This is a genomic window from Lentzea aerocolonigenes (assembly GCF_000974445.1).
Lineage (GTDB): Bacteria > Actinomycetota > Actinomycetes > Mycobacteriales > Pseudonocardiaceae > Lentzea > Lentzea aerocolonigenes.
Map to the genome: position 1 here is coordinate 339261 of NZ_BBOJ01000004.1, position 57325 is coordinate 396585.

Genomic DNA, 57325 nt, shown 5'->3' on the forward strand with positions numbered 1-57325 from the left:
GCACGATCCGGCAGCGCTGCGGCGGATGAGCCGGGATGCCTATGCCACAAGCGGTTCCGGGCTGGACACGGTGCTGGCCCAGCGCTGGCACGGCGAAGGTGGACCGCCGGATGCACCGGTCGGCATCCGGCGGAGGTCGTCATGAGGACCGGCGGCGCAGTTCTCGCGCCTACCGCTCGCCCTGCCGTTCCCTCAGGTCTTGGACATGGCCTGATCTCGGGCATTGCTGCTCAAACACCACCGAGTGTCTGTCCGTCTGGAGGTCTCCTATGACTGACGGACTTGTACGTGGACGTGCCGCCCGGCTGCGAGAACGGCTCAGTGACCGGGACATGCAGGTCCTGGCTTCGCTCTACCAACTGCGGCTGCTGACCTCTCGGCAGATACAGCGCCTGCACCTGACCGAAGGCTCAGCCCACACGCAGTCCAGACGGACCCGCGCGCTGCTTCAACGGCTGTCGGAGCTAGGTGTGGTGGTGCGACTGGACCGCACGGTCGGCGGAGTGCAGCCGGGCTCAACGGCTCAGGTATACGGCCTGTCCGGTCTGGGCCTCGCCGTACTGGAAGTTCAAGGCCAGTACGGCGCACGCCGCCGCCGGGTCTGGGAGACCAAGCCCTACTTCATGCGCCACGTACTCGGCGTAAGTGAGCTGTGCGTCGGCCTGACTGAACTCACCCAGGACAGCCGTTTGCAACTGTTGGCCTTCGACGGAGAGCCGTTGGCCTGGCGGAAGTTCACGGGTGACGGCGGCACACCGGCGACGCTGAAGCCTGACGCCTACGTCCGCATCGGCATGGGCGAGTTCGAGCACAGCGCCTTCATCGAGCTGGACATGGCGAGCGAGAGCCTGCCCACGGTGCAGCGCAAGTGCCTGACCTACGTCGGGTACTGGCGCAGCGGCGCGGAGCAACAAGCCTTCGGGGTGTTCCCGCTTGTTGTCTGGCTCGTACCCGACATGACCCGCAAACACCGAATCCAGGAGGTGATTACTCGCCTCGACGCCGACGCAAGACGGCTGTTTGCCGTTGCGCTGCAAGCAGACGGGCCCGTCGTGCTGACGGCTCCGACGGAGGACGAATCATGAGCGCACGCGACCTTCCCCGGAACCAGATCATCGTCGGCGATGTCCGCACCCGGCTGGCCGAGCTCCCTGACGCCGCGGTGGACTGCGTCATCACAAGCCCGCCGTACTGGGCCTTGCGCGACTACGGCCACGAAGATCAGATCGGCTCGGAGGCCAACGTTGAAGCCTGGGCCGACGAGATCGCCAGCATCTGCACCGAGCTGGGCCGCGTCCTCAAACCCACCGGGGCGTTGTGGCTCAACCTCGGCGACTCGTACGCCCGCCACCCAGGCGACGGTGCCCGTAAGAAGTGCTTGTTGCTGGGACCCCAACGCGTGGCGCTCCGACTGACCCGCGCTGGTTGGCTGCTGCGCAACCAGGTGGTGTGGGCCAAGAAGAACCCGTTGCCGTCGAGCGTGAGTGATCGGCTGACCACTGCGCACGAGCTTCTCCTATTCCTTACGCGACAGTCCAGTTACTATTTCGACCTCGACGCGATCCGTGAGCCTACGACGGGTACGCCTTCCAACCGCCGGCACCGGATTGCAGCCGCCTATCCGCCTCGCGAAGCCGTCCCCGCGCTCGGTGCCGGCACGTCGCCACGCGTCGACCTCAACCAGGGTTTGGCGACGCTGAAAGCGATTGGTCGTGACAGCCATCCGCTGGGCCGCAACCCCGGCGACGTGTGGTCGCTGGCCACGGCGCGGTACCGCGGAGCCCACTTCGCCACCTTCCCGGTTGAACTCGTCCGGCGTCCGCTGTTGTCCACCTGCCCGGAGCGGGTCTGCTCCGTCTGCGACGAGCCGTGGCGACGGACCAAGCAGCTCATTGACGGGCGGATGTTGGCCACCGGTCCACTGAAAGCCGCGTGCAGACACACGAGCTGGCGGCCGGGTGTAGTGCTCGACGCGTTCATGGGCTCAGGGACTGTGGCAATCGCCGCCGAGACCTACGACCGGGACTGGCTCGGTGTGGAGATCAACCCCGACTACGCCACGTTGGCCCAAGCTCGTCTGGCCGAGTGGCGCAGCAAACACGAGAAGCCTACGCAAACCGCTCGTCGGTGGTCTGCGGCTGCATCCGTCATCCCGCACGGGGATGGCCAGCCGCAGTAACGCCGAGGAGGACAACGGTCATGTCTGATCCGAAACCAGACGGCAAGAACGGTGGGGTGAAGACGCTGGGCATTCGCCTGCCGGGCGAGCTGCACGCGCAGTTCGCGCTCGTCGCCCAACTGGACGGGCTGAACCTGGGTGACGCCGTGCTGCGGGCGGTGGAGTTCTACGTCGAAGCCAAGCGCTCTGAGCCGGACTTCGCCGCGCGGGCCAAGGCCGCGCTCGAAGCGATTGAGCGGGAGGCCGCTGCTCGCAGGTCCGCGATTGAGGACCTGTTCGGTGGCGCACCTGAGGTCGAACAGGAGCCGGAAGAGCCGGAAAAGAAGGCGCCAGTTAGCGGATCACGCCGCCGATCGGGAGCCGAAAGCTAACGCGTTGTTCCGGCAAGCATGTGTGACGGGTAGTGAACCGACGCTACCCGTCACCAGAACGAATGCATTTCCGATAAAGGACAGGATTGCCTTTCTTGGCACAGGAAAGAAGTCCTGAGAATATCAACAATAAGGGGAGATTTATGCCTTAATTAAGCCAAGAGGAGAATGTCATGCAAGATAAGCCAAGTCGAACACGGCATGCAGTTTCATATTTACGAGTCGCCTCGTCCAGCATGGACAATCCCAACGCCATCGACCGGCAACGCGAAATTTGCCAGAGCCTAGCTCACACCTGCGGCCTGGCGATCGTGCGGGAATATGTGGACATCGGCCGTCCCGCTCGCTTGTCACAACAGCCACAGTTGCAGCTCTTGCTCGACGACCTGACGCGACTACGGGATGCCGCCTTTGTAATCGTCCCGGATTACGCACGTCTGGCGCGAGACATAGCGCAGATGGACGACGTTTCGCGACAGATTCGCGCAGCTGGAGCGGAAGTCGCAACACCTTCTAGCACGCAGACAGACATGAGGTTCGAGCAGAAACAAGCCAAAAGCACAGACGAGGAGGTGCCCAATGACTAAGGACAGCGCAACGCAAACATCCGACAGTAACCGCAAGCAAGCCACTGCCCTCGAAGCCGCCACGCAGCGGGCACGGACTCGGCCGCCCCGCAACGAGTCACAAGCCAAGGGGCGGGCAGTACCCATCGCCTTCGTCTACTTGCGGGTGAGCACGAGAGAGCAAGCCCGCACTGGCGGCGGCATCGAGGGCTATTCCATCCCGGCTCAGCGTCAAGCCTGTCACGTCAAAGCAGTCCAGCTCGGCGCTGCGGTCGAGCGGGAGTTCGTCGACGCTGGAGAGTCGGGCCGGTCATCTGACCGCGACGACCTGCAGGACATGCTTGCCGAGATCAAGGTCGTGAGGCCGGACTACCTCATCATCCACAAGATCGACCGACTGGCACGGAACCGCGCGGATGACATCGCGATCAACCTGTTACTCAAGCGCCACGGCGTCACTCTGGTGTCCTGCACCGAGAACATCGATGACACGCCCAGCGGCAAACTCTTGTACGGCCTCCTCGCCGAGATCGCCCAGTTCTACTCAGGCAACCTTGCGCAAGAGGTCTTAAAGGGGTTGGTTCGCAAGGCCGAAGAAGGCGGTACACCTTTCCGCACCCCTCTTGGCTATCTCAATGTTCGCGAGACAGTCCAACGTATTAGCGTTTCTTCGGTCATCTTGGACCCAGAGCGCGCCGAGCTGGTGCACTGGTGTTTTGAGCAGTACGCAACTGGCGAGTGGAGCGGCATGGACCTCTTGCTCACGGCACGAACGAGAGGACTAACCGCCCGACCGTCAGTGAAGAACCCGGCGGGAGAACTTAGCCTGACGGGGTTCTACTACATGTTGCAGAACCCCTACTATATGGGAATCGTGCCGTACCAGGGGATCCACTACGAGGGGAAGCATCCCGCGCTGGTCGAGCCCGAGGTATGGCTCGCAGTACAGGACGTTCTAGCCGTTAACGCGCACGACGGCGAGAAGGACCGTACACACAACCACTACCTGCGCAGCACGATCTATTGCTCATTGTGCAAGGGCCGACTTGTCTACTCCGAAAGCACCGGCAATGGCGGCACGTATCCGTACTTCACGTGCGTCCAAAAGAGGACGAAGCGCAACTACTGTCGCCGGAGGGGTACACGGGTAGAACGCATCGAGAACGGCATTGCCGCCTTCTACGCCGGGTTCCGGATCAGCGACGAGCGGACTGAAGAGATTCGAACGAGCATCCGGGCCGAACTGGCGAGCCAGCAGACTGAGGGTTCGCAACGCATCGCCCGTGCGTTGAGGCGCAAGGACATGCTGGATGGTGAACGTCAGAAGCTGCTGCAGGCGCACTACGCCGGTGCCATCCCAACTGACCTGCTCGCCTTGGAGATGCGACGGTTCACCCGCGAACTGGCAGAAGCAGATGTAGAGATCCAGGCGGCAGGCGTCAACACAGTGGACCTGGAAGCGACCCTTGAGGCAGCTCTTCGCGCAGTGACCAACTGCGAGGCCGCCTACCTGGCTGCACCGAACCATGTGCGGCGGCAGATCAACCAAGGGTTCTTCAAGAAGCTGTACATCGACGAAGACGGCAGCGTTGAGGAAGCCGAGCTGACGGAGCCGTTCGCGGCCCTACTTGCTGAGAGCGCGACATGCACCTTGGCACCCGAACTTCCCGCCGTGGAGGCGGAAGGGGATCAAGGCACGAACGGCGGCATCGTAGCGTCCCAAATCGCCGTGCGACCGCTGGCACTGGCCGCCGCTGGTGGGGTGGCCGCCGGGCGTGATCTTGCGCTAGGGGCGTTCTGGACGGCAGACGACGCCGTCACCGAACGTAATTACGACACAACGCCCAGCGATTTCATTCGTCTGGGTGTTGGTGTGAATAAGACCTATATGGTGGGCGCGACAGGGATCGAACCTGCGACCGCTCGGGTGTAAACCGAGTGCTCTTCCGCTGAGCTACACGCCCCGACACCCGCGCCCGCACAGGGCACAGGTACCTACATCATGCCTTGAGAGAGGCTACGGCCTTCTTCCAGGCGTCCTGATCGCGGGCCTCACCGGGCGCGTTGACCTCCGCGAACCGGACCACGCCGTCCACGTCGACCAGGAACGTGCCCCGCAGCGCCATGCCGACGGCCTCGTTGAACACGCCGTAGGACTGGGCGACGGCGCCGTGCGGCCAGAAGTCGGACAGCAGCGGGAACTGGTAGCCCTCCTGGTTCGCCCATGCCTTGAGCGCGAACGGCGAGTCGACCGACATGCCCAGGACCTGGACGTTCTCGTCCTCGTAGGTCGCGATCTCGTCGCGCAGCTGGCAGAGCTCGCCCTGGCAGGTGCCGCTGAACGCGAACGGGTAGAAGACCAGGAGCACGCTCTTGGAGCCGCGGAACGACGACAACGTCACGGGCTGCTTGTTGTAGTCGTTGAGCGTGAAGTCCGGGGCTTCCGAACCGACCTCGACCGCCATGAAACAGACCTCCGGTGTGACCAAGACGAACCCACGGACGACGAGATCGCCCGTGGATCAACCCTATGTCAGCCGGTGACGGCTCAGCGCTTCGCCTTGGTTGACTTCGGCCACACCAGGCGGGTGCCGGCCCAGTCGTCGGCGACGCTGATGTTCGAGGTCTGCGACAGGCCCGCGGTCGGGACGGCCTCAGCGATGTCCGAGGGCTCCACGTGGCCGGGGCGGCCGGTCTTCGGGGTGAGAACCCAGATCACGCCGTCTTCGGCGAGCACACCGGTGGCCTCGAGCAGAGCGTCGACCAGGTCGCCGTCGTCCTCTCGCCACCAGAGCAGCACGACGCTCACCGTCTCGTCGGCATCCTCGTCGAGGAGGTCGCCCCCGATCTGCTCCTCGACGGCGGCACGGAGGTTGTCGTCGACGTCCTCGTCCCAGCCGAGTTCCTGGACGACCATGCCCGATTCGATCCCGAGCTTCTCGGCGACGCCGATCTTGCCGGCGTCTTCCGCGGCGACCACGGTTTTCACTCCTCCAACTACGCAAGAGCGACAGCCCTAAGACTGCCGCCAGAGTCCGTTACTCGCGCTAGCGAACACTGTCAGCTACCTCCGGCGCAACTGTTGACCACGTGACACGCCGTAACAGGGACCCCTGTGGAGATCCCTGGACTGGCATGAGGCACGCTCTACATACCTCTTATCGCGCGCGCGTGAGCGACACGATCCAGAACTACCGATCAGTAGCGGTGACGAAGTCGTCGCGCAAGGACAACGATAGGAGCGCGTGGCACGGTTTCCGGGCCAGCGCGAGTACCGCCAACGAAGCCGAGGAGACACCTTGAGCCCGCAGAACACCGGCCCCGAGCGGGTACGTGTCATTCGCGACGGCCTGGCAGCCCACCTGCCGGACATCGACCCCGAAGAGACGTCCGAGTGGCTCGAGTCGTTCGACGAGGTGCTCAAGGGCGGTGGGCAGCAGCGCGCCCGCTACCTGATGCTGCGGTTGCTGGAGCGTGCGCGTGAGAACCACGTCGGCATGCCCTCGCTGACCAGCACGGACTACGTCAACACCATCCCCACCGAGCGGGAGCCGTGGTTCCCCGGTGACGAGGAGGTGGAGCGCCGCTACCGCGCGTGGATCCGCTGGAACGCCGCGATGACGGTGCACCGCGCGCAGCGTCCCGGCGTGGGTGTCGGTGGCCACATCTCGACGTACGCGTCCAGCGCGTCGCTCTACGAGGTCGGCTTCAACCACTTCTTCCGCGGCAAGAACCACCCCGGCGGCGGCGACCAGATCTTCATCCAGGGCCACGCCTCCCCCGGTGTGTACGCCCGCGCGTTCCTCGAGGGCCGCCTGTCCGAGCACCAGCTCGACGGCTTCCGCCAGGAGTACTCGCACGCCGGTCCGGGTGGCGGTCTGCCGTCGTACCCGCACCCGCGCCTGATGCCGGACTTCTGGGAGTTCCCCACGGTCTCCATGGGCATCGGCCCGATGAACGCGATCTACCAGGCGCGGTTCAACCGCTACCTGCACGACCGCGGCTTCAAGGACACGTCCGACCAGCACGTGTGGGCGTTCCTCGGCGACGGCGAGATGGACGAGCCGGAGTCGCGCGGCCTGCTGCAGCTCGCCGCGAACGAGCACCTCGACAACCTCACGTTCGTGGTCAACTGCAACCTGCAGCGCCTCGACGGCCCGGTGCGCGGCAACGGCAAGATCATCCAGGAGCTGGAGTCGTTCTTCCGCGGTGCCGGCTGGAACGTCATCAAGGTCGTCTGGGGCCGCGAGTGGGACGCGCTGCTGCACGCGGACCGCGACGGCGCGCTCGTGAACCTCATGAACGCCACGCCCGACGGCGACTACCAGACCTACAAGGCGAACGACGGCGCGTACATCAAGGAGCACTTCTTCGGCCGCGACCCGCGGACGAAGGCGCTCGTCGACGCCATGAGCGACGACGAGGTGTGGAACCTCAAGCGCGGTGGCCACGACTACCGCAAGGTCTACGCGGCGTACAAGGCGGCGACCGAGACCGTCGGCCAGCCGACCGTGATCCTCGCCAAGACGATCAAGGGCTACTCGCTCGGCAAGCACTTCGCGGCGCGCAACGCGACGCACCAGATGAAGAAGATGACCCTGGACGACCTCAAGGGCTTCCGGGACAGCCTGCGCATCCCGATCTCCGACGAGGTGCTCGAGAAGGACCCGTACCTGCCGCCGTACTACCACCCCGGGCAGGACTCGCCGGAGATCCAGTACATGCTGGAGCGCCGCCGTCAGCTGGGTGGTTTCCTCCCGGAGCGCCGCACGAAGTCCAAGGCTCTCGTGCTGCCGGGCGACAAGGTCTACGACGGCATCAAGCGCGGCTCCGGCAAGCAGGAGGTCGCCACGACGATGGCGTTCGTCCGGCTCGTCCGCGACCTCGCGAAGGACCCGGAGATCGGCCCGCGCATCGTGCCGATCATCCCGGACGAGGCACGCACGTTCGGCATGGACTCCATGTTCCCGACGCAGAAGATCTACAACCCGAACGGCCAGGCGTACACCTCGGTGGACGCCAACCTGATGCTCGCCTACAAGGAGTCCGAGCAGGGCCAGATCCTGCACGAGGGCATCAACGAGGCGGGTTCCACGGCGTCGTTCACGGCGGTCGGCACGTCCTACGCCACGCAGGGCGAGCCGATGATCCCGATCTACATCTTCTACTCGATGTTCGGCTTCCAGCGCACGGGCGACGGCCTGTGGGCGGCGGCGGACCAGATGGCGCGCGGCTTCGTGCTCGGCGCCACCGCGGGCCGCACCACGCTGACCGGTGAGGGCCTGCAGCACGCCGACGGCCACTCGCTGCTGCTGGCGCACACGAACCCGGCCGTGATCGCGTACGACCCGGCGTGGTCGTTCGAGGTGGCGCACATCGTCAAGGACGGTCTGCGGAGGATGTACGGCGAGAACGCCGAGAACGTCTTCTACTACATGACGGTCTACAACGAGCCGTACGTGCAGCCCGCCGAGCCGGAGGGCCTGGACGTGGAAGGCCTCCTGCGCGGCCTCTACAAGTACCAGGACGGCCCGCAGACCGGCGGCCCGCGTGCGCAGATCCTCGGCTCGGGCGTCGGCCTCCCGTGGGCTCTCAAGGCCCAGCAGCTCCTGGCCGACGAGTGGGGCGTCTCCGCCGACGTGTGGTCCGCCACGTCGTACTCGGAGCTGCGCCGCGACGCCGTCGACACCGACCGCCACAACCTGCTGCACCCGGACGCCGAGCCGCGCGTGCCGTACGTGACGGAGGTGCTGCAGAACGTCCAGGGCCCGGTCGTCGCCGTGTCCGACTGGGCGTCGGCGATCCCGGACCTGATCCGCCCGTACGTCCCGACCGACATGACGACCCTGGGCACGGACGGCTTCGGCTTCTCCGACACCCGCCCGGCCGCCCGCCGCCACTTCCTCGTGGACGCGGAGTCCGTCGTCGTCGCCACCCTGGCCGCCCTGGCCAAGCGCGGCGAGGTCGAGCAGTCCAAGGTCGTCGAGGCGGCCCGCAAGTACCGCATCGACGACGTGCAGGCCGCCGGCCCGTCCACGTCGGACGCGGGCCTGGCGTAGCTCTCAGGGGCCTTTGAGGGGCCGTTCCGCTTCGACGGGGCGGCCCCTTTTCACGCCCTGACGTCGTGCACGGCGAACTGACCGGCGATCGTGAACCCCAGCCGCCGGTAGACGGGCTCACCGTCCTCAGAGGCCTGCAGGACCGCGATCCGGTGGCCCTCGGCACGCGCGGTGCGCAACGCGGCCAGCGTGATCGCACCGCCGTAGCCCCGCCGGCGGTCTCCGGCGAGTGTCGCGATGTTGTAGATCCCGGCGACGCCCGCACACAGGAACACCTCCGCCGTGCACACCGGACGACCCTCCACGTACCCGACGAGGTAGTGCGCTGGACCACCCAACGCGTGTGGCGCCGCACCGGCGTAGAACTCGCGGACCGTGGCGGCGGGTGGGTCCCAGTTCGCGGCCAGAACCGTTGCGAAGTCCGCGAGTTCCGCCTCGGTGGTGACCCGGCGGACGTCGAGACCGTCGGCGGACCGTTCGGGCAGGGCAGCGTCGGCGAGGTCGAGCCACATCGCCGTCTCGGTCTCGGTCACCGCGACGCCTGCCTCCGTCAGCACCTGGCCGAGATCAGCCGGAGTGGACGCGGGTCCCACCCACCACGAGAACGGGCGCCCGGTCGCCCTGACCGCCCTCACCACCTCCGCGACGCGGGCGCTGACCGTGTCCGCGGTGAACCTGGCCGCGGCGACGACGTTGAACGTGTCGTCGGCCAGGCCGCTGTCCGCGATCACCAGATCGCCGGTGTCCGCCACGCTCGCGTGCTCGAGATGCCGGTGGAGGTGGCGGGCGCGCTCCGCGAAGTTCTGCTCGACGCTCTCCAACAGGCCCGTCGTGAGCTGCCGCAACGGTTCGTCGGGCGGATCGACGTAGTCGTACTCGTCGACGTCCACCCAGGCGCGCACGTCGGCGAGGAACGCGATCGTCGGCGGCTGAAGGCCCCAGCCGACCGGCGCCTTCTCCGAGTCCGCCTGGCCGTCGTCGTTGAAGTAGCGCACCACCTGCATGACGGCGCTGATCTCCGGGTCGGCGGTGAGGCGGACGAGCTCGTCGCGAATGGGCAGCAGCCGGTCGACGAGGTGCCGAACCTGCTCGTCGACCGCTTCGACGCTCCGCCGGACGATCTTCCAGGCGTGCACTCGCGGAACGTCGCGCTCGACGTTTCTGCTGCCCCTCACGACGGCCTCGTCCGGTTCGACGCCGAGCCGCCGCGTCATCTCGGCCGCCGTCACCGACGGGCTCTTCAGGGCGAAGTAGCTGTACTGCTCGACGCGCATCGGGCCATGTCACCACGCGCCGCAGACCGCTCGCGACCGATATATCAGTTGGCACCAATATATCAGTTATGCAAAAGACGTTTGCGGACGTCCGCAAACGTCTTTTGCATCCGGTGGAGTAAGTGCAGGTCAGGGCCTTAGCACTGGGCGACCGGCTGCGCCGCGTGCAACGGTTCGTAGGCGCGCGCGTCCAAGAGCAACGGGATCAGAGCGCGGGCCTCCTGCTTCAACGGCACGATCCGATCGCCCCCTCGCAGGTACTGCGACGTGATCCCGTGCAACGCCAGTTCGTCGCCGAACTCGCGGTACTCGGCACCGGTCAGCACGTACCCGCACGGAGGCGTCGCCATCACGTCCGAGGGGTCGGGAGCCTGGTTGTCGGCGCCGCCGAAGTACACCGGCCCGGTGCGCACGGCACGCGACCGCGCGTTGGCGGACTCGATCGCCGCCTGGTTCGAGCCGACGAACGACTGGGTGCCGTCCAAGGCCTTGAGGTGCGACTCGACGCGGAAGGCGGGGGTACCGGTGTCGTTGGTCTCGACCAGCAGGCCCATGCCGTGCTTCAGGCCGCCCGTGTTGCGCAGGATGCGTTCCTGGTGGTCGCCGGCGACCTGACGGATCGGCTCGCCGGTCACCGGGTCCACGTAGATGCCGTAGACGCCCGACGTGCGGCCCGCGGCTTCCACGGCGGGGCGGACGTAGGAGCGGGACAGCGTTACGGACAGAGAGTGCACGCCATCAGAGACGTTGAGGTTGCGCGGCCACAGCCAGAGGACGTCCTTCACGTAGTACGGCGCGGATGGGCCGAACTCGTGCAGGTCGTGGATCACGTCGGGCTTCCAGTCGCGGATCACCGCGGCCATCGCGCGGGCCTCGGCCGAGCGCAGGAGCAGGTGATCGCGGTTGATGTCGGTACCGAGGGAGTTGCCGCGGGTGTCGAGGACGCGGCCGTCCGGGTTGGCGTTCGGGACGAAGACGTACGTGACCGACGACGAGCGCGGCAGGGAGCGCATGCGGATCAGGCACGCCTCGCGGCCCGCCGGTTCGTCGCCGTGCTGGGAGCAGATGAAGAGAACCACCGTGCGCGCGGTGCGGGAGCCCACGCGCACGAGTTGGATCGGGCGGCCTTGGGCGGTCACGCCGATCTCGGTCACGGGCAGGCCGGTGGCGCGCAGGTAGGCCTGTTCCTCGGCCTCGGTGGTCCACTTGCCGGTGAGCTCGAACCCGGTGCGCAACGGTGGTGCGGCGACGGCCGGAACGGCTACCAGCGACGAGACGGCGGTCAGCAGAGCGATCAACAGTCCCCTCATAGAGGAGACTTTGCCGCCTGTGTCAACCGGCGTGCGGTGCGGTTCCAGTCGATGAAACCGTGGATCACCAGGCCCGCGAAGACCACGTACACCAGCGCGCTGAAGTACAGGCCCGACTGGATCTGCAGCGGCACGCCCACGAAGTCGACGACCAACCAGACCAGCCAGAACTCGACCAGGCCGAGTCCCTGCAACGAGAACGCCAGCACCGTTCCCACGAAGATCGCGGCATCGGGCCAGGGCGCCCACGAGGCGTTCAGGAAGTCCAGCACCAGCGCGAACGCGGCCGTGCCCGCGACGAAAACACCCGCCACCACAGCACGTTCCCGCCACGAGCCGGCCCGCACGACCACACCGAAGACCGGGTCGCGGCGGCGGACCCACGCGTACCAGCCGTAGACGGCGATCAGGCCCACGACGACCTGGCGGGTCGCGAGACCGCCGAGGTGCGCGGACAGGTAGACGGTGAACAGCAAAGCCACGGACACCAGTTGGACAGGCCAGGTCAAGAGTGAACGGCGTTGCGCGAGGAACACCACCGCGAGCGCCAGCACCTGCCCGACCAGCTCCGTGTAAGCGATCTTCTGGCCGAAGATCGTCAGTCCCAGCTCGTACCACACGGCTTGTTCCCCCGCGGTTCAGTCGCTGTATACCGGTGTTTCCTACGGTCCCACCATGTCATCTCCTTTAGCACTGGCGCTCGTTCCTTTGTTCCTCAGCGCGCCGACAACGCCGGTCATCACACCGACGGTGATCACGCAGACGTTCGAGGAGCCCGCGGACGCCGACGATCCGGCCATCTGGGTGAACCCGCGCAACACCGAACGCAGTGTGGTGCTGGGCACACTCAAGGAAGGCGGGCTGGCGGCGTTCGACCTCGACGGCCGCACGATCGGCGTCCACCCCGCGCCGCCGGCACCCGCGCCGGGCTCGAAGCCCGGTCGTTTCAACAACGTCGACGTCCTGGGCGACCTCGCGTTCGTCAGCGACCGCGGCCGTGACCGCATCCGCGTGTTCCAAGTGGACGAACACGGCGTGAAGGACGTCACGAACCTCGCCACCAAGCCGGTGTTCTCGAAGACCGAACAGGAAGTGGACGAGCAGCACACCGTCTACGGCCTGGCCGCCGGACACGTCGGCGGCAGGGACCTCGTTGCCACCAGCAGGCGCAACGAGACGAGCATCGCGCTCCTCGAAGTGCAGAGGGGCAAGACGTACGACACCCGGAAGGTGTCCACTCTGGACCTTCCGAGCACCTTCACCCTCCCGAACGGCCAGAGCTGGACCGTGTGCGGCGAGCCCGGCGAAGGACCGCAGGTCGAGGGCATGGTGATCGACGAGAAGACCCGGACCCTCTACGCGGCGCAGGAGGACGTCGGCATCTGGCGCATCCCGTTGCGCGCGAACGGGTTCGGCACGCCACAGCTCGTCGACAAGGTGCGGTCCTTCGGTGCCCCGCAGAAGTACAACCCCGAAACCGAGGAATGCGAACAAGACGGCCCGAATCCCGGCTTCGGCGGCAAGTGGCTCGAAGCCGACGCCGAAGGCCTCACGATCGCGAACGACGTGCTGATCGCGTCCAGCCAGGGCGACAGCAGGTTCGTCGCCTACCGCAAGGCCGACATGAAGCCGATCAGGGACTTCAAGGTCAAGGACGTCGAGCACTCCGACGGCGCCGACGTCGTCACCGGCAAGCTGAACCTGCTCGTCGTCCACGACGGCGAACGCCCGAACGGCACGGGGTTCGCGTTCATCAGGTTCTAACCTGTTCCCGTGGAAACCCTGAGCCAGGACGCTCTCAACAGGGCGCTGATCGAACGCCAGATGCTGCGCGAGCGCGCTGACCTCAGCGCGTTCGCCACCATCGAGCGCCTCGTCGGCATCCAGGCGCAGGAACCGAAGTCGCCGTACATCGGCCTCTGGACCCGTCTCCAGCACTTCCAGCCGCAGGAGCTCGAAGACCTCCTGATCAGCAGGTACGCCGTGCGCATCCTCCTCATGCGCGGCACGATCCACCTGGTCAGCGCCGCCGACGCGCTCGCGCTCAGGCCCCTCACCCAGCTCAAGCTCGACCGCGAGCTGCAGAGCGGCCCGTTCGCGAAACGACTGCGGGGCCTCGACCTCGACGCCGTCGCCGAAGCAGGCCGCAAGATCCTCGACGAACACCCGCAGGGCACCGCGGACGCCGGCAAGCAGCTGAAGGAACTCTGGCCGGACCGCGAGCACACGGTTCTCGGCAACGCGCTGCGCAACAAGCTCGCGCTCGTCCAGCTCCCACCGCGCGGCCTGTGGTCGAAGAGCGGCCGCGCGATCTGCACGACGCTGGAAGCCTGGCTCGACCAGGAGCAGCACGCCATGCCCCGCGAACGACTCGTGCTGCGCTACCTGAAGGCGTTCGGCCCCGCGACCGTCATGGACGCCCAGCAGTGGTCCGGTCTCACCAAACTCGGAGAGGTCTTCAACCAGCTCCGACCCCAGCTCGTGACCTTCCGCAACGAGGCGGGCAAGGAGCTCTTCGACCTGCCGGACGCCCCGCGCCCCGACCCGGAAACGCCCGTCCCACCGAGGCTTCTGCCCGAGTTCGACAACATCCTGCTCGCCCACGCGGACCGTCGCAGGGTCATCGCCGACGACAGGCTCGGCGTGGTCGTCGGCGGCAAACCCACGGTCCTCGTAGACGGCTACGTCGTCGCCACCTGGTCGATCGCCGAGGACGGCAGCGTCATCGTCGACTACATCGACAAGCTGCCCAGGAGCAAGGAGAAGGCGGTCGCCGAGGAGTGCGACCGCCTTCTGCACTGGATCAGGACGTGAAGTCCCGCAACGGTTTCCACCACGCCGGGTGGTCGCGGTACCAGGCGACGGTGTCCGCCAGGCCCTGCTCGAACGGCACCAGCGGCTCGTAACCCAGCTCGGCGCGGATCTTCGTGTCGTCGAGCGCGTACCGCTGGTCGTGCCCCAGCCGGTCGGCCACCCGCTTCACCAGCGCGGGCCCCGCACTGCACAGGTCCAGCAGGGCGTTGCTGATCTGCAGGTTGGTGCGCTCGTTGCCGCCACCGACGTTGTAGATCTCGCCGGAACGCCCCGAGGTGAGCACCAACTGGATCGCCCGGCAGTGGTCCGACACGTGCAGCCACTCCCGCACGTTCGACCCGTCCCCGTACAACGGCACCTGAAGACCGTTGAACAGGTTCGTGATGAACAACGGGATCAGCTTCTCCGGGTGCTGGTACGGCCCGTAGTTGTTGGAGCAGCGCGTGATCGACACGTCCATCCCGTGCGTCCGCCAGTACGCGCGGGCGATCAGGTCGCTGGACGCCTTCGAGGCCGCGTAAGGAGAGTTCGGCTGCAACGGCCAGGTCTCGGTCCACGCACCCTCGTCGATCGACCCGTACACCTCGTCGGTGGACACGTGCACGAACCGCGAGACGCCGACCCTGCGGCACGCTTCGAGCAACGTCTGCGTGCCGAGAACGTTGGTGAGCACGAAGTCCGCGGCCGCGGTCAACGAACGGTCCACATGCGACTCGGCCGCGAAGTGCACCACCGCGTCGTGACCGGGAAGTAGCTCCAGCAACAGCTCGAGGTCGCAGATGTCGCCCTCCACGAACGACATCCGCGGGTGCGACGAGGGCAGGTTCGCGCGGTTTCCCGCGTACGTCAGCTTGTCCAGCACGGTGACGTGCGCGTCCTCGTAGCCCGCGTACCCGCCGTCGAGCATCGTCCGGACGTAGTGCGAGCCGATGAACCCAGCCGCTCCGGTAACCAGCAGCTTCACGCCGCCACCTCCACATGCGCGTCGTCACCGACGACCAGCCGGTGCTGCTTCGCCGACCCCACGCGGGCCTTGCGCCCGATCAACGACGTCTCGATGCCGGAGACGTTGTGCACGAAGGCACCCGACAGCACGATCGAGTCGGACACCCCGGACTCGGTGATCCGGCAGTCCGCCCCGATCGCCGTGTACGGCCCCACGATCGACTCCTCGACCAGGGTCCCCGCGCCGATGATCGCGGGCCCGACGATGCACGACCGCACGACGCGCGCGCCCTCCTCGACCACGACCTCGCCGATCAGCGAGCTCTCCTCGTCGACGACGCCCTGGATGTCCGTGCGCAGCCGCTGCAACAGCTCCCGGTTGCACTCCAGGACGTCCTCGACCTTGCCGGTGTCCTTCCAGAAGCCCGAGTAGATGCGCGCCCGCACGTCGCGTTCGTGCGTCACGAGCCACTGCAACGCGTCGGTGATCTCCAGCTCGCCGCGCCACGACGGTTCGATCGCGTCCACGGCCCGGTGGATGAGCGGGGTGAAGAAGTACACGCCGATCATGGCGAGATCGCTGCGCGGCTCCTGCGGTTTCTCCATCAGCCGCGTCACGCGCGAGTTCTCGTCCACCTCGGCCACCCCGAACGCGCGCGGGTCCGGCACCTTGTAGACCACGACCTGCGCGGACGGCCGCACCGCCGCGAACTCGTCCGCGATCTCGGAGATGCCCTCGACGAGCATGTTGTCGCCCAGGTACATCACGAAGTCGTCGTCGCCGAGGAACGGCCGGGCGATCTTCACGCAGTGCGCGAGCCCCAGCGGCGCGTGCTGCGGGATGTACGTGATCGCCACGCCCAGCGCGGACCCGTCTCCCAGCACGTCGGAGATCTCCTCAGCGCGGTCGCCGACGATGATGCCGATCTCGGTGACCCCGATCTCACGCAGGTTCCCCACCACGTACTCGAGCACCGGCTTGTTCGCGATCGGGATCAGTTGTTTCGGCATCGAATAGCTGAAAGGTCGTAGGCGTGTTCCCGCGCCTCCGGACAGCACCAGGGCCTTCATGGAACGTCTCCTCCACCGACTGTCACGTGGATCCGAGACTCCCCGCCGGTGGTGGACCGCAACTGGAGAACCGCCTCAAAACGAAGAAGGGGCCCTGCGCACAGGGCCCCTTCGACGAGACGAGAACTACCGGTCGGACATCCGCGTGCCCGACGGCGGCGTCGGGGCGTCACCCATGCGACCGCCCACGTTCGCCGGCATCTCCTGGGACGCGCGCGGCATCGGCGACCGGGTGGCCGCGGCCTCGTCCTGCACGCGGTTCAGCCAGCCCTCCCAGCGCGACTGCATCGGGCGGACCAGGCCGCCGCCCACGCCGATGATGATCACGCCGGCGACCGTGGCGAGCACGGCGACCAGCACCGGCATGGTCACCGAGATGGCGATGCCCAGCTGGTTGAGGGCCGCGATGACACCGAGCGCCATCACGAAGCCGTAGGTGATGTTGCCCATGATCTTCGTGTACGAGCGCTGGCCCAGCGCGCCGGTCACGAGGCCCTTGAGCGCCGTGCCGATCGCCGAGGCGACGATCACGAGCACCAGCGCCACGACGATGCGCGGCAGGTACGCGATGACCTCGTTGAGCAACGTGCTGACCGGGTTCGACGCGCCGAACACGCCGAACGCCAGCTGCAGCGCGATCAGCAGCACGAAGTAGTAGACGATCTTGGCGATCAGGCCGGTGGCGTCCATCGACGACTGCCGCATCGCGCCGTTGAGGCCAGACCGCTCGACGAGCCGCTCGAAGCCGATGCGCTTGAGCAGGAACTGGACACCCTTGGCGAGGGCCTTGGCGATGAACCAGCCGATGACCAGAACGAGCAGGAAGCCGAGCAGCTTCGGCACGAACGTGGCCACCATCGCCCACGCCTGGCCCAGGCCCTCGGTGATTTGCGAGCCCACGGGCCCTCCTAGAACAAAGTTGCGGTGAGTGAAGATCCGACGAGTTGATCGTTTCGTGGATCACACCGCGCCACAACTTCGACACTGTGACACGAAAGGGTGGCTGACGTGGATTTTTGTCTCAATACAGTCCAGAGTGGAACCACCGGTGGGGACCGGGGAGAGGGAAGAGCCCGCCACGCTCCGTGGCGGGCTCTTCCACATTTCTACGGCCTCGCCGACAGCCCGCGCCCGTCGAGGTACGTCTGCATCCGGTCCGCGGACAACGCCGGTGCCGCCCCGCCCTGACCGTCCTTCGGCACGTCCGGCCGCGGGTCGCCGGTGCACTCGGAACTGCTGCCCGGCAGCGCCCCGTCGATCAGGTACCGGTTGACCTTCCCGTCGACGCAGGAGTTGCCGCCGTTGTAGAGGCCGTGCTTGCCCTCGTCGACGACGGTGATCAGGTTGTGGCCGAGCCGTTCCGCCATCGCCGGGCCGCTCGCGTACTGGGTCTGCGTGTCGCCCTCGGACTGCACGACGACGCCGACCGGGTAGCCGTTGCGGGCGATCCGAACGGGCGGCTCCGGCGGGGTGAACGACCGGAACGTGCACGTCATCGGTGCCGCCCGCACGATGCCGAAGCCGAACGGGTAGCGCTCGCGGAACGTGCGCATGTCCTCGTAGTAGACGTGCAGGTCCGTCGGCCAGTCCGACTCGCAGGTGACCGTGTCGAACACACCGGACCGCAGCTCGTCGAGACCGGTCTTCGCGAGCACCTGCCCCGCCTTGGCGCCCTCGGTGTTCTCCGGCTTCTCGCCCGACCTCAGCTTGACCACGATCGACGCCAGGTCGGACCACAGTGGACGGTAGCGGGAGCCGACCCCCACCGCGCCGTCGAAGGAAGAGCGGTTGTGCTCACCGATCGGCGTGGTGTGCAGCTTCGCGGCGACCTTCTCCAGCTCGGCCAGCACCTCGTCCCGCGACTTGCCCAGCGCGAACTTCTCGTTGCGCTCCCCCACCCACGACGCCCACGCCTCGACCCCGCGCCGGTACGCCACGGCCTGCTGGCGGAACTGCTCGTGCCAGATCCACTCGGGGTGCACGGCGGAGTCGAGGACGCTGCGGTCGAGCCGGTTCGGGAACAGCGTTCCGTACACCGCGCCCAGGTACGTGCCGTAGGAGTAGCCCAGATAGTTGATCTTCGCTTCGCCCAGCACGGCCCGCACGACGTCCATGTCGCGGGCGGTGTTGGCGGTGCTGACGAACTGCCGGATCCCGCCGGCCGACTTCTGGCACGCCTCCTCCGCCTCACGCGCCTCGGCCGCCCACTTGCCGAACTCGCCGTCCGCGGGCCGGGAGTCCGGCTCGGCGATCGCGGGCGCGGCACGGCAGTTCAGCGCCGTCGAGCCGCCGACACCGCGCGGGTCGATGCCGATCACGTCGTAGACCTGCGCGAGCTCGGACTTGGCGAGGAACAGCGGCAGGCCCAGACCCGAGCCGCCAGGTCCACCCGGATTGGTGAACAGCACGCCGCGCCTGCGGTCCTGCGCCGCGGCCTTCTTGCGGCTGATCGTCAGGTTGATCCGGTCGCCGGCCGGCTTGGCGTAGTCGAGCGGCGCGACGAGCGTGGCGCACTCCAGCTCGGCGAGCTTCCCGCTGCACTGCGCCCACTTGACCGGCTGGGCGTGGTACTCGGCGAGGGGATCCGGAGGATCGGCCGACGCGCTCACGCCCGTGGCGGTGAGCGCGATCACGCCGAGGACGAACGACAGGAACCTGGGCAAGACGAAAACCTCCGCGCCGCACGAAAAGACCTCTGCTGCCCGAAGGTATGGCCGTTCAAACGGCTTCATCGGTTCTGTCACCCGTCCCGGTGATGTCACCTCCAGAGCCTTAAGCTGCGGGTATGACGAAGGCAGCCCAGGCGAAGGAGGAGCACCCGCCCACCCTCTCCGCCCGCACGATGCGCAAGATCGAGCGCGCGTCGGGCTCGCTCGCCACGGCGAGTGTGGCCGCGATGGAACAGCGGCTGCCGTGGTTCGCGCGGATGCCCGCCGACCAGCGCGCGAGCGTGCTGCTGCTGATCCAGAACGGCGTGGCGGGGTTCGTCGAGTGGCTGCACGACCGGCAGCAGGCGATCCGGCTCACCGCGGACGCGTTCCGCAGCGCCCCCAAGGACATCTCCCGCTGGGTGAGCCTGCGGCAGACCGTCGAGCTCGTCCGGATCGCGCTGGAGCACTTCGAGGACCAGATGCCGGCGATGGCGGCGGACGAGGCCGAACGCGCGCTGCTGATGGAGGGCGTGCTGCGGTACGGCCGGGAGATCGCCTTCTCCGCGGCCACGTCGTACGCGGCGGCGGCCGAGGCGCGCGGCGCGTGGGACGCCCGGCTCGAAGCGCTGGTCGTGGACGGCATCGTGCGCGGCGACCCCGAGGAGTCGCTGCTCAGCAGGGCCGCGGCACTGGGCTGGGACCCCGCGCTGGAGGCGACCGTGCTGGTCGGCAACCCCGGCAGCGAGGACCCGCAGGGCATCAACTACCTGGTGCGCAGCAAGGCCACCCGCGCGGGACGGCCGGTGCTGCTGTCGATCCAGGGCTCCCGGCTCGTGGTCGTGCTGGGCGGGCCGACCGAGACCGGCGAGGACGTGCTCGGCCGCATCGCCGAGGGCTTCGGCGAGGGGCCCGTGGTGGCGGGACCGACGGTGTCGAGCCTTTCGGAGGCGCACCGCAGCGCCAGCGACGCGTTGAGCGGGCTGCGCGCGGTCGTCGGCTGGCCGGCGGCGCCCAGGCCCGTCCGGTCCCTCGACCTGCTGCCGGAACGGGCGCTCGCCGGTGACCCAGAGGCCGAGTGGCAGCTGGTCGACCGGGTCGCGCGGCCGCTGGAGGACGCCGGGGGCGCGCTGCTGGAGACCGTGGACGCGTTCCTGGAGGTCGGCGGCGTGCTGGAGACGTGCGCGAAAAGGCTGTTCGTGCACCCGAACACGGTCAGATATCGCCTTCGGCGCGTTCAGGAAATGACGGGAAGAAATGCACATGACGCTCGAGACGCGCTTGTGCTTCGCGTCGCTTTGTCTGTAGGACGCCTTGCTCGCGCACGGGGCCTGTGGTAGCGAACGATCTGTGACGGACTTCGCACACATCCGTTAGGGTGAGAGCCAAACGACCTGACCGGCCGCTGAGCTGCGGTTACGTCGCGGCTGGTTCACCTGCGCGACACTTTTGTAGGGTCTCTACAAATACGATCGCCGTACTTCGTTCTTCACGACATGGGGTACCGGCGGGTTCACCAGCTTTAGTAATCGGCGTGATCGCACTCCTCGCGCCCGGACAAGGGTCCCAGACGCCCGGCATGCTCACCCCCTGGCTCGAACTGGAGGGGGCGGAGAAGCAGGTGCGCACGTGGTCCGAGATCACGGGCCTCGACCTGGTGCGTCTCGGCACCACCGCGGAGGCCGACGAGATCGTCGACACCGCGATCACCCAGCCCCTCGTCGTGGCTCTCGCCGTGCTCGCGTTCGGTGAGCTGCGCAAGCGCGTCGAACTGCCCTCCGCCGTGTTCGTCGGCGGTCACTCGGTCGGCGAGCTCGCCGCCGCCGCGGTCGCGGGTGTCATCAGCGCCGACGACGCCGTCGCGCTGGCCGCCGTGCGCGGTGCCGCGATGGCCGAGGCGTGTGCCCTGGAGCCGACCGGCATGGCCGCGGTGCTCGGTGGCGACGAGCAGGAGGTGCTCGCGCGCCTGGAGGAGCTCGGGCTCGTGCCCGCCAACCGCAACGGCGCCGGCCAGATCGTCGCCGCCGGTCCGCACTCCGCGCTCGACGCGCTCGTGGAGAACCCTCCCGGCCCGGCGAAGATCCGCAAGCTGGCCGTCGCGGGCGCGTTCCACACCAAGTACATGGCGCCCGCCGAAGAGGCGGTGCGCGCGCGTGCCGCCGAAGTCATCACGCACGACCCGTCGCTGCCGCTGGTGTCCAACAAGGACGGTCAGGTCGTCACCGAGGGCGCCGAGGTGCTGCGGCGCCTGGTCTCCCAGGTCACGAGCCCCGTCCGCTGGGACCTGTGCCAGGCCACCCTCGTCGAGAAGGGCATCGCCGGCTCGGTCGAGCTGCCGCCCGCCGGCGTGCTGACGGGTCTCGCCAAGCGTGCCATGAAGGGCACCGCCACCCTCGCCCTGAAGACCCCCGACCAGCTGGAGAAGGTCGCGGAGCTCTTCGACACCGTTGGAGCCACTCAGTGACGACCTTTCAGGCCCCGCAGGCATCCGCGGGTAGCCGCATCATCGGCCTCGGCAGCTACCAGCCCGAGACCGTGGTGAGCAACCACGACCTCGCCGCTCGCATGGACACGTCCGACGAGTGGATCCGCGACCGGGTCGGCATCGCGAACCGGCGCATCGCGGCCAAGGACGAGGGCGTCGTCGAGATGGCTGTCATCGCGGGCGTCAAGGCGATCGCGGACGCGGGCCTCGCTCCCGGCGACATCGGTGCCGTGATCGTCGCGACGTGCACCATGCCGTCGACGATCCCGAACGCCGCCGCCCAGGTCGCCGACAAGATCGGCGTGAAAGCGGCACCGGCGTTCGACCTCAACGCCGCGTGCGCGGGCTTCTGCTACGCCGTCGCGACCGGCGCAGACCTGGTCCGCGCCGGTACCGCCAAGAACGTCCTGGTGATCGGCTCGGAGAAACTCACCGACTGGACCGACCAGGACGACCGCTCGACCGCGATCATCTTCGCGGACGGCGCGGGTGCCGTCGTGATCGGCGCCAGCGACGACAACCAGATCGGTCCCGTCGCGTGGGGCTCGGCCGGTGACATGGCGGAGGTCATCTCCATCACCGACCGCGACTCCTTCATCCACCAGGAAGGCCAGACGGTCTTCCGCTGGGCGACGACCCAGATCGCGCCCGTCGCGATCCGCGCCGCCGAACTCGCGGGTGTCGAACTGTCCGAAGTGGACGTGTTCGCCCCGCACCAGGCAAACTTGCGGATCATCGAAGCGATCGCCAAGCGCCTGCGGAACAATGGTGCGCGCGAGGACCTGAAGGTCGCTCGAGACATCGTCGAATCCGGCAACACCTCCTCGGCCTCGATCCCCATGGCACTGGACCACATGAGGGCGACGGGCGAGATCTCCAGTGGAGACGTGGTGCTGATGGTCGGTTTCGGCGCAGGCCTGTCCTACGCGGGACAGGTGGTCCGGTGCCCGTGAGTGCCCCCGGTTTTTCCATCGTTTCAATCGAAAGGGAACTTCAGTGAGCGACAACGTCCTGTCCGGTCTTGCCGAGATCGTCGAAGAGGTCGCCGGTGTGGCCGCCGACGACGTCACCGCTGAGAAGTCCTTCGTGGACGACCTCGACATCGACTCGCTGTCGATGGTCGAGATCGCCGTCCAGGCTGAGGACAAGTTCGGCGTGAAGATCCCGGACGACGAGCTGGCGAACCTCAAGACCGTTGGTGACGCGGTGAACTACATCACCAGCAACAAGTGACTTCCGGCATCGAGGTCGTCATCACCGGGCTGGGTGCCACCACCCCGCTCGGCGGTGACGTCACGTCGACCTGGGACGCGCTCCTGGCCGGCAAATCCGGGGTCCGCCCCCTGACCCACGACTGGGTCGAGAAGTACGACCTGCCGGTCAAGATCGCGTCACAGCTCGTCGTCGACCCGACCGAGGTGCTCCCCCGAGTCGAAGCACGGCGCCTGGACCGCTCCGAGCAGGTCGCCATCGTGGCGTCCCGCCAGGCGTGGGCGGACGCCGGCCACAACGACGACACCGTCGACCGCCAGCGCCTGGCCGTGATCATCGGCACGGGCATCGGCGGCGCGATCACCCTCCTGACCCAGGACGACCTCCTGGAACAGCAGGGCCTGCGCAAGGTGTCGCCCCTGACCGTCCCGATGCTCATGCCGAACGGCCCGGCAGCCCACGTGGGCCTGGAACTCAAGGCCCAGGCAGGCGTCCACGCCCCGGTCTCCGCCTGCGCGTCAGGCGCGGAGGCCATCGCGTGGGCCTACCGCATGATCATGTCCGGCGAAGCCGACGTGGTCGTGGCAGGCGGCGCCGAAGCGTGCATCACGGCAATCCCGGTGGCGGGCTTCTCGCAGGCCCGCACCATGAGCACCCGCAACGACGAGCCGGAAAAGGCCTCGCGACCGTTCGACACGGCCCGCGACGGCTTCGTCCTGGGCGAAGGCGCGGGAGTCATGGTCCTGGAACGCCGTGAGTTCGCAGAAGCCAGGGGCGCCAAGATCTACGGCCGCCTGGCAGGCATCGGCACGAGCGCCGACGGCTACCACATCACCGCCCCCGACCCCGAGGGCGTGGGCCAGTCCCGCGCGATCGCAGCTTCCCTGCGCTCAGGCGGAATCGACCCGGCCGACGTGGGCCACGTGAACTGCCACGCCACCTCCACCCCGGTGGGCGACGTCGCGGAAACCGTGGCAATCCGCAAGGCGATCGGCGACCACCCGGTCCTGACCGCCCCGAAGGGCGCCCTGGGCCACCTCCTGGGCGCAGCAGGCGCGGTCGAAGCCATCGTCACCGTCCTGTCCATCCGCGACGGCATCGTCCCCCAGACTCTGAACCTGGAGAACCTGGACCCGGCCGTGACGCTGGACGTGGTGGCAGGCGAACCACGCAAGATCAAGCTGGAAGCCGCGGTGAACGACTCGTTCGGCTTCGGCGGCCACAACGTGGCCCTGGCCTTCACCCCGGCCTAGCCACACCCAGCACCACCCACACGCCCCGGCCCGCGACAGCGGACCGGGGCGTTGTGCTTCGCGGGGGAGCAGGAAGGGCGGGGAGGCGGGGAGGCGGGGAGGCGGGGAGGCGGGGAGGCGGGGAGGGAAAATGATCACACGCGATGCCGCAGGCGAGCCGACGCGAAGGCGCAGCCGAGCCAGCACTTTGCGTGGGGTTCCGGTGGGTTGGTCCCGTCACGAGTCGTGCCACAGCTCTTGTCGCGCCCGAGGGGAGAGGTCAAGTCGCACGCTTTTCGCGACTTGACCTCTCCCCTCGGGTGTGACCAGCTCCTGGCTCGACTTGGGACGGGACCAACCCACCCGAACCGCACGCCCTACGCAACGCGCAGCCGCCCAACGCACCAGGCGTGCCATCAACCCGCCCACGGCGCTGGCCGGTCTTTGATCAGATTGGCTGGGTAAGGGCAGAGCCCCAAGCTTGAAACAGGAACCGGACACGGCAAGGTGACCACTGCACAACCCGTCGAAGGCAGGGGAACCCGAACGGGCAACCTCAACACCGAGACATCTGCGGATTCCGGTTCTCCGGCGCCTCGTCCACCTTCAACTCCCCGTCCTCCCACACCATCACATACACCACCCGCCACCGAATACACGTCTCCGGCAACGCAACAGGAGCCTTCGAAACCTCCTGAGTGGACACGAACGAGATCAACACCCGCAACCGCCGAGCAACCACATCGGACTCGATCCGCTGCACCACCACCCCACCATCCCGAGTGGTCTCGTACGAGGAAACCCAAGCAGCTTCCCCGGTAGCCGACCCCCGCCGAGCCGACACAACAGCCCGCCAAGCCGAAAAATCCCGGTCGTTGATCGAGTCGAAGTACTTCTGCAGCACCGTCTGCACCGAAGTCCGGTCCGGATGCGTGAACGAGTCCGGACTCAACCGCACCTCGGCAGACCCCGGCAACGGCCCGGCGACGGACGAGGACGGAACAGCCGGCGCCCCCTTCGCCTCGGCCGGCCGCGAGTACACGGTCCGCCCCACCATCCCGGCCGCCACCGCGGCACCGGTGATCACAACCACGGCCGGCACCAGCCAGCGGCTCGCCACGCTCCCCACGCACGCAGCCTAGCCGCACGACGCGTCGGGCAGCAGAGGACCGCTCACAAAACGTGTCCTGTTACATCGAAAGTCGAATTTCACCCGAAAGACTACATTAAACACCAATACTGCAAGTTGCATGTAGCAAGACAATGACTGCTACATAATAGGTTGAGCGGCAATCTCATCCTACGAATAGGTTCGTTCAGGTGAGCCCGTACCGCCGATCGGCCGCACTAAACACGCATTGGAACCCAATGACGGCTTCACTCGGAAAGACTACTCAACACAGCGCGTATACGACGGTTGTTACCCCCTAACTATACGTCAAGATCCGCTTGGAATAGCGCAGCTCACAGGCCGGGGCACATCCAGAACGATACAGTGTCGTTTAGCAAAAGCCCAAGACGGGTGGACTGACTCACCACTCAGCAAACCTCGCAGCCGGGTGAGATGGCCCCAAACCTCATCACAAGCAGTGACATACGCGCCGGTAACCAGCCCTCATTTGACCACGAACGGGCTACCCATATGACTCGAACGGCGGATTGGCCATAGGCGCCGAATTGTGCGGGAATATGCGGCGTCCAAGAAAACGCAAAACGGTTGAGGAGGGAATTCGGTGGACCTCAGATACGAGGCGTTCTGCTTCGCAGATCGACGGTTCTACGATCTGCAGAGCAGCACCGAAAGCGACCTCCCGGGGGACGACTATTCGCGTGAGCTGCCGCCTCTGCCCGCCGGTTGGGTGCAGGCCGAGCGCAACGTCTGGCGGCACCTGCACCCCCGGGGAGTGCAACTGCCCAAGCAGGGCTGGAAGGTGCACGTCTCGGCGGGTCTGGACAACGCCGGAAAGGTCCTCAAGGCGACGTACGACTACTGCACCGAACGGCGCATCCCGTTCAAATACCTGCGGACCGTCTCGATCGTGCTCGCCCGCAACTCCAAGTACGCGCCCCGTGAGGGCAGCGGCAAGCTGATCACGATCTACCCGCGGAGCACCGAGCAGCTGCAGAGCATCGTCACCGAGCTCGCGGCGCTCCTCGACGGCGAGCACGGCGCCTACATCCTCAGCGACCTGCGGTACGGCAAGGGACCGCTCTACGTGCGCTACGGCGGGTTCTCCGAGCAGTGGCTCGAGGTGGACGGGCAGCAGGTGCTCGCGATCGAGGGCCCGGACGGCGAGCTCGTCCCCGACAAGCGCAAGCCGGTCTTCAGCGTGCCGGACTGGATCGAGCTGCCCGAGTTCCTCGCGCCGCACCTGGCCGAGCGCAACGCCGGCGACCCGGCCGAGTTCCCTTACCAGATCAAGAGTTCGCTGCACTTCTCCAACGGTGGCGGCGTCTACCTGGCCACCCGCAAGAGCGACGGCGAGGAGGTCGTGCTCAAGGAGGCGCGGCCGCACGCCGGTCTCGACCGCGAGGGACGCGACGCCGTGGCACGGCTGGAGCGCGAGTACGAGATCCTCACGCGGCTCGCCGGCGTCGAGGGCGTGCCGGAGGTGTACGACCGCTTCACCGAGTGGGAGCACCTGTTCGTGGCCATGGAGTTCGTGCCGGGGCGTTCGCTCGGGCAGTGGCTCGGCCACAACTACCCGTTGACGCACAAGGAAGTCACCGACGAGCAGCTGGCCGAGTACCGGCCGCGGGCGCTGGCGTTGATCGACCGGATCGAAGCCCTGATCACGAGGGTGCACGAGCGCGGGGTCGTGTTCGGCGACCTGCACACGCTCAACATCCTGGTCGACGACAACGACGAGGTCTCGCTCATCGACTTCGAGCTGTCGTCCACGATCGACGACGTCCACCGCCCCACGCTCGGCGCACCGGGATTCCAGGCACCGCAGGACCGCGAGGGCTTCGAGATCGACTCCTACCCGCTCGCCGCGCTCAAGCTGTGGATCTTCCTGCCGCTCAACGCGGTGCTGGAACTCTCCCCGGCGAAGCTCGGCCAGCACCTGCACGTGATCCAGCGGCGTTTCGGACTCACCGACGAGTTCTGCCAGTCGATCGCGGACGTCCTCACGCCGCGCGTCGACCCGCCGTCCGACCCCGCGTTCACGGCCTTCGACGACCCGGAACCCGACTGGACGGTGGTGCGCAAGGAGATCGCCACGGCGATCCTGCACAGCGCGACGCCGCAACGGCAGGACCGGCTCTTCCCCGGCGACATCGAGCAGTTCGAGGTCGGGGGCGCGGGCTTCGGGTTCGGCGCGGCCGGTGTGCTGCACGCGCTCGACGTCGCGGGCGAGGGTCGTTTCCCGGAGCACGAGGACTGGCTGATCGACGCGCTGCGCCGGGATCCGCCCAAGCAGCCCGGTTTCTTCGTCGGCGCGCACGGCATCGCGCACGTGCTGGAGAACTTCGGGCACCACGACATCGCGTCCGAGATCGTCGAGAGCTACGCGGCGTTGCTCCCTTCCACCCAGGACCACGGGCTGAGCGCCGGCCTGTCCGGCATCGGTCTCAACCTGCTGCACTTCGCGGACACCCGGCACGACGACGGGTACGCGGCGCAGGCGGAAGCCCTCGCCGATCGGCTCGCGAAGCAGCTCGCCGACGTGCCCCCGCCGGGCGACAAGGCCAAGGCAGGCCTGCTGCACGGCTGGTCGGGTCCCGCGTTGTTCTTCCTGCGGATGTTCGAGCACACCGAGGAACGACGCTGGCTGCGGCTGTCCGAGCAGGCGCTCGAACGCGACCTCGCCGAGACGATGGTGGCGCTGGACGGCTCGTTGCAGGTCCGCGACGGCACCTTCCGCTCGCTGCCGTACGTCGGCATCGGCGGTGCCGGCATCGCGCTGGTGCTCACCGAGTTCGCCGCGGTCGCACCGGACCGGCCGTGCGTCGAGAAGCTTCCGGGCCTGCTCAGCGGCTGCACCGGCGAGTTCGTCATCCAGCCCGCGTTCACACTCGGCCGGGCCGGACTGATGGCCACGCTGGCCCACGCGAACAGGCACGCACCGGACGAACGGCTCGACCGCGCCGTCGGGCAACACCTCACCGCGCTGGGGTGGCACGCCGTGCGCTACGGCGGCGGGCTCGCGTTCCCCGGCGTCCAGCTGCGACGGCTGTCGATGGACCTCAACACCGGCGGTGCGGGCGTCCTGCTCGCCATCGCGTCCACAGTGGACGAACGTCCACCCCTTCCCTTCCTGGGAAGGACCCAGACCCCGGTCCTCCAGGACCGGTAGCAGTAACCCCGAAAGATCCCTCGAAGAAGGAGACTGTCATGGGTTTCATCCTTGACATGCAGGACCTGGACACCCCCGAGGCCCCGAGCAACGCGATGGCGTCGGGTGGCGGCGGCGGTGGCGGCTCCACGACCGCGTCCAACGCGTCGCTGCTGCTCCCGTGCTCGCACTCCACCGTCAGCCTGCTGGCCTGCTGACATCGCCTCAACTGAAACACCGCGGTGAGTGAGCGGCATAGGCGAAGTATGCCGCTCACCCGCCAACTGCAGGGCCCGGCAGCCGGCCAGCTGTCGGGCCCTCGCTCATGATGCGCCCTCACGACCTCCGGAGGAACAGCCGATGGCCAAACCCGGTGACGTCCTGCTGTTCTCCGCGGTCCGGCGCGACTTCCGCCCGTGGCTCCTGCTCCTCAACGCCGCCGTGGCGACCACCGGCGGCCTGCTGATCCCCACGGCGCTCGCCAGCGCCGTGGACATGGCGTTGAGCGGAAAGTTCGTGCTGGTCACGGTCCTGTGGCTGCTCCTGCTCGCGGCCACCGAGATCGTCGGTGACGCCATCGGCATCGTGCTCGCCGCGAGCATCACCTCCCGCGCGACCGCGTGGCTGCGCAAAAAACTCTCCCGGCACCTGCTCGCGCTCGGCCATCCGTCCCCGTTCGCCGCCGGTGACGCGGTGAGCAGGGTGACCGGCGACTGCGGCAACGCGGGCAGCGTCGTGGTCACGCTGATGTCGCTGATCATCACCGTGGTGTCCTCGGCCGGTTCGATCGTCGCCCTCGCGTTGCTGGACTGGCGGCTCGCCGCGGTGTTCGCGGTGAGCGTGCCGCTGGCGATGCTGCTGGTCCGCACGCACATGCAGCTCACCGCCGACGACGTGCTGGCCTACCAGCAGGTCTCCGGTGAGATCTCGGCCCGCCTGCTCGACGCGGTGTCCGGCAAGCGCACGATCGCCGCGGCGGGCATCGCGGGCCGCGAGGCCGGACGGGTGCTGCACCCGCTCCCCCGGCTGGCCGCGGCGGGCGCGGGCATGTGGCGCACGCAGGCGAAGATGATGTGGCGAGCGGGTCTGCTGCTGCCGGCCGTCGAGCTGGCCGTGCTGGTCGCCGCCGGTTTCGGCATCCTCGAAGGCAGGCTGACCGCCGGTGACGTGCTCGCGGCGCTCGGCTACACCGCGCTCGGCATGGGCATCGTCGGCCAGCTGCCCCAGCTCACCGTGCTGGAACGCACCCGTGCGTCGGCGACCAGGATCGCCGAGGTCCTGGACACCCCGATCACCGGACGTCCTGCCGTCGCGGCTCCCCGGCACGGTGCCGCGCTGGAACTGCGCGGCGTCACCGTCGAGGGCGCGCTGCACGACGTCGACCTCGTGGTTCCCGCGGGCGCCTTCTGCGCGGTCGTCGGCAGCTCCGGCGCGGGCAAGTCGACGCTGGCCGCCGTGCTCGGCGGACTGTCCGCTGTGGACTCCGGCGAGGTGCTGCGCGACGGCGAGGTCGGGTACGCGTTCGAACGTCCGGCGCTGCTGGGCACGACGATCGGCCGTTCCATCGGCTATGGAACGGATTCCGGCGCGATCGAGGTGCGGGACGCGGCCGTCGCGGCGCAGGTGCACGACGTGCTGATCCGTTTGCCGCAGGGCTACGAGACGCCGGTCGCCGAAGCACCGCTGTCCGGCGGTGAGGCGCAACGGATCGGCTTGGCGCGCGCGATCGTGCGAGATCCGGAGCTGCTCGTGCTGGACGACGCGACCGCGAGCCTGGACACCGTGACCGAGGCCAAAGTGGACGCCGCGATCACGACGGCGCTGTCCGGCAGGACGCGTGTGGTCGTGACCCACCGCCCGGCGACGGCGGCGCGGGCGGACCTGGTGGTGTGGCTGGAGAACGGCAGGGTGCGCGGCACGGGAACGCACCGGGAGCTGTGGGACGACGACGACTACCGAGCCGTGTTCACCGGGGGCGAGTGATGCGTTTCTACCTCTCCACGCTGGCAGGACACCGTCGCGGTGTGCTGATCCTGCTCGGCTGGTCGATGCTCGAGGGCATCCCGGCGTTCTTCGGCGGCAGGCTCGTCGGCACCGCCGTCGACCAGGGCTTCGCCGCGGGCAAGCCGACGAACGGTGTGCTGTGGCTGCTGGCCTTCGCCGGACTCGCCGTCGCGGGCGCCCTGGGTCAGCGGCAGGTGTTCGCCCGCCTCGGCGGCGTCGTCGAACCCATGCGCGACGCGCTGGTCACCCGGATCGTCAGCGGTGTGCTGGACGACCCGTCCCACCGCGGGACGCCGGACGCCAGCGCGGTCGCGATGATCACCCGGCACGTCGAGGTCGTCCGCGACGCCACCGCGGGCGTGCTGATCCAGGCCCGCGCGCTGCTGGTCACGACCGTCGCCGCGCTCGTCGGTCTGGCGACCACGGCCACCGCGCTCATCTGGCTCGTGGTGGCGCCGATCCTGCTCGCGCTGGTGTTGTTCGCCCTCATGTTGCCCTCGCTGGCCAAGCGGCAACGCGACGCGGTGATGGCTGACGAGCGCACCGCGGAAGCCACCGGCTCGGTGCTCAGCGGGCTGCGCGACGTGGCGGCGTGCCACGCGGAGACCGAAGCGCTGCGGGACGTCGCGGACCAGGTCGACCAGCAGGCCAGGGCGACCGTCGTCGTCGCGTGGGCGAACTCGTTGCGCGCCACGGTGATCGCGATCGGCGGTTTCGCCCCGATCGTGCTGTTGGTGGCGTTCGCCCCTCCGCTCGTCGCCTCCGGCCGGCTGACCACGGGCGCGGCGCTGGCGGCGGTCGTGTACCTGACGAACAGCGTGAACCCGGCGCTGCACGGCCTGGCGCGCACCACCAGCACCGTGGTGATGCGCCTGATGGTCGCACTCAAACGACTCCAGGAAGCCGCACCGCGTTCGACCGGCGACGCGGGTGAGGCGGTCCCGTCCAACGGTGAGTTCGTGCTGCGGGACGTCACGTTCGGCTGGAGTCCCGACGCGGAACCGGTCGTGCGCGGCCTGTCGCTGGACCTGCGGCCCGGCGACCACCTGGCCGTGGTCGGCCCGTCCGGCATCGGCAAGTCCACAATGGCCAGTCTGCTCACCGGCCTGATGCCGCCGGACTCCGGCCACGTCCTGTTCGGCGGCGCCCCCGTCGACCAGGTCGTTCCCGCGGTGAGGCACCACGCGATCGCGCTGATCCCACAGGAGACGTACCTCTTCACCGGCACCGTGCGGGAGAACCTGGCGCTGCTCGCGCCGTGCGCGACCGACGAGGATCTCACCGACGCGGTGAAAAAGGTCGGTGCCGAACCACTTCTGGACAGGCTCGGCGGCCTGGACGCGACGCTCGGCCACGCGGGCGAAGGACTTTCCGCCGGTGAGGCGCAGCTCCTGGCACTCGCGAGGGTCTACGTGACGTCCGCGAGCATCGTGATCCTCGACGAGGCGACCTCACACCTCGACCCCGCCGCGGAGGCCCGCGTCGAACGGGCTTTTGCCCGAAGGGACGGAATTCTCGTCGTCATCGCGCACCGGCTGAGCTCGGCGTTGCGCGCGAACCGGGTGCTGGTCATGGACGGCGGCAAGCCGCTGCTGGGCGCCCACGAGCACCTGCTCAAGACCTCGGCCCTGTACGGGCAGCTCATGCTGGCCTGGGATCCGACGCACCACGAGGAAACCCCGCTACCCAAACGGTAGCGGGGTCCACTCAGGACTCATCCAACGCGGTGCAACCAGGTCACCGGCGCGCCGTCTCCCGCGCGGCGGAACGGTTCCAGCGCGTCGTCCCACGCCGCGCCGAGCAGCTCGTCCACGCCGTGGGCGAAGGACTCACCACCACGGGATCTGGCTGCGAGAGCACGGAGCTGATCCTCGTTGACCACGATGTCGCCGTTGGCCGACGTGCGGGCGTGCCACAGCCCGAGAACGGGAGCGAAGCAGAAGCGCTCGCCGTCCTGACCGGGGGACGGTTCCTCGGTCACCTCGAAACGAAGCATTGGCCACGCGCGCAGCGCAGCCACGAGTTTCGCGCCGGTGCCGGCGTCTCCGGTCCATGCGCATTCAGCGCGCAACTGGCCTGGTGCCGCGGGTTGCGCTGCCCACCTGAGGTCCACTCGGTCACCGAGGGTGCCCGAGATCGCCCACTCGACGTGCGGACAGACCGCAGACGGCGACGAGTGGACGTAGACCACGCCACTGGTGCTGCCACGGGTGCTCACTGCTGACCTCCGCTACTCGACGAGGGACGTCTTCCCCTACGCCTTTGCCGAGTGAGGTGATCACCGTGAAAGCCCGCTTGCTGCATTCTGCCTCGACTTGAGGCATGTCCGCCATAAGAACCAGCTCGATCATCACCCGACCGGGGCAGATACAGGTCTTAAGTCCCGATCTCCCCGGCCGAGTGATGCGTGATCGTGATCTACAGAGCGTTTACCGCGGCGACGACGTCGACCAGACCCGTGCCCTTGTCGAACGACGAGGTGTAGGGGCCGACCGGCGTGTACCCGGTGCCGTACTTGTGGGCCGTCGACTTGAGCGCGCGCTCGATGTCGGCGGGCGTCGCGGAAGGCTTGGCCCCGAACAACTGTGCGACGATGCCGGCGATCTGCGGAGCCGCCATCGACGTGCCGCTGATCGTGTTGTACGTGCCGAGATCGAGCAGGCCGGGGCCGTTCTGCGGCTTCAGGCCGGTCGAGCAGATCGGCAGGTACAGGCGGCAGGCCGACACGATGTTCTCACCGGGCGCCGAGATGTCGGGCCACGTGGCCGAGTTCGACGCGAGGCCGCGCGAGGAGAAGTCGGACAGCGCGCCGTCCCTGGTTCCGGTGCCCTGGTCGTTGTAGGACGCCACCGAGATGACGCCGGGCGTCTGGTCCTGACCGGGCGGGTTGGACAGGTTCGTCGTGCCGTCGCCGCCGTCGTTGCCGTTCGCCCACACCACGACGACGCCCTCGGCGACGAGCTGACGCTGCAGCTTGACCGTCACCGACGCAGGGTCGAACGCACCGCCGCCAGATGGACCATAGGAGTTGTTGATGACCTTGATCGGCGGGCACGTCGCGGCGGGCACACCGGCGCCGCACGGGGCGTTGTGGTTCTCCAGCACCCAGTTCAGCGCGGCGTCCGCGCCGAGGATGAGGATCGCCGCACCCGTCGAGATCACGACGCCCTTCGCTCCCGGTGCCGAACCGCCGACCTGCGTGCCGTCGGCGAGCTGGTACGGGGTGCCGATCGCGATGCCGGTGACGTGCGTGCCGTGGCCACCCAGCGAGGTCGTGTCGGTGTCGACGAAGTTCGGGACCGGCACGATGCAGCTGGTGTCGGTGGATCCGTCGGCGGCGCACAGGCTCTTCAGGTTGCGGACGATCTTGCCGCCGGCGAACGCCGGGTGCGTCGGGTCCACCCCGGAGTCGATCACCGCGACCGAGACGCCGGCTCCGGTCAGCCCGGACGCCTGCTGGGCCTCACGGCTGCGCGTGGCGACGGTGCCGGAGGAGCCCAGGAACTTGGCGGGCTTCGCGATCTCGACGTTCGTGACGCCCGGCTCGGCGCGCGCGGACGAGATCTGTGTCGACGTGCCGCGTGCGGCTACGACGCCGATCTTGCGGAAGCTCGTGAGCTTCTGCAGACCGGCCGCCTCCACCGCGCTCTCGGCGGAGGTGAGATCAGTGCCGTGGACGTACACCGTGGATGCCGTCTGGGCGGCCCCGACAGGGGTAGAGGCGGCCACGAGCACTACAGCGAGCAGGGCGGCGCGTTTGAACATGGACCCTCCGTGAACATAGGCAGGCAATCCAACTAACGAGTGATCCACTTATCGGTGACGGGTGTCACGCAACGTCTCGACTGGGTGCGGTTGACCGACCCCGGACCGCTACCGTGTCCCCCCGTGCGGAAAGGTGTGGTCTCGTGCGGCTGATCCGTCTGGGCGCTGAACCCTCGGCCATTGGGGCGGACGTCCGTGCCGCCCTCACGGCGTGCGGCGCGGGTGCGGAGGTTCTCGGCGGCGTCGCGCTGACCGGCGTGCAACCACCCGACTGCCCGGTGCCGCTCGACGCGATCGTCGTGCTGCCCAAGGGTGTTCTGGTGATCGTCGGCGTCGACCTGCCCGACCCCGCGGTGAAGCTCGAGGCCCCGCTCGGCGGCCAGTGGAAGATCGACGGCTGGCCCCTGGTCTCCCAGGACGGCGCGCCGAACCCGGCGACAGAGGCCGTGGCGGCCGCGACCGCCGTGGCGCAACGGATCCAGGCGATGCGCGCGGAACCGTTGCCGGTCAGCACGGTCGTGGCGGTCGGCCCGTTCGTGAGCCAGGTCGTGCAGCCGACGGTCGACCTCAACCGCGGCGTGCGGGTGCTGCACCCCAAACCGTCCACTGTGCTCTCCGCGGCCCGCGAGCTCGCGACGTCGACGGTGCCGTGCACGGCGGACCACGCGGTGAAGCTCCTCGCGATCCTGCAGAACACCGGCACGCCACCGGAGGCGCGGTCACTGCTCGCCGAGGGCTTCAGCGACGCGGTCTCCCCCGACCTCGCGTCGGCCAGCACGATGCTCATCCCGAAGGTCAACGCCAAGCCGCTCGTGCCGCGCAAACGCTTGCCCTGGCTCTACGTGACGGCGGGCGCGCTGGTCGCGCTGATCCTGCTCGCGTGGCTGCTGGTCGCGCTGCCCGGCGACGACAAGCCGGCCGACGCGACGCCGGCACCGTCGACGACGCAGCCCACGACGGTGGTCGTCGACGGCACGACGTTCGTGCCGAAGGAGATGAAGAAGGACAAGGACTGCCAGGCACCGGCGTTCGGCGACGTCAAGGCGTGGCTGATCGCGAACGAGTGCGGCGAGGTCCTGCGCGCCACCTACGAGACGACGGTCAAGGACAAGCAGGCGAGCGTCATGGTCGTGGACCTGGACCTGTTGGACGCGCCGAGCGCGAAGGCGTTGCACTCGGTCGTCGCCCAGCCGGGTTCGGGCGGGGTGAACGGGCTCGACGGCAAACCGCTGGAGAACGCGGCGTTCGCGAGCAGGCTGAAGGGTAGCCACGTGCAACTGGCGTTCGTGGTGTGGTCCGGCGGTGCGGGCGACCAGTCGCTCGACCCCGTCGCCAAGCAGGCGTTGCGGCTGCCCGCCACCCGTTAGAAGGTGGAGGCATGATCGGACAACTTCGCTCTGTGGTGCTCGACTGTCCTGATCCCGCCGAGCTGGCGTCGTTCTACGAGAAGCTGCTCGGCGCCGAACGCCAGGCGGGCGGTGACGAGACCTGGGTGGTGATCGTCGCGAACGGCACGCGGCTGGCGTTCCAGCGTTCCGGCGACTACCGGCCGCCTGCGTTCCCCGACCCGCACGGCTCGCAGCAGTTCCACCTCGACGTGCTGGTCGAGGACGTCGAGGAGGCGGAACCGAAGGTGCTGGAGCTCGGTGCGCGGCTGGTGAAGAAGGACAACGACGACACGTTCCGGGTCTACGCGGACCCCGTCGGGCATCCGTTCTGCCTCGTGTGGCTGCCTTAGATCACGCCTACTGTGGGCCGCATGGACTTCGACGTCATCGTCATCGGTGGTGGCCCCGTAGGTGAGAACGTGGCGTGGCGGACGGCCGCCGGTGGCCTGTCCACCGCCATGATCGAGAAGGAGCTGGTCGGCGGCGAGTGTTCGTACTGGGCGTGCATGCCGTCGAAGGCGCTGCTGCGGCCCGGTCACGCACTCGCGGCCGCCCGGCGTGTGCAGGGCGTGAACGCGGGATCGCTCGATCCCGCCGCGGTGCTGGAGCGGCGCACCGGCTTCACCTCGAACTGGGACGACAGCGGCCAGGTCAAGTGGGCCGAGTCGGAGAACATCACGGTCATCCGCGGCGACGGCGAGGTCACCGGCGAACGCGAGGTCACCGTCGGGAACGAGGTTCACCGCGCACGTCAGGCCGTGGTGGTGTGCACCGGCAGCGTGCCGAAGATGCCGCCGCTGGAAGGCATCGCCGACACTCCCGTGTGGACATCGCGTGACGCCACGTCGGCGCGCGAGGTGCCGGACTCGCTGGTGGTGCTGGGTGGTGGCGTCGTCGGTGTCGAGATGGCGCAGGCCTGGGCGCGACTCGGGTCGAAGGTGACGCTCGTGGTGTCCGGCGACCGGCCGTTGCCGCGGCTGGAGGAGTTCGTCGGGCCGCTGGTCGTCGAGGGCCTCCAGGAGGACGGCGTCGAGGTGCTGCTGGGCGCCCGCGCGTCGGCCATCGCGCCGGGTGCGCTGACGTTGCAGGACGGCAGGGTCGTGAAGGGATCGGAGATCCTCGTCGCGACCGGGCGCGTGCCGGCGACCAAGGACGGCAAGCCGCTGACCATCGACGACTCCGGCCTGGTGTCCGGTGTGGACGGACGGTGGCTGTACGCGGCGGGTGACGTCACCGGGCGCGCGTTGCTGACGCACCAGGGCAAGTACCAGGCGCGGGCGGTCGGCACGGCGATCCTGGAGCGCTCACGAGGGTTCGAGCCCAAGCAGTGGTCGGCGGGCCAGGCGTGGGCGGATCACGTCGCGGTGCCGCAGGTGGTGTTCACCGACCCCGAGGTGGCGTTCGTCGGGCACACCGCAGAGGAGGCGCGCAAGGCCGGCCGGGACGTGAAGGTGGTCGACCTCGACATCGCGGTCGCCGGGTCGTCGCTGCACGCGGACGGGTACCGCGGGAAGACGCGCATGGTCGTGGACGAACGGACGCGGACGCTGGTCGGCGTCACGTTCGTCGGTCAGGACGTGGCCGAGCTGCTGCACTCGGCGACGGTCGCGATCGTCGGCGAGGTCACCGTGGACCGGTTGTGGCACGCGGTGCCCTCGTACCCGACGATCAGCGAGGTCTGGCTGCGGATGCTCGAGGCCTACGGTCTCTGAGTCCGCTCCTGGGGCTCGTCGAGCACTGGTCGCAGCACCCTCGTGAGCAGTTCGTTCGCCGTGCCGGCCACGTACGCGCCGTCCTCGGGGCCGACCCGTTCGGCCAGCTTGAACAGCGCGTCCGCGGTCTGCACGGCGATCCGGAACGTCAGCACCACCGGGGCGCCGCCGGGCGCGCCGAACCGGTTGACGAACATCTCGGCGAGCCGTTCCGCCATCAGCTCGTACTGGTCGACGCTGGCATCGAGCCGGTGGCTGTCCAGCATGTCGCTGAACCGCACCCGTCCGAAGCCGGGCACCTCGCCCACCATGCGCGTGTACACGGCGACGACCTGGGCCATGGCCTCGCGCCACGTGTCCGCGATCAGATCGGTGGCGAAGAGCTCCTCGACCTCGCGGAGATAGGTCTCCATCCCGCGAAGTGCCAGAGCGTGCACAACGGACCGTTTGTCGGGAAAGTACTGATAGAAGGAACCAATGGGCACTCCGGCCACATCGACGATGCGCGCGGTCGTGATGTCGTCGTAGTCGTATTCGTTCAGCAGGTTCGCACAAGCGTCCAGGATCGCTGTGACAGTTGCCGCGCCACGCTGTTGCACCGGCTGACGACGCATCACCCTGGCTAACCTGCCTTTGGCCGGGTCTTCATGCACTCGGACATCTTTATCCACAAGAGTGCGTCAGCCCAAGCACAGGTTCCTGACAGGTTTCAGCCAGGATCTCCACGCCGTTTGCGGTGAACTACCCAACCGAAGTCGACAAGACAGACAACGGCGAGTAGCAAAAGCAGTATCCCGAGCCACAAGAGGTCAGCTCGCAGTGCCAGCCACCCGGCCACCGAGTTGAAGACCAGGCCGAATCCGGCGAGCCACAACCGCAGCGTCAACGCACTGCGCGGCGGCGCCGGGGGTGGCAGGTAGTCGCTCACGTCACCCGGTTTCCCGCAGCAGCGGCGTCTCAACCCGGCGCAGCGGGCGGGGAGGTTTCGTCACGTAAGGCCGGACGAGCCGCGTGAGTGCCAGACCGGGGGCGATGAGCGGGACGACGGCGGTGAGCACGGCGGCCGTGATGCCCGCTCGCACCACGTCCTTCGGCATGACGGCGACGCGGTCGACGACGAACGCGCGCCGTCCGGTCAGCGACACGACCGCGAGGACGACCAGGAACACCACCATGCTGAGCATCGCCCGCTGGACCGCGTGCTCGTACCCGGCGGCCTCTCCCGCGACCAGCACCGCGAACCACCCGGCGAGCGCGGGCAGCTGCCCCTGTTCGGTGGTCGCGGCCCAGCTCAGGCCGCCGAGCGTGGCGAGCCAGACGAGACCGTCTCTGCGTTCCTGCGCCCACGCCGACGCCGCGTCGAGGGGAATGCCGGTCCAGGCGAGCACGCCGAGCGGGCTCGGCGGGTCGGCGGCCAGCTGGCCGAGCACCCAGGCGAGCGTCCACGCGGACACCAGCACCGCGACGACGAGCTGCCACCTGGGCCGGCGCACCACGCAGCGGGCGAGCCGGACGATCTCCGCACGCGTCATACCCCCACCTTGCCGCCTGCGGGTGGTTTGCGGAGAAACGTCACCCCAACGCTCACCCGCACAGCGCACTTCCAGGCGTGTTCATCACGCAGCGCTATCCACGATCGGGGGACAGATCTTTTCTATGCTGAGTACATGAGCATTGATCAGCTTCTGCATCTGCCCAGCTACCTGATGCTCCAGCTGGTCAGGGAAGTCCGCCGGCTGGCCCGCAACGAGCTCCGCGGGCCGCACGTGACGGTCCTCGCGTGCCTTGCCGAGCAGGAAGCGGTGGCGCAGAAGCGGATCAGCGACCGGGTGCAGATGGATCCCAGCGACCTCGTGGCGGTGCTCGACGATCTCGAGCAGCGCGGGTTCGCCCAGCGCAGGAGGGACGAGCGGGACCGACGGCGGTTCACCGTGTCGATCACCGACGAGGGCAGAGGGGCCCTGCGGGAGCGGATGGAGACGGCGAGGGCTCACGAAGACGAGCTGCTGGCGCCGTTGACGTCACAGGAACGCGTCGAACTCACCACACTGCTGCGGAAGGCGTACCTGCATCACGCGGATATGCGTGTAGATTAGACAGTCTGCGCTCGCACGACTGGGGTGCGGGCAGGCTGCGCTTTATGAACTGCAGTGCAACTCAGGATAAAACCCGATGTTGCATCGTAACGAGAAAAGAGGCAAGTTGTCAAGCCCCTCCGATGACCTCCGGCTCGCCGAAATGGAGCCGGAGCAGGAATACGTGGCCATGTTGTACGGCCGGCTCGACGACCTCCGCGAACAGACGTCGAAACGACTCGCACAATCGTTGCGACAAACCGGCGGCACGCACCAGATGCGGTCCGAGCGCGACACCTCCGTCGCGATGTACACAGATCAATTGGCTCAGTACAGCGCGGTGGAGAACGGACTCGCGTTCGGCCGGCTCGATTTCCACAACGGTGACCGCTTCTACATCGGACGAATCGGTCTCTTCGACGAGGACAAGGAATACGAGCCGCTGCTGATGGACTGGCGAGCACCCGCCGCCAGGCCGTTCTACCTCGCCACCGCCGCCTCGCCCGACGGCGTGCGGCGGCGCAGGCACCTTCGGACGCGTTCGCGCAAGGTCATCGGTCTCGACGACGAGGTGCTCGACATCAACTCGGTCGAGCCGTCGCGCAACGAGGGGCTGACGGGCGAGGCGACGCTGCTCGCCGCGCTGAACGAGTCGCGCACCGGCCAGATGAGCGACATCGTCGCGACGATCCAGGCCGAGCAGGACATCATCATCCGGTCCGAGCTCAACGGCGTCGTCGTCGTGCAGGGCGGACCGGGCACCGGCAAGACCGCCGTGGCCCTGCACCGCGCCGCGTACCTGCTGTACACGCACCGGAGGCAGCTGGCGAAGCGCGGCGTGCTCGTGGTCGGCCCGAACACGACGTTCCTGCGCTACATCAGCCAGGTCCTGCCGTCGCTGGGCGAGACGGGCGTCCTGCTGTCGACGGTCGGCGAGCTGTACCCGAACCTGACGGCGACGGGCCGCGAGTCCGCCGCGGTGGCGGCGATCAAGGGCCGCCTGGAGATGGCGGACGTGATCGCGGCGGCCGTGCGTGACCGCCAGGAGGCGCCGTCGTTCGTCGAGATCCGCTTCGACAACGACGTGCTGCGCCTCGACCGGCGCGCGATCTCGGACGCGCGCGGCAGGGCGCGCCGAACCCGCCGCCCGCACAACGAGGCCCGCCGCACGTTCGCCCGCGAGATCATCTCGACCCTGGCCTCGATGGTCACCTCACGACTCGGCGGTCACCTGCTGGACAAAGCGGACGTCGACGACATCCGCCGGGAGCTGCGCGAGTCCGAGGAGGTGCAGGCCGCGATCTCGTCGCTGTGGCCGGTGCTGACGCCGTTCTCGCTGCTGTCCGAGCTCTACGCGAACCCGAAGCGCCGCAACCGCGCGATGTCGAAGTTCACCCGCGAGGAACGCGATCTGCTGCAGCGTTCTTCGGACGACTGGACCCCGGCGGACGTGCCGTTGCTGGACGAGGCCGCCGAACTGCTGGGCGAGGACGACACCGAGGCCAAGGCCCGCGCAGAACGCCAGCGCCGCCAGGCCATCGAGTACGCGCAGGGCGTCCTCGACATCCTCGACCTGGAAGACGACGCGGACCCCGAAATCCTGATGGCCACGGACCTGATGGACGCCTACCGCCTGGCCGAACGCCACGGCGTGGACCGCTACGAAACGGCGGCGGAACGCGCCGCCGCCGACCGCACCTGGACGTTCGGCCACATCATCGTGGACGAGGCCCAGGAACTCTCGGCGATGGCGTGGCGAACCCTGATGCGGCGCTGTCCGTCGAAGTCCATGACGGTGGTCGGCGACATCGCGCAAACCGGCGACATCGGCGGCGCCACCTCGTGGGGCTCCGTCCTGTCCCCCTACGTGCAGAACCGCTGGCGCCTCACCGAACTGACCGTCAACTACCGCACGCCGGCCGAGATCATGGAGGTGGCCGCGGACGTGCTCGCGTCGGTGGACCCCACCCTGGTACCGCCGACGTCGGTACGCGAAACCGGTGTGCCGCCGTGGGTTTCGCGCGTGCCGTCGTTCGAGGCAGGCGTCCCCGCGCTGATCGCGGACGAGGTGTCAGCCGTCGGCAACGGCAAGATCGCGGTGATCGTCCCTGGGGCGCTGCTGCAGTCCGTCGGCTCCGCCGTGGTCGCGGCGGTGCCGGGATCGTCGATGGGCAACGACCTGGAAGAGGCCCAGGTCGTGGTGCTCGGGGTGACCGACGCGAAGGGCCTGGAGTTCGACTCGGTCGTCGTCGTGGATCCGGTGGGGATCCTGGAGGAGTCGCCGCGCGGGGCTTCGGATTTGTACGTGGCTTTGACCCGTGCGACGCAGCGACTCGGTGTCGTGCACACCGGCACGTTGCCCGATGTGCTGGCCCGCCTGAAGGACTGACCGCTCGGAGGCCTCCTCGAGGAAACGATCCGCGCTCGTGCGACGACAACCGCATGAGCGTGGAACCTCAGAGGGGGCCTTTCGTTGCCGAGCATCGAGTCCGCAGTCCTCCGTGTCGTCGTCGACGTGAGCAAGCAGCTCACGCCGCACCTGTCCGAAAAGCTCCCGCTGCCGCCGGTGCAGTTCCCGGAGCGGGAGACCAAGGCGCTGCTCGCCGAGCTCGGAGCCGATGCGGGGAAGCTGCTGTGCTACCTCGACTCCCCCGACTTCGCCGCGGTGGCGACGCAGCTGCGGGTCAACGGCACCCTGGGCGAGGTCGCGAAGGACCAGCTGCACCAGGGGCTGCGGCTCGCCGGGCTGGGCGACCGGGTGCTGCTCGACCGCTGCGTTGAAATGCTGCACCAGGTGGTGCTCAGCGCGTTCGACGGAGTGCGCCGTCAGATCGGCGCACACGAGAGCTCGATCTCCTCCGGTGACCTCTTCGTCGCCGGTTCGGAGAACAGCCGCATGCTGATGCGGCTCAAGTCCCTCACCGAGTTCCACAGCTTCGCCTCGGACTTGCGCAGTCAGGTCGCGGCCCTGCACAACAGCATCCGGCTGCCCCACATCGGGGTGAGCCGGGCCGTGCCGTACGACGAGCTCTACGTCCAGCCGAGCCTTCACCCGCTGAAGTGCCGGCTCGGAAACCCCGGCGACCGCACTGTGATCCTCGGCGATCCGGGTGCGGGCAAGTCCACGCTGGCCGCCAAGCTCGCCCACGACATCGCGGCCGACGGCACCGGACGCGTGCCGTTCCTGCTGGTGCTGCGCGAGTTCACGGGGTCGTTCGCCGAAGGCGGCCGTGACCTCCTGCGCTATTTGGAAATGGTGTGCCACGCTCCCTACAACGTCCAGCCACCGCGGGACGGCGTCGAGTACCTGCTCCGCAACGGACGCGCGGTCGTGATCCTCGACGGCCTGGACGAACTGGTCCGCACCGAGTTGCGGCGCCGGTTCGTCGCGCTGGTGGAAGGGTTCGCGCACCGGTACCCGCTCGTGCCGATCGTGGTGACGGCGAGAGAGATCGGCTACTCGGAGGCGCCGCTCAGCAGTCAGCTGTTCGCGCAGGAGCGGATCAACGAGTTCGACCCGGACCGGATCCAGGAGTACGTGCGCCGGTGGTTCACGCTCGACGAGGCGACCTCACCGGCCGACCGGGCACGGCTCGCCGACGCGTTCATGACCGACAGCGCCCGGATCCCAGAGCTGCGCTGCAACCCCCTGCTGCTGACGTTGTTGTGCGCCATGTATTCCAGCGACCGGTACCTGCCGCGCAACATGGCCCAGGTGTACGAGCGGTGCGCACTGATGTTGTTCGAGCAGTGGGACGCCAAGCGCGAGATCGACGTGCCCTTGTCGTTCGAGGGCCGGTTGCGGGGCTCCGTCCAGCACCTGGCCTGGCAGCTGTTCACCGCACCGGAGTCGGGCAAGGCCCAGCCCCGCACCAGGATCGTTCGGATGCTCACCGAGTACCTGCACTCGAAGCTCGACGACGTGGACGAGGCCGTCGCCACCGCGGAGAGGTTCCTCGCGTACTGCACCGGACGCTCGTGGATCCTGACCGACGTCGGCGCGACGCAGGTCGAGCCGCAGTACGGGTTCACCCACCGCACGTTCCTCGAGTACTTCGCAGCGGAGCATCTCGTGCGCACCCACCGAACAGCGGCCGAGCTGTGGGAGGCGGTGCGGCCCAACGTCGACCAGTGGGACGTCGTCGCCCAGATCGCCCTCCAGCTCTACGACCGCAACGTCGAAGGTGGCGTGGACGAACTGCTCACCGAGGCGACCAACCCGGAAGGACTGGGTTTCGCCACAAGGGCTCTGCACTACGTGCATCCCGCCAACCGCACTGTCCGATCCATCGCAGCCGCCGCGACGGACTGGGCGGTGGGGTTCTCCTTCGACGAGCGCGTCGGCGAGCAGTACGCAGTCGACGACTCGCCCATCCTCAGTTGCCTGTTCACGTCGTCCACCGCCAATCGGCCGATCGCCGAGCAGGCCGTCGCGGACTGCCTGAGCGAGCACATCCAGCGCGGCGCGTTCACCGCAGCGTTGATGCTGGACACCATCCACCAACCTCACTCACGTCCGGAGTCGCGCTGGGCCGAGATCCAGCGCGAACTGACCGTCCGGCACCACCGGAAGCTCGTCGAACTGTGGTGCGACGCGCCCTGGGCGGGAGGCGCCTTCCCCCTGACCGAACCGGATCTCCTTTCCGAGATCATCCGGCGCTCCGGTGTGGAACCCCTGTACCTGAGTTGCGCTTGCGCGGGCAGCGATTTCAGGAGCGTCGCCGAACTGCAGCTGGCCAACGCCGAGCTGACGATCCCTCAGGCAGATGCTGCGGCAACCGCAATGGTCGCGGCTCCAACGCCGTGGCTTGCCAGTCCGTTGCCCTGGCGGTTGCGTTGGCGCGCCGAGTACGCCAACTACACCGACCCTTTTCGCATGCTGCTCGCACTGCCGATGCTGGAGTTCCTCCAGTCGGCCGCCACCAGCAGAGAACTCCCCGTGGCGTGGGTCGACCAGCGTGACGCGCGTCAGTTCCTCATGCGCTGGGTGAGCGGTGAAGTCAGCGTGCTAGCGCCAGACCCAGCGCAGCCGCCCCCGCCCCCAGCGCCACGCTGACCACGACGTTCATCAGCGCCAGCCGGTACTTCTCCTGCTCCAACAACTTCACCGTCTCATAGCTGAACGTCGAATACGTCGTGAGCCCACCGCAAAACCCGACCCCGAGCAGCGGCATCCAAGACGTCCCAACGAGAAACCCGATGAGGAAGCACCCGACGACGTTCACCGTCAAAGTCCCCCAAGGGAAATCCGACGTGTGCCGCGACTGCACGAACCGATCGAGCAGATACCGGCACGGCGCCCCAAGCGCAGCCCCGAGAAACACAGCAAGCACGGTCATCGCGTCACCCGCAGCCCGAGAAACGCCGCAAGCACAGCAAAAACCGGCGTCAGCCAGAGAAACACCGTGCCGCCGACCGCATACGACGAAAACGTCGTGAACCCGCCCATCAGCCCCACCCCGAAGAAGGCACGCACCAACGGCCGAGGCACCAGCCCCATCAACACGCCGATCAGGAACGACCCGAGCACGTTGATGACGAACAGCCCCAACGTGCCCGGCACGAGCAGCGACAGCCCGTAGCGCGCCACACCACCGAGCCCGCCACCGACCGACACCAGTGCCACGAACGGCAGGTGCAGCTCGGTGCGTTGGGCGGGGACGTGGAGGTCGACGTCCGGGTCCACGGGGTCAGGTTGTTGGTTCGGCAAGGTGCTCGACCAGGTGGTTCAACGCCGAAAGCGCGCGCACGACGTCCTCACGCTCCGAGGGCGCCAGCTTCGACAGGGCGGAGCCGATTCGCTTCTCGTGTTCGCGCTGCCAGACGAGGAGCTGTTCGTGTCCACGTGGTGAGACGGACAGTCGCGCTACCCGTCTGTCTTTGGGGTCTCCGCCGCGCACGACCAGGCCCGAGTCGATCAGCTGGGAGACCAGGCCGGAGACCGTGTTCGGGGCCAGACGGAGGGCGCCGGCCAGATCACCGACCTTCATCGGCGGGCGTTCTGCGAGGGTCTGCAGCAGCTCTACCTGCGCCATCGGCAGGGATTCCCACGGCCAGTCCGCACGGATGCTCGTCCGCAGCGCCCGGCGCAGGCGAGTGACGACGTCGGTGAGTGTGCGGGCTTCGTCTGACATGCGGAAATCTTACTGAACGCAGAGCAATAGCTCTGGGTCAGATATAATCTGGGTACGATGAACTGGTTCGTCACGGAGTCCCCCAGACCGGCGTGGATCGCCCGCCGGTCGTACGCGCCGTGGCTCGTCATCGCGACCGTCTGCTTCGGGGCGTTCATGGGGCAGCTCGACGCCTCGATCGTCACGCTGGCGTTCCCGGCGATGAGCGCGCACTTCGGCGGCGATCCCGAGTGGATCTCGCTGAGCTACCTGATCACGCTCGTGGCGCTGCTCGTCCCAATGGGCAGGATCGCGGACCGGGTCGGGCGCAAGATCGTCTACATCTACGGCTTCGCGTTGTTCACCGGTGCGTCCGTCGCGTGTGCGTACGCGCCGAGTTTCGACGCCCTCGTCGCGGCCCGGATCGCACAGGCGGTGGGGGCGGCGATGTTGCAGGCCAACAGCGTCGCGCTGGTCACCACCGCGGTCGCGCCCGAGCAGCGCAGGCGTGCGCTCGGCGTTCAGGCCGCGGCGCAGGCGGCCGGGCTCGCGGCGGGACCGTTGCTCGGCGGGTACCTCACCGAGCACCACGGGTGGCAGGCCGTGTTCGCGATCAACGTGCCGATCGGGGTCGTCGCGATGGTCGCGGGGCACTACCTGTTGCCCCGCACGAAGACCAAGGCCGAGCGGGCGAGGCCGAACTGGAAGGTCCTGCCAGGACTGGCCGGCGTGCTGCTCACCTACGCCGCGTTGTTCGCGCCGATGACGTTGCTGCCGTTCACCATGAACCAACCGTTGGCGCACATAGGGTTCACGACGGCCGCGCTACCGCTGGGGTTCGCCATCGCGGCGACCACACTGCACAGGCCGGGCATCGCCGTCGGTGCGCTGATCACCGCGGTCGCGGTGGTTCTGCCTGTGCCGCTTGTGTTTCAGCTCGTCACGGCCGGCATCGGGCTCGGGATCATCGCGCCGGCCTGCACGAAACGCGTCATGGGCGCCCTGCCGGAGGCGTCGGCGGGGGTCGGGAGCGGGCTGGTCAACGTCGCTCGAGGACTCGGCACCGCGCTGGGCGTCGCCGTGGCCACGGCGCTGATTCACGCTTTTCAGTAGCCTGGGCCCATGTCTGAACAGGTGAGCTGGGTTCCGGAAGGCCTGGACACGGGGATGCCGAGCGCTGCTCGTCTCTACGACTACCTGCTGGGCGGCGGGCACAACTTCGCGGCGGACAGAATGCTGGGTGAGAAGTTCCTGCGGGCCCAGCCGAACGCCCGCACGATCGCTCGGCTGAACAGGGCGTTCCTGCGCAGGGCCGTGCTGTTCATGATGGACAACGGCATCCGCCAGTTCCTCGACCTCGGCTCCGGCATCCCGACTGTCGGCAACGTGCACGAGATCGCTCAGAAGGCCGACCCGGAAGCCCGCGTCGTGTACGTGGACTTCGAGGAGGTCGCGGTCGCGCACAGCCAGCTCATCCTGGAGGGCGACCCGCGCGCGGAGATCGTCCAGGAGGACATGACCAAGCCCGACGCCGTGCTGAAGGCGGCGCGGGAGACCGGTCTCCTCGACTTCACGCAGCCCGTCGGTGTGCTGACGGTGGGCGTCTTCCACTTCGTGCCACCGGAAGCGGACCCGAGTGCGATCCTCGCGGCGTACCGCGATGCCGTGCCGCGGGGCAGCTACCTCGCGTTCTCGCAGTTCACCCAGGACCTCCAGCCCGAGGAGATGGCCGGGATCGTCGAGGTGATGAAGAAGAGCCAGAACCCGATGTTCCCCCGCACGATGAGCGAGGTCGAAGGGCTCTTCGGCGGGTTCGAGCTCGTCGAGCCCGGCATCGTGCCGCTGCCGTTGTGGCGCCCGGAGGGCACGAACACCGATGATCCGGACAAGGCGGGCATTTATGCCGCTGTGGGCCGCAAGGTCTGACCCTCGTTGATGTTGGCCAAGGGGCGGGGAATCCGTACGCTCTGTGCACAGAATGGAACTTCCGGAGCTCGCCGCCCGCTGGATGCACGCGCTGACGTCAACTGCGTACATCCCGCTGTCCCGCGCCGAAATCGAGCAGGCTCTGCTCGAGTCGCTGCGGGAGCTGCCGGAGTCCCCTGAATCGGTAGCCAATCGATTGGTGTCACTGCACGCAACCGGCCCTGACTCCCTGAGTGCCACGATCGAGCTTCTTTCGCCCACGTTCGAACTACCTGTGCTCGCCCGGTTGAGCTCCGCGTACGCGCAGGCCATGCGGATGGACGCGTTCGACCAGCAGGAGCAGATCAAGGTCGCCATCGTGCGGGCCAAACAGCGGGTCGAGCGCACGCTGAAGGTCAGCCAGGCGCGGTTCCAGGAGGTGTTCGCCTCCTCCGCCCTGGGCATCGCGATCACGGACTTCGACGGCAGGTGCGTCGAGGCGAACGACACGCTCGCCGAGATCGTGGGACTGGAGTCTGGCGCCGACCTCACCGGGCGGCAGCTGATCGACTTCTTCCACCCGGAGGACAGGACCGCGCTGGCGTCGTCGTACCGGCAGGTGCGCGCCGGGCACGTCGACAGGTTCCGCGACCAGCGCAAACTGATCCGCGAGGACGACGAACCGGTGTGGGTGCACCTCGCGGCCTCGCTGCTGCGCGACGCGGACGGCGAGCCCACGCACCACGTCACGATGGTCGAGGACATCAGCGAGCTGCACCTGTTGCAGCGCAACCTGGACCACCAGCTGCTGCACGACTCGCTCACCGGCCTGTCGAACCGCCAGCACTTCGCCACGCAGGTCGAACGGCGCCTCGACAGCCAGGCGGTCACGTTGTACCACCTCGGACTGGACGCGTTCTCGGTCGTCAACAACGGCCTGGGCCACGACACCGGCGACAAGCTGCTCAAGATCGTCGCGAACCGCCTCGGCCGGCTCGCCGCCGAGAAGAACGCCGTGGTGGCGAGGATCGGCGGCGACGAGTTCGCGATGATGACGATCTCGGACAACGTCACCTCGACCGTCGAGGAGATCCAGGACGCGCTCGCCGAACCGACCTTTGTGGACGATCACGGCATCGCGCTGTCGGCGAGCATCGGCGTGGTCGACCGGCCACCGGCGTTCGCGACCGCGGCCGAGCTGATGCGGTGCGCCAACGCCGCGCTGCGCCAGGCGAAAGCACGCGGCAAGCGGCAGTGGGCGTTGCACGACCCGCACGACGACGCCCGCCGCCGCGGCAAGTACGCGCTGGCCGCGTCCATGCCCGGTGCGTGGGAGCACGGCGAGATCGAGATCGTCTACGCGCCGGTGCACGACCTCGAGACCCGCGAGGTGCTCGGCGCCGTCGCCCGCCTGCACTGGGACGACCTGAGCCACAACGACACGATGGCGCTCGCGGACTCGACGGGCCTGTCGCTGCCGATCGGCAGGTGGCTGCTGCGCGAGGCGTGCGCGCAGGCGGCGAGATGGGTGGAGGAGTTCGGTGACCGGGCGCCCACGCTGCACGTCGCGTTGGGCGCCTTGCAGTCTCGCGACGAGGACCTGGTCGCCGACGTCAAAAGAGCGCTCGACGAAACAGGCCTGCCGCCGGAACGGCTGCGGGTCGCGCTCGACATCTCGTCGGTGCTCGCGGGCGACGACAACGCGGCGGTACTGCACGACAGCGGCATCGTCACGGCGCTCGACGGCTTCCACGGCGGGCACGACGAACTGGCCGTGCTGGCCGAGGTGCCGGTCCGCGCGGTGATCACCCGCGCACCCGCACCCGACCCCGACTCCCCGCTGCGCCAGGCGATGCGCGACCTCATCGCGACCGTGCACAGCTTCGGCGTGCGGTTCGGCGTCGACGAGGTGCACACGCTCACCGACGCCGAGCACTGGCGGTCCATCGGCGCGGACGCCGTGATCGGGCTGCTGCCGGCTCTGACCGCGGCTGAGGTGACGGAACTGCTGACTACAGCGCCTTCACCGCCGCCAGAAGCTTCGTGAGCGAGTCCTTCGCGTCACCGAACAGCAGCGTCGTCTTCGGGTTGTACAGCAGCTCGTTGTCCACGCCCGCGAAACCGGGCCGCATCGACCGTTTCATGAACACCACGGACTTCGCCCGGTCCACGTCGAAGATCGGCATGCCGTAGATCGGGCTGGACGGCTCGTCGCGCGCACCGGGGTTCACCACGTCGTTCGCGCCCACCACCACGGCCACGTCGACCGAGGTGATCCCGGGGTTGACGTCGTCGAGCTCCTTGAGCTGCTCGTACGGCACGTCCGCCTCTGCCAGCAACACGTTCATGTGCCCCGGCATGCGGCCCGCGACCGGATGGATCCCGTACGACACCGACACCCCGCGCTTCTCCAGCTGCGACACGAGCTCGCGCACGGCGTGCTGCGCCTGCGCGACAGCGAGTCCGTACCCGGGCACCACGACCACGTTGTTCGCGTAGCCCAGCAGGATCGCGACGTCCTCGACGGTGCCGGACTTGACCGTCCGCTGCTCTTCCCCCAGCGCTGCAACGGGAGCGGCCTTGAACGCACCGAACAGGATGTTCGCGAGCGACCGCCCCATGGCCTGCGCCATCAGCCGGGTCAGGATGGTGCCGGACGCGCCGACGAGCGTGCCCGCGACGATCAGCAGCGTGTTCGCCAGCACGTACCCGGACGCGGCGACCGCGAGACCGGTGAACGCGTTGAGCAACGAGATCGCGATCGGCACGTCCGCGCCACCGACCGGCAGCACGAACAGCACGCCGAGCGCGAGCCCGACCGCCGCCAGCAGCCACAGCAGGAAGCCGGTCGGGGACACGATCGTCAAGGCGCACAGGACAACCGAGGAGGCACCGGCCGCGATCGCGAGCTGCTGTCCCGCCGGCAGCAGCACCGGACGGGTCGTCATCAGTTCCTGCAGCTTCAGGAACGTCACCACCGAACCGGAGAAGCTGACCGAGCCGATCAGCACCGTCAGCACGGTCGCGAGCCGGAACATCACACTGCTGTCCGGGACCGCGAAGAACTCGGCGAGCGCGACCAGGGCGGCCGCCGCGCCACCGACTCCGTTGAACAGCGCCACCATCTGCGGGATGGCGGTCATCTTCACCGACCGCGCCGCGGGAATGCCCACGACGACACCGAGTGCAACCGCGACCAGGATCCACAGTCCGTTGTGGACGACGCCGTGGACGTACGCGGTGACGACGGCGACCAGCATGCCGAACGCGCCGATGAAGTTGCCGTAGCGCGCGTACTTGGGCGAGCTCAGACCTTTCAGCGCCAGGATGAAGCACAGCGCGGCGACGAGGTACATCAGCTGGACGATCATTTCTTGAACATCTCCAGCATCCGGTCCGTCACCACGAACCCGCCCACCACGTTGACCGTGGCCAGGAACACCGCGAGCAGCCCGAGCACCATCTCCAGAGTGCTCTCGGCGGACCCGGTGATCAGGATCGCGCCGACCAGGATCACGCCGTGGATGGCGTTCGCACCGGACATCAACGGCGTGTGCAGGATCGTGGACACCTTCGAGACCACCTCGAAGCCCACGAACACGGCCAGCACGAAGATCGTCAGCAGGTCGATCACGGCAACTCCTTGCGGATCTGACCGTCGTGGGTGAGGCAGCAGCCGTCGAGCACCTCGTCGTCGAGGTTCGGCAGCACGGCCCCGTCCACGATCATCAGCTTGAGCAGGTTGAAGACGTTGCGCGAGTACAGGCGGCTCGCGTGCACCGGCATCGACGACGGCAGGTTCAGCGCGCCGTGCACCAGTACGTCACCGACCCAGATCTCTTTGCCCGCAACGGATCCGGCGTAGTTGCCGCCGGACTCCGCGGCCAGGTCGACCAGCACCGAGCCGGGTGCCATCGCCTTGAGCATGTCGGTCGTCACGAGCACCGGGGCCTTGCGGCCGGGGATCGCGGCCGTGGTGATCACGACGTCGGACGCCGCGACGTGCTCGCCGATGAGTTCCCGCTGACGTTCGAGGAACTCCTCGGACTGCACGGACGCGTAGACGCCGGACTGCGTCTCCAGGTCCAGTTCGAGGAACTTGGCGCCGAGGCTGCGGACCTCCTCGCCCGCGGCCTTGCGCACGTCGTAGGCCTCGACGACGGCGCCGAGCCTGCGCGCGGTCGCGATGGCCTGCAGACCCGCGACACCGGCGCCCAGGACCAGCACCTTGGCCGGCGGCACGGTGCCCGCGGCGGTGGTGAACATCGGCAGGAAGCGCGGTAGTCGTTCGGCGGCCACCAGGACCGCCCGGTAGCCCGACACCAACGCCTGCGAGGACAGGGCGTCGGCGCTCTGGGCGCGCGTCACCCGCGGCAGCAGGTCGAAGCTGAACGAAGTGACGCGGCGCTCGCGGTAGACCTCCAGCAGGTCCCGCTCGCCGCCGGGCTGCAGGAAGCTGATCGTGACGGCGCCGGGCTTCAACCGTGACGCCTGCTCGACGGTCAACGGCTGCACGGACACCACGACGTCGGACTCCGGCGTCGGGTCCTCGGGCGTCACGGTGGCCCCGGCCGCGCGGTAGGCGGCGTCGAGGGCGTGCGCGTGACGGCCGGCGCCCTCATGGACGTGCACGGTCAGTCCGGCATCGACCAGCGACGACACCGTTTCCGGTACGCAGGCGACGCGACGCTCGGCGGGCCGCGACTCTGCGGGTGTTCCCACTCTCACCGTACGCACGTTACGCGATCAAAGGTGACCTGGGCCACATCACAGTTGCCAGAAGCGCGCCCCCTCCACAGGGCCGAACATGTGTTCGGTAACGTCGACTGCATGGCGGGCGACGCGGGTGTGGCCCGGTATTCCTACCGGCTGCGCCTATCGATGTCCGCCCGCCGCGCGTTGCTGGCGGAGTGGGACCGCTGCCGGTGGGTGTGGAACCAGTGCGTCGCGCAGTCGCGTGAGACCCACAGTCACAACCGCGAGAATCCCGGCGAACCGCGGACGTGCGGCCCAGCTCAGTTGGACAAACTCCTGACGGACTGGCGCGCAGGGCATGTGTGGTTGCGGTCGGGATCGTCGGTGGCGCAGCAGCAGGTCATCCGGGATTTCGGTGCGTCGCGTGCCAAGGCGCTCAAGGATGTGCGGGAGCGGGTGCCGCAGGGGCGGCGTGCCGGGATGCCGCGGTTCAAGAAGCGGTCGCTGGACGAGCCGACACTCAACTACACCCGGCGCGGGTTCCGGTTGCGTGACGGTGTGCTGCACCTGGCGGGCGGGATTGCGGTGCGGCCGGTGTGGTCGCGGGAGTTGCCTGCCGTGCCGTCGTCGGTGCGCGTGTACCGCGACAGTCTCGGCCACTGGTACTGCTCCTTCGTCGTCCAGGCGCAAGTCCAAGCCTTGCCCGTGACGGGCAGGGCGATCGGCATCGACTGGGGTGTGAGAGAACTCGCCACCACGACCAGTGACGCGCACGACTTGCCCCACCCTCAGCATGGCAAGAACGCCGCGAGGGGCCTGGCGCGGTATCAGCGGATGATGGCCCGTCGCCGCCCGGCCAAAGGAAGGCCTGGTTCGAAGGGGTACCGGCACGCCAGGCGACAAGCGGCGAAGATCCAGAAGAAGGTCGCCCGGCGTCGGCAGGACACCGCCCGCAAGTGGGCCAAGCGGGTGGTTCGTGACCATGACGTGCTTGCGGTGGAGGACTTCCGGCCGACGTTCCTGGCGAAGTCCACGATGGCTCGCAAGGCCGCGGACGCCGCGATCGGCGCCACCAAGCGTGAGCTGATCGCGATGGCCCGCAAACACGGCCGCGACCTGCGGCTGGTGGACCCCAAACACACCACCACGGACTGCGCGGCATGCGGTGCGAGAACCAAGCACGCCTTGCCGCTGTCCGAACGCACCTACACCTGCACGTCGTGCGGGGCCATGTCTCCCAGGGACAAGAACTCCGCAGCGGTGATGCTGATCCGGGCAGGTTTGAACCCGGTCGGCGCTGACGGCACAAGACCTGCTCGTCCGCCGGACGAGCAGGCAGCCTGAGCCGAAAATCCCCACACAGCCCATGCAGGGCTGGGGAGCATTCAAAGTTGCCAGAGGACCGCGCCGGCGAGCGTCAGGCACCCCACCAGCCCAATCGCGGGCACGACGCGCTTACCGAGCGTCCACGCGCTGGCGTTGGCGATCGCGTAGTAGAGCAGCACGCAGAACGAGCTGAACACGATCGCGCGCGTGACGTCCACGGTGAGCACCAGCGCGATCGCGGCCACGCCGGTCGCGATCTCGGCTGCCCGCAGGTCCGCCAGGAACCCCGGCAGCCGGCGGTCGCGTGCCATGGCCAGCGCCGTCCGGCTCACGCCCAGCTGGAGAGAGAGCAGCGAGCCGAGCACCGCGAGACAGGCGCCGATCCGGATGACGGGAGCCCAGGTGGGCGACACGTCGGCGAGGGTCTTCGTCGCCAGGTCGCCGCCCAGGGCGTTCAGCGCGGTCACGGCCACGATCGCGTAGACGGTCAGTGTGATCGCCAGCGAGATGATCACGGCACGCGGGATCGTCCGCTGGGGTTCCTTCACCTCCTCTCCGAGGGTGGCGATGCGCGCGTAGCCTGCGAACGCGAAGAACAGGAGCGCGGCGGCGGGGAGGATGCCGGACGGGAGGAAGTCAGCCGGCACCGCCGCGTCCCGTGCTGTCACGGTCGTCAAGGCCAGCACGAGCAGAACGGCGATCACGATGATCCTGGTGGCCAGCGCGGACTTCTGGACACCGGTCAGGTTCAGCACGGTCAACGCGACCACCGCGCCGACCGCCACGAGTTTGGGTGCACCTGCGTAGTTGCCGACTGTCAGCGCCATGGCCGCGCACGACGCCGTCTTGCCGAGCACGAAGGCCCAGCCCGCCAGGTCGCCCCAGATCCGGCCGAGACGCTCGCGCCCGTAGACGTACGTGCCGCCGGACTGCGGGTACTTCGCGGCCAGCCAGGCGCTCGACAACGCGTTGCAGCAGGCGATCACGCCCGCGATGACGAGGCTGACGAGCAGTGCGGACCCGGCCGCCGCCGCGGCCGGGGCGAACACCGCGAAAACACCCGCGCCGATCATCGAGCCGAGCCCGACGAAGACGGCATCGGTCAGGGTCAAGCTCCGGGTCAGTTGCACCCGGTCAGTCTGCCGCGAGAAATCACTGCGACACAGGGCAGCCCTTCACGGGAGAGGGCGCCGGGAAGAAGTTCGGCAGGAGTTCACCTGAGTCGTAGTACCGGTGGTAGACCGGGGTGAGCCCGCCCGACACGGGTGGCACGATCCACGACCAGTCAGCGGGGCACGAACGTCCAGCAGCCTCCTCCTTCTCCAGGTGCGTCAGGAACCTCTGCGACTCGGTGTGGTGATCGGTGATCGTGACCCCGGCCTCGCCGAACGAGTGCAGGACGGCGCGGTTGAGCTCGATCAAAGCCCTGTCGCGCCACAACGTCGCCTCCGACGACATGTCCAGGCCCATTCGTTTGGCGATGTACGGCAGCAGGTCGTACCGGTCGTGGTCGGCGAGGTTGCGGGCGCCGATCTCGGTGCCCATGTACCAGCCGTTGAACGGCGCCGACGGGTAGTCGATGCCGCCGACGCGCAGGCGCATGTTGCTGATCGCGGGGACGGCGTGCCACTTCACGCCGAGCGCGCCGAGCCACGGCAGTTCCGGGTGGGAGAGCGGAACTTCCAGCACCGCGTCGGTGGGGATGTCGACGAGTGCGGGCTCGTGCCCTTCGCAGGACACCATCAGCGGGAGCACGTCGAACGGACCGCGCGTGGCGGGTGGTTGCCAGCCCCGCTTCAACGCGAGCTCGGTCAGCGCGAGGTTGCGCGCGTCGCCGAGCACACCGCCGTCCGTGCCGCGGTAGGCGGCGTAGCGGACGATCTGCTCGTTGAGGATCTGCGGGGCGGGCATGCCGGGCTCGGCCGGGGCGAAGATCGTGATGACGGGGCGGATCTTGCCCTTGTTGGTCGCCACGCGGAGGTGTTCGACGCACTCCGCCGCCACGTCGGCGGGAGCGGACACCTCGCGCTGGTCGCGCACTTTCAAGCTCCGCCAGTAGAGGCGGCCGATGCAGCGGGAGCTGTTGCGCCAGGCCACACGGGCGCCGAAGGTCAGCTCGGCGGTCGTGTGGCGGTAGGTGCCGGTCGCGGCGATCTCCGCGTGCACCTCGGCCAGTCGCGCCTCGACCGGACCGAGGTCCGGGTGCTCGGCGTGGTGCTGGCGGACGAAGTCCTCTGCCTCGGCGATGTCGATCTGGGTGTTCTCGACCTGCGCCGGGGGAAGCGCCGTGAGGGAACGGGGCATCACATCAGTCGGGACGGGGGTCATGGCGAGGCACCGTAGTTGCGCTTTCGTGTACGGGAAACCGCCTCTAGCGCTACGCCATCTGGATCACTGGACCGCGTCCGACACGCTCAGCGAGTGCTTGATACCGCAACCGGGTGACAAAGGGCGCGACAAAGGGTGGTTTTGGACCGTTATCTCACCGACACCAAACATTGACCGGTGATCTAGTTCACTGGTGGATTCGACCCGTTCGAGTGAACTTCACCGCGGCATGGCGGGAACCTGCCACGACGAGAAGCGGGTCATGCCTCGCACCGCCACCGGTCCCGGCAACGCCCGGAGCACGAAGTTGCGCAACGCCAGCGCGATCGGCGACCGCACCCCGATGCCGAACTTCCCCGCCATTCGCGAACCCTTCCACACCGCCTGCGTGCGCGTCCGGCGCACCGCGTCGTACCTGGCGAGATCACCGTCGACCGCGGCCAGCGTCACGGCGTCCTCCAGCGCCATGCACGCCCCCTGCCCGAGGTACGGCGTCATCGCGTGCGCCGCGTCGCCCAGCAACGCCACCCGCCCCGAGACGAACGTGGGCAGCAGCGGCAGCTCGTAGATGTCGTGCCGGAGCACGTCGGTGGTCGACCTCACCAGCTCCGGCAACGGGTCGTGCCAGTCGGCGAACACCTCGGCCGGATCCAGGTCCGCCCCGGCGGGCGCGACGGTCGCGACGTACCAGCACACCCTGCCGTCCCCCAGCGGCAGGATCCCCGCCTCGCCGCCGGGACCGAGTGTCTGCGTGATCGGCAGGTCGAAGGGACCCGGCGCCACCCCTCGCCACGCCGTGGCCCCCGCGTACACCGGTCCCGGCGCGTCGGGCAGCAGCTCCGCGCGGAGGCGGCTGTTGATGCCGTCCGCCGCCACCACGAGGTCTGCGTCCAGCTCCTCAACGCTGGTCACCTCGGCGTTGTTGAAAAGGATCTCCGACGGCAACGCGCGCAGCAGGACGCCGTGCAGATCGGCCCGGTGCATCGCGACGACCTTCTCCTGGCCGACGTCGGGCAGGTGCGTCAGCCACCTCCCGTCCGACGCCCGCACCCCGCCGGACACGCGCGGGGTGCCCAGTCGCCGGACCTCGTCCGCCACGCCCATCCACTCCAGTGCTCGCAGCGCGTTCGGCATCACCCCCACACCGGCGCCGATCTCGCCGAACGCCGCGGCACGTTCGTGGACGACGACCTCCCAGCCGACGCGCCGCAACGACACCGCCGCCGCCAGTCCGCCGATGCCGCCGCCCACCACGATCGCCTTCATCGCACCCTCCTCTACAGATGTAGAGAAATCTACACCTGTAGAATGCGGCCGTGGAGGGAGACAAGCGACACATGCGCAAAGACCTGATCACCGACGCCGCGATCCAGCTCGTGGCGGAGCAGGGCATGCGCGGCCTCACCCACCGCGCGGTCGACCGTCAGGCCGGCCTGCCGGAAGGCTCCACCAGCGCCTACTTCCGCACCCGCAAGGCGTTGATCGAAGGGTTCGTGGAACGGCTCGCCGTCCAGGAGCAGCAGGAGATCGTGCTCGACCCCGACGACCTCGCCGGCGGCATCGCGCGG

The 57325-nt window shown here is 68.3% G+C and carries 52 protein-coding genes, 1 tRNA gene and 3 pseudogenes (2 of these 56 only partly in view); 29 read left to right on the forward strand and 27 right to left on the reverse strand.

What is annotated here, in order from left to right:
* The 6 genes and pseudogenes from AOM45_RS09915 to AOM45_RS52715 all read left to right on the forward strand — a co-directional run.
* On the forward strand, positions 1-145 hold the end of the coding sequence (locus tag AOM45_RS09915) for a type IV secretory system conjugative DNA transfer family protein (RefSeq protein WP_030465126.1). The gene continues 2027 nt to the left of window position 1, outside the view; the window shows 145 of its 2172 coding nt (coding positions 2028-2172); its start codon lies beyond the left edge, outside the window; the stop codon is at positions 143-145.
* Between the two features lie 124 nt (positions 146-269).
* Positions 270-1085, forward strand: a complete 816-nt coding sequence (locus AOM45_RS09920; RefSeq protein ID WP_030465127.1) for a replication-relaxation family protein — start codon at positions 270-272, stop codon at positions 1083-1085.
* The gene (locus AOM45_RS09925; RefSeq protein WP_063756953.1) at positions 1082-2179 is read left to right on the forward strand and encodes a DNA-methyltransferase; all 1098 of its coding nucleotides are present in this window, start codon (positions 1082-1084) and stop codon (positions 2177-2179) included. The genes AOM45_RS09920 and AOM45_RS09925 overlap by 4 nt, the downstream gene beginning before the upstream one ends.
* A 56-nt stretch (positions 2180-2235) precedes the next feature.
* Positions 2236-2550 carry a hypothetical protein gene (locus tag AOM45_RS09930; RefSeq protein WP_236703267.1) on the forward strand — a complete coding sequence of 105 codons (315 nt, stop codon included), beginning with the start codon at positions 2236-2238 and terminating at the stop codon, positions 2548-2550.
* Positions 2551-2723: 173 nt separating this feature from the next.
* Positions 2724-3137: a recombinase family protein gene (locus tag AOM45_RS09935; RefSeq protein ID WP_081901803.1), complete on the forward strand. Its 414-nt coding sequence runs from the start codon at positions 2724-2726 to the stop codon at positions 3135-3137.
* Positions 3130-4062, forward strand: a pseudogene (locus tag AOM45_RS52715) (recombinase family protein); the annotation flags it as partial. The gene AOM45_RS09935 and the pseudogene AOM45_RS52715, both read left to right, overlap by 8 nt.
* An 81-nt stretch (positions 4063-4143) precedes the next feature.
* Here the strand turns inward: AOM45_RS52715 and AOM45_RS52720 are convergent.
* The 4 genes from AOM45_RS52720 to AOM45_RS09950 all read right to left on the reverse strand — a co-directional run bounded on the left by AOM45_RS52720 (position 4144) and on the right by AOM45_RS09950 (position 6096).
* Complete coding sequence (locus AOM45_RS52720; RefSeq protein ID WP_236703268.1) at positions 4144-4665, reverse strand: hypothetical protein; 522 nt, start codon at positions 4663-4665, stop codon at positions 4144-4146.
* A gap of 340 nt (positions 4666-5005) precedes the next feature.
* A tRNA-Val gene (locus AOM45_RS09940) sits at positions 5006-5080 on the reverse strand.
* Between the two features lie 36 nt (positions 5081-5116).
* Positions 5117-5581 carry a peroxiredoxin gene (locus tag AOM45_RS09945; protein WP_030465131.1) on the reverse strand — a complete coding sequence of 155 codons (465 nt, stop codon included), beginning with the start codon at positions 5579-5581 and terminating at the stop codon, positions 5117-5119.
* A gap of 83 nt (positions 5582-5664) precedes the next feature.
* Entirely contained in the window at positions 5665-6096 is a 432-nt protein-coding gene (locus AOM45_RS09950; protein ID WP_030465132.1) for a DUF3052 domain-containing protein, read from the reverse strand.
* Between the two features lie 319 nt (positions 6097-6415).
* On the opposite strand from AOM45_RS09950, the gene aceE reads away from it, so the two are divergent.
* Positions 6416-9175, forward strand: a complete 2760-nt coding sequence (gene aceE / locus AOM45_RS09955; RefSeq protein WP_030465133.1) for a pyruvate dehydrogenase (acetyl-transferring), homodimeric type — start codon at positions 6416-6418, stop codon at positions 9173-9175.
* Between the two features lie 50 nt (positions 9176-9225).
* On the opposite strand, the gene AOM45_RS52725 is transcribed toward aceE, so the two are convergent.
* The 3 genes from AOM45_RS52725 to pnuC all read right to left on the reverse strand — a co-directional run bounded on the left by AOM45_RS52725 (position 9226) and on the right by pnuC (position 12379).
* Positions 9226-10449: a GNAT family N-acetyltransferase gene (locus tag AOM45_RS52725; RefSeq protein WP_236703270.1), complete on the reverse strand. Its 1224-nt coding sequence runs from the start codon at positions 10447-10449 to the stop codon at positions 9226-9228.
* A gap of 137 nt (positions 10450-10586) precedes the next feature.
* Positions 10587-11759, reverse strand: coding sequence for a M14 family zinc carboxypeptidase (locus AOM45_RS09965; protein WP_030465135.1), 1173 nt, complete (start codon positions 11757-11759; stop codon positions 10587-10589).
* A complete protein-coding gene (pnuC, locus tag AOM45_RS09970) occupies positions 11756-12379 on the reverse strand; it encodes a nicotinamide riboside transporter PnuC (RefSeq protein ID WP_030465136.1) in 624 nt (207 codons plus the stop codon). Before pnuC ends, AOM45_RS09965 begins: the two co-directional genes overlap by 4 nt.
* A 55-nt stretch (positions 12380-12434) precedes the next feature.
* On the opposite strand from pnuC, the gene AOM45_RS09975 reads away from it, so the two are divergent.
* The gene (locus AOM45_RS09975) at positions 12435-13523 is read left to right on the forward strand and encodes a phytase (protein ID WP_030465137.1); all 1089 of its coding nucleotides are present in this window, start codon (positions 12435-12437) and stop codon (positions 13521-13523) included.
* 9 nt (positions 13524-13532) lie between these two features.
* Positions 13533-14573 carry a winged helix DNA-binding domain-containing protein gene (locus tag AOM45_RS09980; RefSeq protein WP_051782741.1) on the forward strand — a complete coding sequence of 347 codons (1041 nt, stop codon included), beginning with the start codon at positions 13533-13535 and terminating at the stop codon, positions 14571-14573.
* On the opposite strand, the gene rfbB is transcribed toward AOM45_RS09980, so the two are convergent.
* The 4 genes from rfbB to AOM45_RS10000 all read right to left on the reverse strand — a co-directional run bounded on the left by rfbB (position 14563) and on the right by AOM45_RS10000 (position 19252).
* Positions 14563-15537 (reverse strand): dTDP-glucose 4,6-dehydratase, encoded by a 975-nt coding sequence (gene rfbB, locus AOM45_RS09985; RefSeq protein WP_030465139.1) that lies wholly within the window; start codon positions 15535-15537, stop codon positions 14563-14565. The genes AOM45_RS09980 and rfbB overlap by 11 nt on opposite strands.
* Complete coding sequence (locus tag AOM45_RS09990; protein ID WP_030465140.1) at positions 15534-16589, reverse strand: glucose-1-phosphate thymidylyltransferase; 1056 nt, start codon at positions 16587-16589, stop codon at positions 15534-15536. Before AOM45_RS09990 ends, rfbB begins: the two co-directional genes overlap by 4 nt.
* A 126-nt stretch (positions 16590-16715) precedes the next feature.
* Positions 16716-17489 (reverse strand): mechanosensitive ion channel family protein, encoded by a 774-nt coding sequence (locus AOM45_RS09995; protein WP_030465141.1) that lies wholly within the window; start codon positions 17487-17489, stop codon positions 16716-16718.
* A gap of 206 nt (positions 17490-17695) precedes the next feature.
* Positions 17696-19252 carry an alpha/beta hydrolase gene (locus AOM45_RS10000; protein ID WP_051782742.1) on the reverse strand — a complete coding sequence of 519 codons (1557 nt, stop codon included), beginning with the start codon at positions 19250-19252 and terminating at the stop codon, positions 17696-17698.
* A 509-nt stretch (positions 19253-19761) separates the two neighbouring features.
* Here AOM45_RS10000 and AOM45_RS53755 point away from each other — a divergent pair.
* Positions 19762-20529 (forward strand): annotated as a pseudogene (locus AOM45_RS53755) (PucR family transcriptional regulator); the annotation flags it as partial.
* Here the strand turns inward: AOM45_RS53755 and AOM45_RS53760 are convergent.
* Positions 20504-20605: pseudogene (locus tag AOM45_RS53760) on the reverse strand (hypothetical protein); the annotation flags it as partial. The pseudogenes AOM45_RS53755 and AOM45_RS53760 sit on opposite strands and share 26 nt — an antisense overlap.
* Positions 20606-20771: 166 nt before the next feature.
* Here AOM45_RS53760 and AOM45_RS10010 point away from each other — a divergent pair.
* From AOM45_RS10010 to fabF, 4 genes are read left to right on the forward strand one after another with little or no spacing between them, the layout of a single operon-like run.
* Positions 20772-21701 (forward strand): ACP S-malonyltransferase, encoded by a 930-nt coding sequence (locus AOM45_RS10010; protein ID WP_081901805.1) that lies wholly within the window; start codon positions 20772-20774, stop codon positions 21699-21701.
* Positions 21698-22675, forward strand: coding sequence for a beta-ketoacyl-ACP synthase III (locus AOM45_RS10015; protein ID WP_030465145.1), 978 nt, complete (start codon positions 21698-21700; stop codon positions 22673-22675). Before AOM45_RS10010 ends, AOM45_RS10015 begins: the two co-directional genes overlap by 4 nt.
* Before the next feature lie 43 nt (positions 22676-22718).
* Complete coding sequence (locus tag AOM45_RS10020) at positions 22719-22955, forward strand: acyl carrier protein (protein ID WP_030465146.1); 237 nt, start codon at positions 22719-22721, stop codon at positions 22953-22955.
* The gene (fabF, locus tag AOM45_RS10025) at positions 22952-24187 is read left to right on the forward strand and encodes a beta-ketoacyl-ACP synthase II (protein WP_030465147.1); all 1236 of its coding nucleotides are present in this window, start codon (positions 22952-22954) and stop codon (positions 24185-24187) included. Before AOM45_RS10020 ends, fabF begins: the two co-directional genes overlap by 4 nt.
* A gap of 535 nt (positions 24188-24722) precedes the next feature.
* Here the strand turns inward: fabF and AOM45_RS50695 are convergent.
* Positions 24723-25295 (reverse strand): hypothetical protein, encoded by a 573-nt coding sequence (locus tag AOM45_RS50695; protein ID WP_156094278.1) that lies wholly within the window; start codon positions 25293-25295, stop codon positions 24723-24725.
* 604 nt (positions 25296-25899) lie between these two features.
* Between AOM45_RS50695 and lanKC the strand changes: the two genes are divergently transcribed.
* From lanKC to AOM45_RS10050, 4 genes are all read left to right on the forward strand, one after another.
* A complete protein-coding gene (lanKC, locus tag AOM45_RS10040; RefSeq protein ID WP_030472185.1) occupies positions 25900-28467 on the forward strand; it encodes a class III lanthionine synthetase LanKC in 2568 nt (855 codons plus the stop codon).
* A gap of 38 nt (positions 28468-28505) precedes the next feature.
* Positions 28506-28664 (forward strand): SapB/AmfS family lanthipeptide, encoded by a 159-nt coding sequence (locus tag AOM45_RS50700; protein WP_156094277.1) that lies wholly within the window; start codon positions 28506-28508, stop codon positions 28662-28664.
* A 142-nt stretch (positions 28665-28806) separates the two neighbouring features.
* Positions 28807-30429, forward strand: a complete 1623-nt coding sequence (locus AOM45_RS10045) for an ABC transporter ATP-binding protein (protein ID WP_030472184.1) — start codon at positions 28807-28809, stop codon at positions 30427-30429.
* Positions 30429-32147 (forward strand): ABC transporter ATP-binding protein, encoded by a 1719-nt coding sequence (locus tag AOM45_RS10050; RefSeq protein ID WP_051784478.1) that lies wholly within the window; start codon positions 30429-30431, stop codon positions 32145-32147. Before AOM45_RS10045 ends, AOM45_RS10050 begins: the two co-directional genes overlap by 1 nt.
* 17 nt (positions 32148-32164) lie before the next feature.
* Here AOM45_RS10050 and AOM45_RS10055 read toward each other — a convergent pair whose 3' ends face one another.
* Positions 32165-32668, reverse strand: a complete 504-nt coding sequence (locus AOM45_RS10055) for a DUF3145 domain-containing protein (RefSeq protein WP_030472182.1) — start codon at positions 32666-32668, stop codon at positions 32165-32167.
* A 200-nt stretch (positions 32669-32868) separates the two neighbouring features.
* Positions 32869-34215: a S8 family serine peptidase gene (locus tag AOM45_RS10060; RefSeq protein ID WP_081902614.1), complete on the reverse strand. Its 1347-nt coding sequence runs from the start codon at positions 34213-34215 to the stop codon at positions 32869-32871.
* Positions 34216-34358: 143 nt separating this feature from the next.
* On the opposite strand from AOM45_RS10060, the gene AOM45_RS10065 reads away from it, so the two are divergent.
* From AOM45_RS10065 to AOM45_RS10075, 3 genes are read left to right on the forward strand one after another with little or no spacing between them, the layout of a single operon-like run.
* Positions 34359-35582: a hypothetical protein gene (locus AOM45_RS10065; protein WP_030472180.1), complete on the forward strand. Its 1224-nt coding sequence runs from the start codon at positions 34359-34361 to the stop codon at positions 35580-35582.
* 11 nt (positions 35583-35593) lie between these two features.
* The gene (locus AOM45_RS10070; RefSeq protein WP_030472179.1) at positions 35594-35953 is read left to right on the forward strand and encodes a VOC family protein; all 360 of its coding nucleotides are present in this window, start codon (positions 35594-35596) and stop codon (positions 35951-35953) included.
* 21 nt (positions 35954-35974) lie between these two features.
* On the forward strand, positions 35975-37315 hold the full coding sequence (locus AOM45_RS10075) for a dihydrolipoyl dehydrogenase family protein (protein ID WP_030472178.1): 1341 nt from the start codon (positions 35975-35977) through the stop codon (positions 37313-37315).
* Here AOM45_RS10075 and AOM45_RS10080 read toward each other — a convergent pair.
* The 3 genes from AOM45_RS10080 to AOM45_RS10085 all read right to left on the reverse strand — a co-directional run bounded on the left by AOM45_RS10080 (position 37303) and on the right by AOM45_RS10085 (position 38847).
* Positions 37303-37929: a TetR/AcrR family transcriptional regulator gene (locus tag AOM45_RS10080; RefSeq protein WP_030472177.1), complete on the reverse strand. Its 627-nt coding sequence runs from the start codon at positions 37927-37929 to the stop codon at positions 37303-37305. The genes AOM45_RS10075 and AOM45_RS10080 overlap by 13 nt on opposite strands.
* A 95-nt stretch (positions 37930-38024) precedes the next feature.
* On the reverse strand, positions 38025-38243 hold the full coding sequence (locus AOM45_RS52730; RefSeq protein WP_236703275.1) for a DUF6343 family protein: 219 nt from the start codon (positions 38241-38243) through the stop codon (positions 38025-38027).
* Position 38244: 1 nt separating this feature from the next.
* Entirely contained in the window at positions 38245-38847 is a 603-nt protein-coding gene (locus AOM45_RS10085; RefSeq protein WP_051784477.1) for a hypothetical protein, read from the reverse strand.
* Between the two features lie 135 nt (positions 38848-38982).
* On the opposite strand from AOM45_RS10085, the gene AOM45_RS10090 reads away from it, so the two are divergent.
* The 3 genes from AOM45_RS10090 to AOM45_RS10100 all read left to right on the forward strand — a co-directional run bounded on the left by AOM45_RS10090 (position 38983) and on the right by AOM45_RS10100 (position 44446).
* Entirely contained in the window at positions 38983-39411 is a 429-nt protein-coding gene (locus AOM45_RS10090; protein ID WP_030472175.1) for a MarR family winged helix-turn-helix transcriptional regulator, read from the forward strand.
* A gap of 76 nt (positions 39412-39487) precedes the next feature.
* Positions 39488-41779, forward strand: a complete 2292-nt coding sequence (locus AOM45_RS10095; RefSeq protein WP_169774294.1) for a HelD family protein — start codon at positions 39488-39490, stop codon at positions 41777-41779.
* A gap of 126 nt (positions 41780-41905) precedes the next feature.
* Positions 41906-44446 carry an NACHT domain-containing protein gene (locus AOM45_RS10100; protein ID WP_156094276.1) on the forward strand — a complete coding sequence of 847 codons (2541 nt, stop codon included), beginning with the start codon at positions 41906-41908 and terminating at the stop codon, positions 44444-44446.
* Here the strand turns inward: AOM45_RS10100 and crcB are convergent.
* Genes crcB through AOM45_RS10115 form a run of 3 tightly spaced genes read right to left on the reverse strand, consistent with a single transcriptional unit; the run spans position 44391 to position 45524 of the window.
* Entirely contained in the window at positions 44391-44729 is a 339-nt protein-coding gene (gene crcB / locus AOM45_RS10105) for a fluoride efflux transporter CrcB (protein WP_030472172.1), read from the reverse strand. The genes AOM45_RS10100 and crcB overlap by 56 nt on opposite strands.
* The gene (locus AOM45_RS10110) at positions 44726-45076 is read right to left on the reverse strand and encodes a fluoride efflux transporter FluC (protein ID WP_051784476.1); all 351 of its coding nucleotides are present in this window, start codon (positions 45074-45076) and stop codon (positions 44726-44728) included. Before AOM45_RS10110 ends, crcB begins: the two co-directional genes overlap by 4 nt.
* Positions 45077-45080: 4 nt before the next feature.
* Entirely contained in the window at positions 45081-45524 is a 444-nt protein-coding gene (locus tag AOM45_RS10115; protein WP_030472170.1) for a MarR family winged helix-turn-helix transcriptional regulator, read from the reverse strand.
* 57 nt (positions 45525-45581) lie between these two features.
* On the opposite strand from AOM45_RS10115, the gene AOM45_RS10120 reads away from it, so the two are divergent.
* From AOM45_RS10120 to AOM45_RS10130, 3 genes are read left to right on the forward strand one after another with little or no spacing between them, the layout of a single operon-like run.
* Positions 45582-46616 (forward strand): MFS transporter, encoded by a 1035-nt coding sequence (locus AOM45_RS10120; RefSeq protein WP_051784475.1) that lies wholly within the window; start codon positions 45582-45584, stop codon positions 46614-46616.
* Between the two features lie 9 nt (positions 46617-46625).
* Complete coding sequence (locus AOM45_RS10125; RefSeq protein WP_030472168.1) at positions 46626-47429, forward strand: SAM-dependent methyltransferase; 804 nt, start codon at positions 46626-46628, stop codon at positions 47427-47429.
* A 52-nt stretch (positions 47430-47481) separates the two neighbouring features.
* On the forward strand, positions 47482-49455 hold the full coding sequence (locus AOM45_RS10130) for a putative bifunctional diguanylate cyclase/phosphodiesterase (protein WP_051784474.1): 1974 nt from the start codon (positions 47482-47484) through the stop codon (positions 49453-49455).
* On the opposite strand, the gene AOM45_RS10135 is transcribed toward AOM45_RS10130, so the two are convergent.
* From AOM45_RS10135 to AOM45_RS10145, 3 genes are read right to left on the reverse strand one after another with little or no spacing between them, the layout of a single operon-like run.
* Complete coding sequence (locus AOM45_RS10135) at positions 49421-50779, reverse strand: NAD(P)(+) transhydrogenase (Re/Si-specific) subunit beta (protein ID WP_030472166.1); 1359 nt, start codon at positions 50777-50779, stop codon at positions 49421-49423. The genes AOM45_RS10130 and AOM45_RS10135 overlap by 35 nt on opposite strands.
* A complete protein-coding gene (locus AOM45_RS10140) occupies positions 50776-51042 on the reverse strand; it encodes an NAD(P) transhydrogenase subunit alpha part 2 (RefSeq protein WP_030472165.1) in 267 nt (88 codons plus the stop codon). The genes AOM45_RS10135 and AOM45_RS10140 overlap by 4 nt, the downstream gene beginning before the upstream one ends.
* Positions 51039-52136: an NAD(P) transhydrogenase subunit alpha gene (locus AOM45_RS10145; RefSeq protein WP_051784473.1), complete on the reverse strand. Its 1098-nt coding sequence runs from the start codon at positions 52134-52136 to the stop codon at positions 51039-51041. The genes AOM45_RS10140 and AOM45_RS10145 overlap by 4 nt, the downstream gene beginning before the upstream one ends.
* Positions 52137-52238: 102 nt before the next feature.
* Here AOM45_RS10145 and AOM45_RS10150 point away from each other — a divergent pair, with 102 nt between their 5' ends.
* Entirely contained in the window at positions 52239-53447 is a 1209-nt protein-coding gene (locus tag AOM45_RS10150; protein ID WP_030472163.1) for an RNA-guided endonuclease InsQ/TnpB family protein, read from the forward strand.
* Positions 53448-53488: 41 nt separating this feature from the next.
* On the opposite strand, the gene AOM45_RS10155 is transcribed toward AOM45_RS10150, so the two are convergent.
* The 3 genes from AOM45_RS10155 to AOM45_RS10165 all read right to left on the reverse strand — a co-directional run bounded on the left by AOM45_RS10155 (position 53489) and on the right by AOM45_RS10165 (position 57023).
* Positions 53489-54553, reverse strand: a complete 1065-nt coding sequence (locus tag AOM45_RS10155) for an APC family permease (RefSeq protein ID WP_201779931.1) — start codon at positions 54551-54553, stop codon at positions 53489-53491.
* A 28-nt stretch (positions 54554-54581) separates the two neighbouring features.
* Positions 54582-55757 carry a nitric oxide synthase oxygenase gene (locus tag AOM45_RS10160; RefSeq protein WP_081902612.1) on the reverse strand — a complete coding sequence of 392 codons (1176 nt, stop codon included), beginning with the start codon at positions 55755-55757 and terminating at the stop codon, positions 54582-54584.
* Between the two features lie 219 nt (positions 55758-55976).
* Entirely contained in the window at positions 55977-57023 is a 1047-nt protein-coding gene (locus AOM45_RS10165) for an FAD-dependent monooxygenase (RefSeq protein ID WP_030472160.1), read from the reverse strand.
* Positions 57024-57094: 71 nt separating this feature from the next.
* On the opposite strand from AOM45_RS10165, the gene AOM45_RS10170 reads away from it, so the two are divergent.
* Positions 57095-57325, forward strand: the 5' end (the start) of a protein-coding gene (locus AOM45_RS10170) for a TetR/AcrR family transcriptional regulator (protein WP_030472159.1). It continues 306 nt past the right edge of the window; only the first 231 of its 537 coding nucleotides appear in the window; the start codon lies at positions 57095-57097; its stop codon lies off the right edge, out of view.

What these genes read in the sequence shown, in the direction of transcription:
- AOM45_RS10060 (WP_081902614.1), bottom strand. Translation starts at nt 34,215, where the DNA reads ATGTTCAAACGCGCCGCCCTGCTCGCTGTAGTGCTCGTGGCCGCCTCT.
- AOM45_RS09975 (WP_030465137.1), top strand. Translation starts at nt 12,435, where the DNA reads ATGTCATCTCCTTTAGCACTGGCGCTCGTTCCTTTGTTCCTCAGCGCG.
- AOM45_RS10050 (WP_051784478.1), top strand. Translation starts at nt 30,429, where the DNA reads ATGCGTTTCTACCTCTCCACGCTGGCAGGACACCGTCGCGGTGTGCTG.
- AOM45_RS10130 (WP_051784474.1), top strand. Translation starts at nt 47,482, where the DNA reads ATGGAACTTCCGGAGCTCGCCGCCCGCTGGATGCACGCGCTGACGTCA.
- AOM45_RS09935 (WP_081901803.1), top strand. Translation starts at nt 2,724, where the DNA reads ATGCAAGATAAGCCAAGTCGAACACGGCATGCAGTTTCATATTTACGA.
- AOM45_RS10045 (WP_030472184.1), top strand. Translation starts at nt 28,807, where the DNA reads ATGGCCAAACCCGGTGACGTCCTGCTGTTCTCCGCGGTCCGGCGCGAC.
- AOM45_RS10070 (WP_030472179.1), top strand. Translation starts at nt 35,594, where the DNA reads ATGATCGGACAACTTCGCTCTGTGGTGCTCGACTGTCCTGATCCCGCC.
- AOM45_RS10090 (WP_030472175.1), top strand. Translation starts at nt 38,983, where the DNA reads ATGAGCATTGATCAGCTTCTGCATCTGCCCAGCTACCTGATGCTCCAG.
- AOM45_RS09965 (WP_030465135.1), bottom strand. Translation starts at nt 11,759, where the DNA reads ATGAGGGGACTGTTGATCGCTCTGCTGACCGCCGTCTCGTCGCTGGTA.
- AOM45_RS09920 (WP_030465127.1), top strand. Translation starts at nt 270, where the DNA reads ATGACTGACGGACTTGTACGTGGACGTGCCGCCCGGCTGCGAGAACGG.
- AOM45_RS52725 (WP_236703270.1), bottom strand. Translation starts at nt 10,449, where the DNA reads ATGCGCGTCGAGCAGTACAGCTACTTCGCCCTGAAGAGCCCGTCGGTG.
- AOM45_RS09945 (WP_030465131.1), bottom strand. Translation starts at nt 5,581, where the DNA reads ATGGCGGTCGAGGTCGGTTCGGAAGCCCCGGACTTCACGCTCAACGAC.
- AOM45_RS10080 (WP_030472177.1), bottom strand. Translation starts at nt 37,929, where the DNA reads ATGCGTCGTCAGCCGGTGCAACAGCGTGGCGCGGCAACTGTCACAGCG.
- AOM45_RS10125 (WP_030472168.1), top strand. Translation starts at nt 46,626, where the DNA reads ATGTCTGAACAGGTGAGCTGGGTTCCGGAAGGCCTGGACACGGGGATG.
- AOM45_RS09990 (WP_030465140.1), bottom strand. Translation starts at nt 16,589, where the DNA reads ATGAAGGCCCTGGTGCTGTCCGGAGGCGCGGGAACACGCCTACGACCT.
- crcB (WP_030472172.1), bottom strand. Translation starts at nt 44,729, where the DNA reads ATGACCGTGCTTGCTGTGTTTCTCGGGGCTGCGCTTGGGGCGCCGTGC.
- AOM45_RS10075 (WP_030472178.1), top strand. Translation starts at nt 35,975, where the DNA reads ATGGACTTCGACGTCATCGTCATCGGTGGTGGCCCCGTAGGTGAGAAC.
- AOM45_RS10095 (WP_169774294.1), top strand. Translation starts at nt 39,488, where the DNA reads ATGTTGCATCGTAACGAGAAAAGAGGCAAGTTGTCAAGCCCCTCCGAT.
- AOM45_RS09925 (WP_063756953.1), top strand. Translation starts at nt 1,082, where the DNA reads ATGAGCGCACGCGACCTTCCCCGGAACCAGATCATCGTCGGCGATGTC.
- AOM45_RS10120 (WP_051784475.1), top strand. Translation starts at nt 45,582, where the DNA reads ATGAACTGGTTCGTCACGGAGTCCCCCAGACCGGCGTGGATCGCCCGC.
- AOM45_RS10115 (WP_030472170.1), bottom strand. Translation starts at nt 45,524, where the DNA reads ATGTCAGACGAAGCCCGCACACTCACCGACGTCGTCACTCGCCTGCGC.
- AOM45_RS10160 (WP_081902612.1), bottom strand. Translation starts at nt 55,757, where the DNA reads ATGACCCCCGTCCCGACTGATGTGATGCCCCGTTCCCTCACGGCGCTT.
- AOM45_RS10150 (WP_030472163.1), top strand. Translation starts at nt 52,239, where the DNA reads ATGGCGGGCGACGCGGGTGTGGCCCGGTATTCCTACCGGCTGCGCCTA.
- AOM45_RS10165 (WP_030472160.1), bottom strand. Translation starts at nt 57,023, where the DNA reads ATGAAGGCGATCGTGGTGGGCGGCGGCATCGGCGGACTGGCGGCGGCG.
- AOM45_RS50700 (WP_156094277.1), top strand. Translation starts at nt 28,506, where the DNA reads ATGGGTTTCATCCTTGACATGCAGGACCTGGACACCCCCGAGGCCCCG.
- AOM45_RS10135 (WP_030472166.1), bottom strand. Translation starts at nt 50,779, where the DNA reads ATGATCGTCCAGCTGATGTACCTCGTCGCCGCGCTGTGCTTCATCCTG.
- AOM45_RS10085 (WP_051784477.1), bottom strand. Translation starts at nt 38,847, where the DNA reads ATGACGCGTGCGGAGATCGTCCGGCTCGCCCGCTGCGTGGTGCGCCGG.